The sequence below is a fragment of the Ensifer sp. 22460 genome (assembly GCF_052044935.1).
Taxonomy (GTDB): Bacteria; Pseudomonadota; Alphaproteobacteria; order Rhizobiales; family Rhizobiaceae; genus Ensifer.
On sequence record NZ_JBQENZ010000001.1, the window covers coordinates 146,594 to 201,994 of the forward strand.

The 55,401-nt window shown below is 62.5% G+C and carries 56 protein-coding genes and 2 tRNA genes (1 of these 58 running past the window's edge); 29 read left to right on the forward strand and 29 right to left on the reverse strand.

Annotated elements, in window-relative coordinates:
- The first annotated feature begins 293 nt into the window (after positions 1–293).
- Together ACTJKM_RS00745 and ACTJKM_RS00750 are read left to right on the forward strand one after the other, a co-directional pair.
- Positions 294–1,181, forward strand: coding sequence for a sigma-70 family RNA polymerase sigma factor (locus ACTJKM_RS00745; RefSeq protein ID WP_440659820.1), 888 nt, complete (start codon positions 294–296; stop codon positions 1,179–1,181).
- Between the two features lie 264 nt (positions 1,182–1,445).
- The gene (locus ACTJKM_RS00750) at positions 1,446–2,081 is read left to right on the forward strand and encodes a flavodoxin family protein (RefSeq protein WP_057250584.1); all 636 of its coding nucleotides are present in this window, start codon (positions 1,446–1,448) and stop codon (positions 2,079–2,081) included.
- Positions 2,082–2,089: 8 nt separating this feature from the next.
- Here ACTJKM_RS00750 and ACTJKM_RS00755 read toward each other — a convergent pair whose 3' ends face one another.
- Together ACTJKM_RS00755 and ACTJKM_RS00760 are read right to left on the reverse strand one after the other, a co-directional pair.
- On the reverse strand, positions 2,090–2,569 hold the full coding sequence (locus ACTJKM_RS00755) for a hypothetical protein (RefSeq protein WP_057250587.1): 480 nt from the start codon (positions 2,567–2,569) through the stop codon (positions 2,090–2,092).
- Complete coding sequence (locus tag ACTJKM_RS00760) at positions 2,566–2,955, reverse strand: DUF6152 family protein (protein ID WP_057250589.1); 390 nt, start codon at positions 2,953–2,955, stop codon at positions 2,566–2,568. Before ACTJKM_RS00760 ends, ACTJKM_RS00755 begins: the two co-directional genes overlap by 4 nt.
- Positions 2,956–3,334: 379 nt before the next feature.
- Between ACTJKM_RS00760 and ACTJKM_RS00765 the strand changes: the two genes are divergently transcribed.
- The 5 genes from ACTJKM_RS00765 to ACTJKM_RS00785 all read left to right on the forward strand — a co-directional run bounded on the left by ACTJKM_RS00765 (position 3,335) and on the right by ACTJKM_RS00785 (position 9,076).
- Positions 3,335–5,239 carry a HAMP domain-containing methyl-accepting chemotaxis protein gene (locus tag ACTJKM_RS00765; RefSeq protein ID WP_440659822.1) on the forward strand — a complete coding sequence of 635 codons (1,905 nt, stop codon included), beginning with the start codon at positions 3,335–3,337 and terminating at the stop codon, positions 5,237–5,239.
- A 241-nt stretch (positions 5,240–5,480) separates the two neighbouring features.
- The gene (locus tag ACTJKM_RS00770) at positions 5,481–6,239 is read left to right on the forward strand and encodes a phosphoadenylyl-sulfate reductase (RefSeq protein ID WP_058325511.1); all 759 of its coding nucleotides are present in this window, start codon (positions 5,481–5,483) and stop codon (positions 6,237–6,239) included.
- Positions 6,240–6,282: 43 nt separating this feature from the next.
- Positions 6,283–7,236 (forward strand): sulfate adenylyltransferase subunit CysD, encoded by a 954-nt coding sequence (gene cysD, locus ACTJKM_RS00775; RefSeq protein WP_112995350.1) that lies wholly within the window; start codon positions 6,283–6,285, stop codon positions 7,234–7,236.
- Positions 7,236–8,741, forward strand: coding sequence for a sulfate adenylyltransferase subunit CysN (gene cysN / locus ACTJKM_RS00780; protein WP_057250599.1), 1,506 nt, complete (start codon positions 7,236–7,238; stop codon positions 8,739–8,741). The genes cysD and cysN overlap by 1 nt, the downstream gene beginning before the upstream one ends.
- A 140-nt stretch (positions 8,742–8,881) precedes the next feature.
- Positions 8,882–9,076 carry a hypothetical protein gene (locus ACTJKM_RS00785; protein WP_057250601.1) on the forward strand — a complete coding sequence of 65 codons (195 nt, stop codon included), beginning with the start codon at positions 8,882–8,884 and terminating at the stop codon, positions 9,074–9,076.
- 21 nt (positions 9,077–9,097) lie between these two features.
- Here the strand turns inward: ACTJKM_RS00785 and ACTJKM_RS00790 are convergent, their stop codons facing one another.
- Entirely contained in the window at positions 9,098–9,241 is a 144-nt protein-coding gene (locus ACTJKM_RS00790) for a hypothetical protein (RefSeq protein ID WP_093232085.1), read from the reverse strand.
- Positions 9,242–9,755: 514 nt separating this feature from the next.
- Between ACTJKM_RS00790 and ACTJKM_RS00795 the strand changes: the two genes are divergently transcribed.
- Complete coding sequence (locus tag ACTJKM_RS00795; RefSeq protein WP_112995467.1) at positions 9,756–9,935, forward strand: hypothetical protein; 180 nt, start codon at positions 9,756–9,758, stop codon at positions 9,933–9,935.
- Positions 9,936–10,011: 76 nt separating this feature from the next.
- Here the strand turns inward: ACTJKM_RS00795 and ACTJKM_RS00800 are convergent, their stop codons facing one another.
- Positions 10,012–10,425, reverse strand: coding sequence for a hypothetical protein (locus ACTJKM_RS00800; protein WP_440659895.1), 414 nt, complete (start codon positions 10,423–10,425; stop codon positions 10,012–10,014).
- Positions 10,426–10,675: 250 nt separating this feature from the next.
- Positions 10,676–10,752: transfer RNA gene (locus ACTJKM_RS00805), tRNA-Pro, on the reverse strand.
- A 317-nt stretch (positions 10,753–11,069) separates the two neighbouring features.
- Between ACTJKM_RS00805 and ACTJKM_RS00810 the strand changes: the two genes are divergently transcribed.
- A complete protein-coding gene (locus ACTJKM_RS00810; protein ID WP_112995348.1) occupies positions 11,070–11,507 on the forward strand; it encodes a hypothetical protein in 438 nt (145 codons plus the stop codon).
- Between the two features lie 67 nt (positions 11,508–11,574).
- Here ACTJKM_RS00810 and ACTJKM_RS00815 read toward each other — a convergent pair whose 3' ends face one another.
- Both ACTJKM_RS00815 and ACTJKM_RS00820 read right to left on the reverse strand, forming a co-directional pair.
- The gene (locus tag ACTJKM_RS00815; protein ID WP_057250604.1) at positions 11,575–11,757 is read right to left on the reverse strand and encodes a YegP family protein; all 183 of its coding nucleotides are present in this window, start codon (positions 11,755–11,757) and stop codon (positions 11,575–11,577) included.
- A 119-nt stretch (positions 11,758–11,876) separates the two neighbouring features.
- A tRNA-Gln gene (locus tag ACTJKM_RS00820) sits at positions 11,877–11,951 on the reverse strand.
- Positions 11,952–12,175: 224 nt separating this feature from the next.
- On the opposite strand from ACTJKM_RS00820, the gene ACTJKM_RS00825 reads away from it, so the two are divergent.
- The 4 genes from ACTJKM_RS00825 to ACTJKM_RS00840 are packed head-to-tail and all read left to right on the forward strand — an operon-like array spanning position 12,176 to position 14,512.
- Positions 12,176–12,472, forward strand: coding sequence for a cupin domain-containing protein (locus ACTJKM_RS00825; protein ID WP_065372590.1), 297 nt, complete (start codon positions 12,176–12,178; stop codon positions 12,470–12,472).
- Between the two features lie 17 nt (positions 12,473–12,489).
- Positions 12,490–13,413, forward strand: a complete 924-nt coding sequence (locus ACTJKM_RS00830; protein ID WP_440659824.1) for an MBL fold metallo-hydrolase — start codon at positions 12,490–12,492, stop codon at positions 13,411–13,413.
- A gap of 2 nt (positions 13,414–13,415) precedes the next feature.
- Complete coding sequence (locus ACTJKM_RS00835; protein WP_112995346.1) at positions 13,416–13,868, forward strand: thiol-disulfide oxidoreductase DCC family protein; 453 nt, start codon at positions 13,416–13,418, stop codon at positions 13,866–13,868.
- The gene (locus tag ACTJKM_RS00840) at positions 13,865–14,512 is read left to right on the forward strand and encodes a DUF4166 domain-containing protein (RefSeq protein WP_112995345.1); all 648 of its coding nucleotides are present in this window, start codon (positions 13,865–13,867) and stop codon (positions 14,510–14,512) included. Before ACTJKM_RS00835 ends, ACTJKM_RS00840 begins: the two co-directional genes overlap by 4 nt.
- Before the next feature lie 24 nt (positions 14,513–14,536).
- Here the strand turns inward: ACTJKM_RS00840 and ACTJKM_RS00845 are convergent, their stop codons facing one another.
- Complete coding sequence (locus ACTJKM_RS00845; protein WP_058320358.1) at positions 14,537–15,445, reverse strand: DUF1499 domain-containing protein; 909 nt, start codon at positions 15,443–15,445, stop codon at positions 14,537–14,539.
- A gap of 264 nt (positions 15,446–15,709) precedes the next feature.
- Here ACTJKM_RS00845 and ACTJKM_RS00850 point away from each other — a divergent pair, with 264 nt between their 5' ends.
- Positions 15,710–16,093: a hypothetical protein gene (locus ACTJKM_RS00850; RefSeq protein WP_110878089.1), complete on the forward strand. Its 384-nt coding sequence runs from the start codon at positions 15,710–15,712 to the stop codon at positions 16,091–16,093.
- 265 nt (positions 16,094–16,358) lie between these two features.
- Positions 16,359–16,610 (forward strand): hypothetical protein, encoded by a 252-nt coding sequence (locus tag ACTJKM_RS00855; protein WP_110878088.1) that lies wholly within the window; start codon positions 16,359–16,361, stop codon positions 16,608–16,610.
- A gap of 95 nt (positions 16,611–16,705) precedes the next feature.
- On the opposite strand, the gene prfH is transcribed toward ACTJKM_RS00855, so the two are convergent.
- The 3 genes from prfH to ppdK all read right to left on the reverse strand — a co-directional run bounded on the left by prfH (position 16,706) and on the right by ppdK (position 21,493).
- A complete protein-coding gene (gene prfH, locus ACTJKM_RS00860; protein ID WP_112995344.1) occupies positions 16,706–17,320 on the reverse strand; it encodes a peptide chain release factor H in 615 nt (204 codons plus the stop codon).
- Positions 17,313–18,527 (reverse strand): RNA ligase RtcB family protein, encoded by a 1,215-nt coding sequence (locus ACTJKM_RS00865; RefSeq protein ID WP_112995343.1) that lies wholly within the window; start codon positions 18,525–18,527, stop codon positions 17,313–17,315. The genes prfH and ACTJKM_RS00865 overlap by 8 nt, the downstream gene beginning before the upstream one ends.
- A gap of 299 nt (positions 18,528–18,826) precedes the next feature.
- Complete coding sequence (ppdK, locus tag ACTJKM_RS00870; protein ID WP_440659828.1) at positions 18,827–21,493, reverse strand: pyruvate, phosphate dikinase; 2,667 nt, start codon at positions 21,491–21,493, stop codon at positions 18,827–18,829.
- Between the two features lie 317 nt (positions 21,494–21,810).
- Here ppdK and ACTJKM_RS00875 point away from each other — a divergent pair, with 317 nt between their 5' ends.
- From ACTJKM_RS00875 to ACTJKM_RS00885, 3 genes are all read left to right on the forward strand, one after another.
- On the forward strand, positions 21,811–23,631 hold the full coding sequence (locus ACTJKM_RS00875) for a caspase family protein (RefSeq protein ID WP_440659829.1): 1,821 nt from the start codon (positions 21,811–21,813) through the stop codon (positions 23,629–23,631).
- A gap of 143 nt (positions 23,632–23,774) precedes the next feature.
- Positions 23,775–25,595, forward strand: a complete 1,821-nt coding sequence (locus ACTJKM_RS00880) for a caspase family protein (protein WP_058325503.1) — start codon at positions 23,775–23,777, stop codon at positions 25,593–25,595.
- An 88-nt stretch (positions 25,596–25,683) separates the two neighbouring features.
- A complete protein-coding gene (locus ACTJKM_RS00885) occupies positions 25,684–27,453 on the forward strand; it encodes a caspase family protein (RefSeq protein WP_112995341.1) in 1,770 nt (589 codons plus the stop codon).
- Positions 27,454–27,457: 4 nt separating this feature from the next.
- Here the strand turns inward: ACTJKM_RS00885 and smc are convergent, their stop codons facing one another.
- The 3 genes from smc to ACTJKM_RS00900 form a co-directional block, all read right to left on the reverse strand.
- Entirely contained in the window at positions 27,458–30,919 is a 3,462-nt protein-coding gene (gene smc, locus ACTJKM_RS00890) for a chromosome segregation protein SMC (RefSeq protein ID WP_112995340.1), read from the reverse strand.
- A 105-nt stretch (positions 30,920–31,024) separates the two neighbouring features.
- On the reverse strand, positions 31,025–31,852 hold the full coding sequence (locus ACTJKM_RS00895) for a DsbA family protein (protein ID WP_112995339.1): 828 nt from the start codon (positions 31,850–31,852) through the stop codon (positions 31,025–31,027).
- 115 nt (positions 31,853–31,967) lie between these two features.
- Positions 31,968–32,474 (reverse strand): DUF721 domain-containing protein, encoded by a 507-nt coding sequence (locus tag ACTJKM_RS00900; protein WP_057250635.1) that lies wholly within the window; start codon positions 32,472–32,474, stop codon positions 31,968–31,970.
- A gap of 93 nt (positions 32,475–32,567) precedes the next feature.
- Between ACTJKM_RS00900 and mutY the strand changes: the two genes are divergently transcribed.
- Together mutY and ACTJKM_RS00910 are read left to right on the forward strand one after the other, a co-directional pair.
- Complete coding sequence (gene mutY / locus ACTJKM_RS00905; protein ID WP_112995338.1) at positions 32,568–33,656, forward strand: A/G-specific adenine glycosylase; 1,089 nt, start codon at positions 32,568–32,570, stop codon at positions 33,654–33,656.
- A 23-nt stretch (positions 33,657–33,679) separates the two neighbouring features.
- The gene (locus ACTJKM_RS00910; protein WP_058320368.1) at positions 33,680–34,297 is read left to right on the forward strand and encodes an HAD family hydrolase; all 618 of its coding nucleotides are present in this window, start codon (positions 33,680–33,682) and stop codon (positions 34,295–34,297) included.
- A gap of 53 nt (positions 34,298–34,350) precedes the next feature.
- On the opposite strand, the gene ACTJKM_RS00915 is transcribed toward ACTJKM_RS00910, so the two are convergent.
- The 4 genes from ACTJKM_RS00915 to ACTJKM_RS00930 form a co-directional block, all read right to left on the reverse strand.
- A complete protein-coding gene (locus ACTJKM_RS00915; RefSeq protein ID WP_112995337.1) occupies positions 34,351–34,752 on the reverse strand; it encodes a YkvA family protein in 402 nt (133 codons plus the stop codon).
- A 239-nt stretch (positions 34,753–34,991) separates the two neighbouring features.
- Positions 34,992–36,122, reverse strand: coding sequence for a site-specific DNA-methyltransferase (locus ACTJKM_RS00920; protein WP_112995336.1), 1,131 nt, complete (start codon positions 36,120–36,122; stop codon positions 34,992–34,994).
- A 135-nt stretch (positions 36,123–36,257) separates the two neighbouring features.
- Positions 36,258–36,608, reverse strand: a complete 351-nt coding sequence (locus tag ACTJKM_RS00925; protein WP_112995335.1) for an antibiotic biosynthesis monooxygenase family protein — start codon at positions 36,606–36,608, stop codon at positions 36,258–36,260.
- A 3-nt stretch (positions 36,609–36,611) separates the two neighbouring features.
- A complete protein-coding gene (locus ACTJKM_RS00930) occupies positions 36,612–36,932 on the reverse strand; it encodes an NIPSNAP family protein (RefSeq protein WP_112995334.1) in 321 nt (106 codons plus the stop codon).
- Between the two features lie 93 nt (positions 36,933–37,025).
- On the opposite strand from ACTJKM_RS00930, the gene ACTJKM_RS00935 reads away from it, so the two are divergent.
- Positions 37,026–37,706 (forward strand): winged helix-turn-helix domain-containing protein, encoded by a 681-nt coding sequence (locus ACTJKM_RS00935; protein ID WP_112995333.1) that lies wholly within the window; start codon positions 37,026–37,028, stop codon positions 37,704–37,706.
- A gap of 21 nt (positions 37,707–37,727) precedes the next feature.
- On the opposite strand, the gene ACTJKM_RS00940 is transcribed toward ACTJKM_RS00935, so the two are convergent.
- On the reverse strand, positions 37,728–38,396 hold the full coding sequence (locus ACTJKM_RS00940) for a GntR family transcriptional regulator (RefSeq protein WP_057250651.1): 669 nt from the start codon (positions 38,394–38,396) through the stop codon (positions 37,728–37,730).
- Positions 38,397–38,576: 180 nt separating this feature from the next.
- On the opposite strand from ACTJKM_RS00940, the gene ACTJKM_RS00945 reads away from it, so the two are divergent.
- The gene (locus tag ACTJKM_RS00945) at positions 38,577–39,272 is read left to right on the forward strand and encodes an HAD family hydrolase (RefSeq protein ID WP_112995332.1); all 696 of its coding nucleotides are present in this window, start codon (positions 38,577–38,579) and stop codon (positions 39,270–39,272) included.
- 224 nt (positions 39,273–39,496) lie between these two features.
- Positions 39,497–40,603, forward strand: coding sequence for an ABC transporter substrate-binding protein (locus ACTJKM_RS00950; RefSeq protein WP_057250656.1), 1,107 nt, complete (start codon positions 39,497–39,499; stop codon positions 40,601–40,603).
- Positions 40,604–40,674: 71 nt separating this feature from the next.
- On the opposite strand, the gene ACTJKM_RS00955 is transcribed toward ACTJKM_RS00950, so the two are convergent.
- Positions 40,675–41,226: a hypothetical protein gene (locus tag ACTJKM_RS00955; protein ID WP_057251086.1), complete on the reverse strand. Its 552-nt coding sequence runs from the start codon at positions 41,224–41,226 to the stop codon at positions 40,675–40,677.
- Positions 41,227–41,506: 280 nt separating this feature from the next.
- On the opposite strand from ACTJKM_RS00955, the gene thrC reads away from it, so the two are divergent.
- From thrC to ACTJKM_RS00975, 4 genes are all read left to right on the forward strand, one after another.
- Entirely contained in the window at positions 41,507–42,907 is a 1,401-nt protein-coding gene (gene thrC / locus ACTJKM_RS00960) for a threonine synthase (RefSeq protein WP_082663367.1), read from the forward strand.
- A gap of 16 nt (positions 42,908–42,923) precedes the next feature.
- Positions 42,924–44,225, forward strand: coding sequence for a M16 family metallopeptidase (locus tag ACTJKM_RS00965; RefSeq protein WP_440659832.1), 1,302 nt, complete (start codon positions 42,924–42,926; stop codon positions 44,223–44,225).
- A 392-nt stretch (positions 44,226–44,617) separates the two neighbouring features.
- The gene (locus ACTJKM_RS00970; RefSeq protein WP_057250658.1) at positions 44,618–45,229 is read left to right on the forward strand and encodes a GNAT family N-acetyltransferase; all 612 of its coding nucleotides are present in this window, start codon (positions 44,618–44,620) and stop codon (positions 45,227–45,229) included.
- Positions 45,229–48,138, forward strand: a complete 2,910-nt coding sequence (locus ACTJKM_RS00975; RefSeq protein ID WP_440659833.1) for an EAL domain-containing protein — start codon at positions 45,229–45,231, stop codon at positions 48,136–48,138. The genes ACTJKM_RS00970 and ACTJKM_RS00975 overlap by 1 nt, the downstream gene beginning before the upstream one ends.
- 113 nt (positions 48,139–48,251) lie before the next feature.
- Here the strand turns inward: ACTJKM_RS00975 and ACTJKM_RS00980 are convergent, their stop codons facing one another.
- The gene (locus ACTJKM_RS00980; protein WP_057251089.1) at positions 48,252–48,857 is read right to left on the reverse strand and encodes a YqgE/AlgH family protein; all 606 of its coding nucleotides are present in this window, start codon (positions 48,855–48,857) and stop codon (positions 48,252–48,254) included.
- A 196-nt stretch (positions 48,858–49,053) separates the two neighbouring features.
- On the opposite strand from ACTJKM_RS00980, the gene ACTJKM_RS00985 reads away from it, so the two are divergent.
- Both ACTJKM_RS00985 and ACTJKM_RS00990 read left to right on the forward strand, forming a co-directional pair.
- A complete protein-coding gene (locus tag ACTJKM_RS00985; protein ID WP_440659834.1) occupies positions 49,054–49,869 on the forward strand; it encodes a protein-disulfide reductase DsbD domain-containing protein in 816 nt (271 codons plus the stop codon).
- Between the two features lie 74 nt (positions 49,870–49,943).
- Positions 49,944–50,429, forward strand: a complete 486-nt coding sequence (locus tag ACTJKM_RS00990; RefSeq protein ID WP_057250664.1) for a peroxiredoxin — start codon at positions 49,944–49,946, stop codon at positions 50,427–50,429.
- Positions 50,430–50,476: 47 nt separating this feature from the next.
- Here the strand turns inward: ACTJKM_RS00990 and rnhA are convergent, their stop codons facing one another.
- The 8 genes from rnhA to ACTJKM_RS01030 form a co-directional block, all read right to left on the reverse strand.
- Positions 50,477–50,944, reverse strand: a complete 468-nt coding sequence (rnhA, locus tag ACTJKM_RS00995) for a ribonuclease HI (RefSeq protein ID WP_057250667.1) — start codon at positions 50,942–50,944, stop codon at positions 50,477–50,479.
- Complete coding sequence (locus ACTJKM_RS01000) at positions 50,941–51,921, reverse strand: homoserine kinase (protein ID WP_058325493.1); 981 nt, start codon at positions 51,919–51,921, stop codon at positions 50,941–50,943. The genes rnhA and ACTJKM_RS01000 overlap by 4 nt, the downstream gene beginning before the upstream one ends.
- A 39-nt stretch (positions 51,922–51,960) precedes the next feature.
- Positions 51,961–52,971, reverse strand: a complete 1,011-nt coding sequence (gene ispH, locus ACTJKM_RS01005) for a 4-hydroxy-3-methylbut-2-enyl diphosphate reductase (protein ID WP_058325492.1) — start codon at positions 52,969–52,971, stop codon at positions 51,961–51,963.
- 3 nt (positions 52,972–52,974) lie between these two features.
- The gene (locus ACTJKM_RS01010; RefSeq protein ID WP_112995327.1) at positions 52,975–53,340 is read right to left on the reverse strand and encodes a DUF1304 domain-containing protein; all 366 of its coding nucleotides are present in this window, start codon (positions 53,338–53,340) and stop codon (positions 52,975–52,977) included.
- A 56-nt stretch (positions 53,341–53,396) separates the two neighbouring features.
- Positions 53,397–54,161, reverse strand: a complete 765-nt coding sequence (locus ACTJKM_RS01015) for an SURF1 family protein (RefSeq protein ID WP_112995326.1) — start codon at positions 54,159–54,161, stop codon at positions 53,397–53,399.
- Positions 54,130–54,513, reverse strand: a complete 384-nt coding sequence (locus tag ACTJKM_RS01020) for a DUF983 domain-containing protein (RefSeq protein WP_112995325.1) — start codon at positions 54,511–54,513, stop codon at positions 54,130–54,132. Before ACTJKM_RS01020 ends, ACTJKM_RS01015 begins: the two co-directional genes overlap by 32 nt.
- Positions 54,510–54,998, reverse strand: coding sequence for a L,D-transpeptidase family protein (locus tag ACTJKM_RS01025; protein WP_112995324.1), 489 nt, complete (start codon positions 54,996–54,998; stop codon positions 54,510–54,512). Before ACTJKM_RS01025 ends, ACTJKM_RS01020 begins: the two co-directional genes overlap by 4 nt.
- Positions 54,999–55,102: 104 nt before the next feature.
- Positions 55,103–55,401, reverse strand: the 3' end of a protein-coding gene (locus ACTJKM_RS01030; RefSeq protein ID WP_057250682.1) for a cytochrome c oxidase subunit 3. The gene runs 580 nt beyond the window's last position; the window shows 299 of its 879 coding nt (coding positions 581–879); its start codon lies off the right edge, out of view; the stop codon is at positions 55,103–55,105.

Consider the following 55,401-nt stretch of genomic DNA (forward strand, 5'->3'; position numbering starts at 1 on the left):
GGCGCTCTAGCACTTTGATTCTAGAGCATCTTATCCGCTTTCAGTGATTCCACTTGAAAGCGGGATGCTCTAGGCGGCACTTTTTCCTCGCATTCGACAGCCGCAATGTCTGCGGCATGTCACGTTCGCCGACGCTATCTCGTCCTATCTTCTCGAGTGCCCGAGAAGAAGGAGACGAACATGACACCGAGGCTGGACCTGCTTGCCGTTACTCCAGCGGCAATGACATCATGGCTGCTCGTGCCTGCCGGCCATGCCATAGCCGATTGCCCCGAACGGCGATGGGGGGCGTGATGACCGACGAAGACGTCAGAACGATCTTCGAGCCGCTGCGTCCCCGACTGATCCGCATCGCCTATCGGATGCTGGGTTCGGTCAGCGAAGCCGAGGATGTCGTCCAGGAGGCATTCCTGCGCTGGCTCGACGCCGACCGCACCGCCGTCAAGGATTCGTCAGCCTTCCTGCGCCGCATCGTGACGCGACTTTGCCTCGATCAGTTGAAGTCGGCGCGGCACCGACGCGAGACCTATGTCGGACCATGGCTGCCGGAACCGGTCGTCGAGGAAAACGACGACCTCGACGACATCACCTTGCCACTGATGATGGCGCTGGAGCGCCTGTCGCCGCTCGAACGGGCCGCGTTTCTATTGCACGATGTCTTCGGCGTCAGCTTCGATGAAATCGGCGAGACGCTCAGCCGCAAACCGGCGACCTGCCGTCAACTTGCCAGCCGCGCCCGCGTCAATATCCGCAGCGCTCGTCGCCGCTTTGTCATGCCCCGGGAACAGGGCCTCGAAATCGCCTGCGCTTTCTTCGCGGCTTCGCGTAGCGGCGACATGCAGCAGCTTCGGTCGCTGCTCGCAACGGAGGCGATCGTCTATGCCGACGGCGGCGGCAAGACAGTGGCGCCGAGACGGCCAATCGTGGGCTTCGACAAGGTCATGAAACTCCACGCGTCGCTGGCTCTGATCTTTGCAGAGACGATGTCGCGGCTCGTGCGCTACGACTTCATCAACGGGCTACCCGGTTTCATCACCCTCGAAGACGGCGAGATCCTGCAGACAACCGCCCTTGAGATCGAACAGGACCGGATCACCGCCATCTATGTCACGCGTAATCCGGAGAAGCTCAAACATCTCCCGGGGACGCTGAGGCAGTTCGATGGTCACGCCATTCATTGAACGACAGTGACTGCGTCCTGACGATCGCACGCGGTCGCTGCTGCATGTTTCCTTAAATCGTAGCCGATTTAAGGACAAAAACTTGCAGCAAGGCAAAGTGCTACAGCGACCTTTGCGCGTCTCATAAGAAGCGCGGCACTGTAGAGCCCACCGCCCCATCAACCGATCCTGACCAGCGTTGCCTTCAACGTGCAACGCGCCGCCGGCGCGCGTCTTCGCTCGCGCGCTGCAGATCCATCACCCAAAACCAATGGAGACCAAACCATGAGCAACATATGCATCGCCGTTATCTATCACAGCGGCTACGGCCACACCGCACGTCAGGCGGAAGCCGTCAAAGCCGGAATCGAGCGGGTCGACGGCACGCAATGCCTGCTCTTGACCGTCGACGAAGCACCGGACCGGTGGAACGATCTGCTCTCGGCTGAGGCGATCATCTTCGGCACGCCAACCTATGTCGGGGGTCCATCAGCCGCGTTCAAATCTTTCCAGGAGGCAAGTTCGAACGCGGTGATGGCCAAAGGCTATCTCTGGAAAGACAAGATTGCCGCTGGCTTCACCAATTCGGGAACCGCTTCCGGCGACAAGCTCGCGACGCTGATGCAACTTGCACTCTTTGCTGCCCAGCACGGCATGCACTGGATCAACCTCGATCTGCCGCCGGCCAACCACTCGACCACAGGATCTTCTGACGATCTCAACCGGTTAGGCTTCTGGCTGGGTGCTGGGGCGCAGTCGAATGTCGACCAGGGGGCCGATCTTGCGCCGCCGCAATCCGATCTCGCCACCGCAACGCATCTCGGGCAACGGGTGGCCGAAGCGACGCTGCAGTTCGTGCGCGGCAGAGCGCTCAAGCAGGAGCCAGCCCTCCCCGCGTGGAAAACGGCCAACGACCGATAGAACCAGCATCAGAGAAAGCCGATCCAGCGCCCAGCCAGGAGCGCTGCCGGCCACACCGTCAGCGAGACGGCTGCCGGGATGCGAAGACGCCATGAGACCGGGCCGCCATTTACGGCGGCCCGCCAGGCGCCGCCCATATGCACACTGACAGCGTTGACGGCACCGATCCCCAGCAGAGCGATCTTTGCGAGAAAGGCAGCATTCGTGACATAGGCCGCCGGGCGCACGCTGAAGAGGCATAAGCCAGTGGTGATCGCCAATGCTAAGCCAACTGCCGCCGCACGCGACAGAAACGGTCCGAGCACTTCAAGTGAGGTGTTGCCGAAGAAACCGAGCAACCGTAAATCCAACGGCACGATGGCGCCCATCAGCAGCCCGATCGCGAGAATGTGGGCCGCATTGACCAAGAGATAGAGAAGCGCCGAACGCCTGAGCGCAGCGCCGACCGGCCAGCCGGCGATCCATTCGACAAGCTCCGCCCCACTCATCCACCGGCCCGGATGCGTTCCGGATAGATGTCATAGGTCTTGCCGGAGACCGTGATGCGCACCGCCTTCATGCGCTTTTCGTTCGGGTCGAGCGAGCGGTTGCCGAGAACGACGACGGCGTCACCGGCCTTGGCTGATCCCTCCACAAAGCCGGAGCGCTCCGTCTGCCGGGGATTGCCGAGTTCGACGTGCCACATGCCATCCGCGGTCGTTTCCACCTGCAAGGTCGGATGCGGCGGCGCCATCGATATTTCGCGGATGATGCCCTTGAGCTCGATTTGGTCGGCCTCGGCCCAGGACCATCCGTGATGGGCATAGGCGCCGGTGACCAGAAGCGCCGTCAGGACACCCGCTGCAACGCCACGGCGTGAAATGGCTTTCAACATGTGCGTGCTCCTTCGCCTGTTTCGGAGAGGCGGCAGCTTGAACCCGAAGAACGATTTGCGAAAGGATGTGGTCTTCAACACTTCTTGAGCATCGCCAACCGCCTCCTGTGGTTGCGATGACCATGGGTTGCGCGAGCATTGTTCAACACCTTAAAATTTAGCCATTCTTAATCTCCGGTTGTTATGTCTAGATAAGACGGAGTGAACGCTGGGCGAACGTGCCATGAGGGCAGTTTCGCCGCGTAGTAACGCGTGCTCCATCCCCATCATCGTCATTACTCCCTGCCAAGGCGAGCTCGCTTCCCGATGACCATGCGGCCTTGTCCGCGGTCACCGGCCGAGGATGATTTGCCTTGCGGGCAACCGAGGAGCGTTTTTCATGACAATCAAAGCACGCCTGCTCGTGTGCTTGTCCCTGCTCGCCGTCGCCATGCTGGTCATGATCGTCACGGCTTTCAATGCGATGACATCGATCTCCAAGCGCACCGAATCGATCGTCGCCGACCGGCTGTTGCCGGTGGCGCAGCTCGATACCGTCGCCGACATGTACGCCGTCGAAATCGTCGATACGACCCACAAGATGCGAAGCGGCGCGCTTGGGTGGGCTGACGGCAAGGAGAAGATCAACGCGGCGCTTGCCACCATCGACGAACAATGGCGCGCCTATGAAGCAACGAGACTGACGCCTGAGGAAAAGAAGCTTGCGAAGACCTTCGACGCAGCCCGCGTCGGCAGCGAGCAGGCGGTCAGGGACATGCTCGAGATCATCGATCGACAGGACATCGCCGAGTTCGGCCGGTTTATCGACAGCCGCCTTTACGCGGCCATCGATCCGCTGGCCGAACCGATCGGCGCCCTGGTCAAGCTCCAGCTCGCGGAAGCCGACCAGGAGCTGGAGGCGGCCAAGGTGGAAAAGGACACCCTGACACGCTGGCAGGTCATGATCGCCGCCTTTGCCATCGCGCTTCTCGGGGCAACAGTCTGGTTCGTGGCCGCCGGTCTCTTTCGGCCGCTGACGCAGCTGTGCGAGGCCATGCGGCAGCTTGCAGCCGGCAACCTCAAGGCCACGATCTTCGGCGAAGGCCGCCGTGACGAGATCGGCCAGATGGCGGGTGCCGTCGCTGTCTTCCGCGACAATGCGCTCGAACGCCAGCGGCTCGAGCAGGAAGCGGAGGCGGGTCGAACACTTTCCGAACGCGAGCGCGAGCAGCGCGAGGCGCAGAAGGTCAAGGAAGCTGCCGAGATCCAGACCGCGGTCAATGCGCTCGGCTTCGGTCTCGACCGGCTGGCGGAAGGCGACCTCACCTATCGCATCGACACGCCGCTTGCCGAACGGCTCGACACGCTACGCACGAACTTCAACAGCTCCGTCACCAATCTCGAAGATGCGCTGCGCTCAGTCGGCAAGAACGCCCGCAGCATCAATGCCGGCGCCAGCGAAATCCGCTCTGCGGCCGGTGACCTTTCCAAGCGCACAGAACAGCAGGCGGCTTCGGTCGAGGAAACGGCAGCTGCACTGGACCAGATCGCGACCACCGTGGCGGATGCCAGCCGGCGTGCGGAGGAGGCAGGCACCTTGGTGACGCGCACCCGCGGTGCAGCAGAGAAGTCCGGCGAGATCGTCGGCAACGCCGTCACCGCGATGAGTGGCATCGAAGCCTCGTCGCGGGAAATCTCCAGCATCATCGGCGTCATCGACGACATCGCCTTTCAGACGAACCTCCTGGCGCTGAATGCCGGCGTCGAGGCGGCCCGCGCCGGCGAGGCCGGCAAGGGCTTTGCCGTCGTCGCCCAGGAGGTGCGCGAGCTCGCCCAGCGCTCGGCGCAGCCCGCCAAGGAGATCAAGGTGCTGATCGCCACATCTGGCCAGCAGGTCAAATCCGGCGTCACGCTGGTGCGCGAAACCGGCACGGCGCTCGAAAGCATCATCACCGAGGTCAAGGAGATCAGCAGCCACGTGACGGCGATCGTCGAAAGCGCCCGCGAACAGGCCGCCGGCATCCAGCAGATCAACACGGCGGTGAACGCGATCGATCAGGGAACGCAGCAGAACGCGGCAATGGTGGAGCAATCGACCGCCGCGAGCCATAGCCTCGCCCGCGAGGCCGGCGCGCTCAACGATCTGCTGATGCGCTTCAAGACGGGCAACGGCCAAGCGGCGGCACCACGCCTCGTGACGAGCGAGATTGCTGCCCCTTCGCCCGCACGCGCCCTGGGCCGCAAACTCGCCACGGCCTATCGCAGTGCCCCGCAGGCACAGGAGGCCGGCTGGGCAGCGTTCTGACGGTCTGGCTCTCCCCTTGGCAGGAGGCGCGGGCCCGCAAGGTTCGCGCCTCCTCTTCAAGGGTTGCCGTCGTAGCCATACAGTACAAAATCTAGTAAATTACTAGTCTATATTCGGTTTTTCGCTGCCTTTCGTTCTGAGAGGCAGATTTGCTCCAAACAAACAGCATTAGAAACCGCTATTTCTGTCCATTGTCGCATTGGGCTGCGATATTCCGACCAAGTTGGAACAGGACGCAGCCATGACCACGTCATCCCTCGAAACCACCGCCAAGGCACTGAACGAGACGCTCGAAGGCCTGGATCTCGCCGGTCGGCTGGCGCTTGTCGCAAGCCTTGAAGGGCAGGCCGTCTTCACGACCTCGCTCGGTATCGAGGATCAGGTGATTACCGCGGCCATCGGCGAGAACAAGCTGTCCATCAATGTCGCGACACTGGAGACCGGGCGCCTGTTCAACGAGACGGTCGCCCTTATCGAAAAGACCGAAGAAACCTACGGGATCCTGATCAAGCGCTACCATCCGGAACAGGCCGACATCGACGCCTATGCGGCGCGCTATGGCCTCAACGGCTTTTACGAGAGCGTCGAGGCCCGGCATGCCTGTTGTGACGTGCGCAAGCTGAAGCCGCTTGCGCGCGCGCTCGAAGGGGCAACCTTCTGGGTCACCGGCCTGCGTCGGGGCCAGTCGGGCAATCGCGCATCGACCCCGTTCGCGGAAGCTGATGCCGAACGTGGCCTCATCAAGATCAACCCGCTGGCGGACTGGGACATCGAGACCATCCGTGCTTACGTCGCCGCCAATGCCGTTCCGGTCAACCCGCTGCACGCCCGCGGCTATCCGTCGATCGGCTGCGAGCCCTGCACCCGCGCCATCAAGCCCGGCGAGCCGGAGCGCGCCGGCCGCTGGTGGTGGGAAAACGACGAGAAGCGCGAATGTGGTCTGCACGTTCCGGAAGCTGCCGCCAGTTCCATCATCCCGAATTCGAGCAGCGCCGCCTGAGGCTGGCGCGCTCGTCTGAAGACAAATCCTCCCGGAGACTGAAATGCCCCATATCCATCCGGAAACGGAACTGCACAATCCGCAGAGCGCCAAGCCGCCGCTCGATCCGCATCTGAAGGCACTCGAGAACGAAGCGATCCACATCTTCCGCGAGGTGGCCGCCGAGTTCGAACGCCCGGTCATGCTCTATTCGATCGGCAAGGACTCCTCGGTGCTGCTGCACCTCGCCCGTAAGGCCTTCTATCCCGGCCGCGTGCCCTTCCCGCTGTTGCACGTCAACACCGGCTGGAAGTTCGCCGAGATGATCGCGTTTCGCAACGAGACCGTCGAGCGTTACGACCTCGACCTGATCGAGCACATCAACCCGCGCGGTGCAGCCGAGAACGTCACGCCCTTCAGCCACGGTTCGGCGCTCTATACCGACATCATGAAGACCGAGGCGCTGCGCCAGGCGCTCGACGCCGGCCAGTTCGACGCGGCTTTCGGCGGCGCGCGGCGCGACGAGGAAGCAAGCCGTGCCAAGGAACGCATCTACTCCTTCCGCACGCCGGATCATCGCTGGGATCCGCGCAACCAGCGTCCGGAACTCTGGAACGTCTATAACGGCATGATCCGCAAGGGCGAAAGCGTGCGGGCGTTCCCGCTCTCAAACTGGACCGAAGTCGACATCTGGCGCTACATCCAGGCAGAAGAGATCCCGATCGTGCCGCTCTACTTCGCTGAGAAGCGCCCGATCGTCGAACGCGACGGCATGATGATCCTGGCCGAAGACCCGCGCCTCGAACTGCTGCCAGGCGAAACCAAGCGCGAGGAAGTGATCCGCTTCCGCACCCTCGGCTGCTTCCCGCTGACCGGCGCCATCCGCTCCAGCGCGACGACGCTCGACGACATCATTTCCGAACTCGAAACCGCGACCGTATCCGAACGCCAGGGCCGCGCCATCGACCGCGACCAGTCCGGCTCGATGGAAAAGAAAAAACGCGAAGGATATTTCTGATGACTGCTCCCGCAACCGCGAATGCCGTTGAGCACGTTGCTGCCGGCGAGGTTCTGGCCTTTCCGGCGCAGGAGCCGGCGCGCGCCGCGCGTGACAGCCGCCCGCTTCGCCTCATCACCTGCGGCTCGGTCGATGACGGCAAGTCGACGCTGATCGGTCGCCTGCTCTGGGACACCAAGGCGGTCAAGGAAGACCAGGCCGCGACGCTTCAGCGCGATTCCAACGGCAAGCAGAACGATCTCGGCCTGCCCGACTTTGCGCTGCTCCTCGACGGCCTGCAGGCCGAGCGCGAACAGGGCATCACCATCGATGTCGCCTATCGCTATTTCTCGACCGACAAGCGCTCCTTCATCGTCGCCGACACGCCCGGCCACGAGCAATATACCCGCAACATGGCAACGGGCGCCTCGACCGCCGACCTCGCCGTGCTGCTGGTCGACGCCCGCGTCGGCCTGCTCGAGCAGACCCGCCGGCATGCGACGATCGCAACGCTGATGGGCATCAAGCAGTTCGTACTGGCGGTCAACAAGATCGACCTGACCGACTACGATCGCGCCCGCTTCGAAGAAATCAACCACGAGTTCCGGGAACTGGCATTGTCGCTTGGCGTGCGCCAGGTCACAGCTATTCCCGTCTCGGCTCTGAAGGGCGAGAACGTCGTCTACGACGGCCGCGCCTCCATGCCCTGGTATGACGGCCCGACGCTGATCGAGGTGCTGGAACTGGCAACCACCCGTTCGGCCCAGACCGTCGGCTTCCGCCTGCCGGTACAGCGCGTCTCGCGGCCCGGCGAAAGCTTCCGCGGCTATCAGGGCACGGTTGCCGGTGGCTCGGTGAAGCCGGGCGACAGTGTCGTCATCCTGCCCTCCGGCATGGTGGCCAACGTCACCAAGATCGTCACCTTCGACCTCGTGCGCAACGCCGCCGTCGCCGGCGACGCGATCACGCTGGTGCTCGACCGCCAGGTGGACGTGTCGCGCGGCGACATGATCGTGGCGATCGACAGCCAGCCGCTGACAGGCCTTGCCTTCGATGCCCAGCTCGTTGCCCTACAGCCGGAAGGCATCCAGCCGGGCAAGCGCTACTGGCTGAAGAGCGGCAGCCGCCGCCAGCGCGTCCAGATCCAGCCGGCAAGCCAGCTCGACCTTAAGACCGGCAAGTGGAACCATGCCGAGCAGCTGCCGATGAACGCCATCGGCAAGGTGCATCTCGCATTCGACGAGCAGGCGATCTTCGACACCTACGAGCAGAACCGCTTCACCGGCGCCTTCATCCTGATCGATCCGGACACCAACAACACGGTGGCTGGCGGCATGATCACGGCCAAGCGCTCGGCACTCGGCGGCATCCACACGGAAGACGCCCGCGTCATCCTCTCGCTGCCGGCGGACCTCGCCGACCAGTTGATGGCGACCGAACTCTTCGCGGGCCGCCGCGAGGAGGCCGAAATCCGACGCGTCAGCGCCGGCAAGGCGGTCGAGATCATCGACGATATCGACGGCTGATCGAAAGCCGCAGCACACACAAAAAAGGGGCCCCGAACAAGGCCCCTTTTTCGTTGCTGATACCGCGGTTGCTATCGGTCGATTTGGGCCTTTTCAAACAAGTCCGTCGCCCTATCTCCCTGGCGCATGGGAGAAGCACCATGAAAACGGAACATCAAGGCGAGGATGCGAGGCAAAAAGGTTTTCGTGGGCGCATGGTATCGATCGAAGCATTTGCCCGGAAATATCGGCTCGATGCGGAGGAAGCCGAGCGACTGGAGAACCAGTTCGGTCCGGTCGCCGGCGAAATAGACCTGCTGCAGGCGGCCAGGCGCAACGGCATGCCGGAGGAGTGAACTCCTGCCGGCATTCATTCATCAAAGCTGCTGCTCGATCGCCGGGAGAACCATCGTCAACGGCGCCGGTTCGGCGTGCTGCCAAAGCTGATAGCCTACGACGCTGCCAAGTATGGCGGTCCATATGGCGATCTCGCGAAAGGTGAATATCGGTTCCTTCAACATCTGAGCCTCTCGGGCAAGAACAAGTGTTGACGGAAATATCGCCCTGATTGTTCACGCTGATAAGACATCATTCCGTGAACACGTCGTTTCAAAGTGAACAATAAAGCCGCGCATTGCTGGTGCAAGAGTGATCCGCCGCGGTTGGATCCGCTCCCTGCGGGAGGCTCTGCGACGCCCTGAAGCCGCCACCGTCCCAAAACGGGACAGGGCTGGCAATCGCTTCACCTTGACCCGAAATCGCACAGATCACACCTTTTCATTCGTCTTCGCATTCGTAAGTTGGCGCGTCGATCATGAGGATCGATAGGGCTGTTTCACCGTTCCTGGACGTTGTGGGACAGTCCGCCTGACCGTGGACCGGCAGCAAGGTTCCTGCCCGGCATAGGCACTCTTCCCTGGCCTCTCCCCCGCCACAGCGCCCCATGTATGCGGCGTATCGATGGACAGAACCGACCTCTCCGGCGTATCTGGACGACTTTCGCGCAACGATGCGCCGAATCAGGGAGACGAGAAGGTGAGCACGGACAAGCAACCGGAAACCACCGTGAAGGTCGAGAAACGCATCAACGGCAAATGGTGCTTCGTTATCAAATATCGCGGCGTCACCTATCCCGCCCAGGGCAATTTTACGTCGATGCTGCAAGCACAGGCGGCGGCCCAATCGACGCTAAAGGCGCTCGAACGGCAGGGCTGACAAGCGGACGGAGCGTTACCATATCGACAATGGAAACGCTCTCCTGCTGCTGCCTGTCCGTTGCGCCCGCTGGTCCCTACTCGACTGCGGAGCGGATGATGTTGCAGAGCCCCTCCTGCACCACCTGTTTGGTGGTCACCTGCCCCACCTGAATATCGAACATCGCATCAACCCGCGTGCCTGAACCGCGCTTGCGGGCAACGACGCGCAGCGTCTGCAGCCGTCCGGAGCCGGCGGTATCCTGATAGGCCTCGATGGTCCCGAGCGACTTGTTGATCTCGATTCCCGAAAATCCTTCCGCCGCGACGCCCCGTGCCATCCGCTGCAAGGCGGCCTCGGGCTTCAGCTTCGGAAACTCCTGCCAGGTCTTGTAAAAGACCGGCGTCACCAGCGGCACGCCCGAAGCCTTGAAATTCTTCTCGCAGCTCTGCGCCGCCGCCACCGAATGGCCGGCCATGAGCAGAACCGCTGCAATCGATAGATGTTTGATCGACATTCCCGTTCCTCGTCGTTGATGGACTGTGGCGGAAACCTAGAGCCTTCGCCTTCGCCCAGACAGGCCGACCCGGGTGCGAATGCACGGCTATTCGACCAACGGCTTCGAGGGAGCGACGAACGGCTAAGATGGAGGACGTGTGGGCGTAAGGATCGACGCCGGAACAGGCGCGCAAAGCGCAAGCGCATACGGTGCGGCGCCGAGCGCCATGCAAGGCAATGATCGGGTAAAGGATTGATTTGGCTGGTCGGAGTGGCAAGATTCGAACTTGCGACCCCCACGTCCCGAACGTGGTGCGCTACCAGACTGCGCTACACTCCGTGACCAGCGGCGCCTCTATAGAACAGGCATTTTGATTTCACAAGCGCCTATCTCGAAAAACCTTGCGCCTTTTTCAAAAAACTTGTGACGGTGGAAAACTCTTGCGGAAATTGCCGTTTTCCGGGGGCGGCGGCGCCTGAAGGCCCGCCCGATAGGGACTTTGTGCAACGCTTCATATTTTCCTGAAATGCAAGGCGCGGCGTGGATTTCCTTTCGCCTGGTTTGGCGCTAGAGGCACAACGGAAAGCGCGGAAAACCAGGGGATACGGGCTTCCGCGCCATGCCTATTTCAGAACGAGAACCAAAGGGACAGAAACATGAACTTCCGCATGATGACGGTGGCGGGCCTTGCGCTCGTGCTTGCCGGCTGCACGACGACCGGAACGGGGATCTCCAAGAACGCGGTCGAAGCGCGTTGGCTCGGCCAGCCGGCCGGCGGCTTCTTCGCTCAATACGGTCCGCCGATCTCCGACGTCGAAAGCGGCAGCTCAACCGTCTATAGCTGGAAGGGCGGCTACAAGACCCGCAAGGTCCCGGCGCAGTACGAAACCACCAAGGACGGCAAGCGCGGCAAGCGCATCTCATCGGCCCGCACGGAATATCTGAGCTGCTCGGTCCAGCTTACCGTCTCGTCCGACTATGTCATCCGCTCGATCCGCATTGCCGGCGACCGCAAGCGTGCCGATGGCCCGAGCTGGTGCGAAGAGTTCCTGGGCGCACCGGCACAGACCAAGCCGGCCGCAACCGCAAGCTAAACGCCAAGAAACAAAAAAGCCCGCCGGTGAAAATCGGCGGGCTTTTTCTATGGAAAGAATGTCGAACTCAGCTGCTGCTGTTGTCCTCGACGGGTGCGTCGGGACCGTTCTTCTTGATCGAGTCGATGGCGTTCTGGGCGCTGGCCTTGGTCTTGTAGCCCTCGGTCGAGAACATCACTTCGCTGTTGTACTTGAAGCGAACGCGGTACTCGCCAGCCTTGTCTTTGTAGATTTCGAATTTGTGAGCCATCTTCTCCCTCATACAAGTAGGAATCAACGGCACTAGCGTGTCAGTTGCAGAGTGACTTGACAAGAGCACACGCATATCCGGCACGCTTGCCGGTTCTCAATCGCATGTTTGGAAGATGATGGCTGGGGCGCCAGGATTCGAACCTGGGAATGCCGGTACCAAAAACCGGTGCCTTACCGCTTGGCGACGCCCCAACTGGACTGACGGAAAACAAGCCCGCCAAATCGAGCGCCTGATTATCAAAGCTCGCCGTCCGTCACAATCACTAAGTTGACACTAAGTTGGTTTTTCGGCGGATTTGTCGATCAGCTGTGCAAATGGCCGGCGAGCACACCGCGACACAACGTCTGCCGCTGCCGCCTGCACCCTTCCCTTCCTGCATCGCACCTCCTATTGTCCCGCCGAAATGGAGAAGATCATGAGCCAGTTTCGCGCCCGCCCTCCTGCCGTTCCGAGCGTGCTCGTCGATGACGCGGTTGTGCGGATCACCCGCTGGGATTTCGAGCCCGGCGCCGACACCGGCCATCATGTGCACGGGCTCGGCTATGTCGTCGTGCCGATGACCGACTGCCAGTTCCTGCTCGAGGAGGAAGGCGGCAGCCGCCGCGTCGATATCGCCAAGGGGGCGGCCTATCGCCGCGAGGCGGGCATGGCGCACAATGTCGTCAATGCCGGAGCCGAGCCGATGTCGTTCATCGAGATCGAATACAAGTGAAAGCCAGGAAGAGACGCATGCAGGGCCCGGACTTCGATCTCGATTTCAAGCCGGCCCACGGCGAGGCCGTGACAGTTGCGGACGATGTGCAGCGCATCACCGTCAACAATCCCGGCCCCTTCACCTTCCACGGCACCAACAGCTATATCGTCGGAAAGCGTTCCGTTGCGGTGATCGACCCCGGCCCGGACGACGAGGCGCATTTAGAGGCGCTGATGGCGGCCCTTGCTGGCCGTGAAGTCACCCATATCGCCGTCAGCCATACGCATCGCGACCACTCGCCACTTGCGCGCCGGCTGAAGGCTGCGACCGGCGCGCTGATCGTGGGCGAAGGGCCACACCGCTCCGCCCGCCCCTTGCATACGGGCGAGACCAATCCTTTCGCCGAGAGTTCGGACATGGAGTTCGCCCCCGATCTCGTGCTTGCCGATGGCGGGCGGATCGAGGGCGATGGCTGGAGTCTGACGGGGCTGACGACGCCCGGCCATACGGCCAACCACATGGCCTTCGCACTCGACGGCACCGGTATCCTCTTTTCCGCGGACCACGTCATGGCTTGGGCGACGACGATCGTCGCGCCGCCGGATGGCGCCATGGCCGACTACATGGCCTCGCTCGAAAAGCTGCTTTACCGCGACGAGCATCTCTACCTGCCCGGCCATGGCGGGCCGGTGACCGAGCCCGCCTCCTTCCTTCGTGGCTTGCGCGCCCACCGCAAGATGCGCGAACGCGCCGTGCTCGAACGCATCCGAGCCGGCGACAGCCGTATCCCAGATATGGTCAAGGTCATCTATGCCTCGACCGATATCCGGCTGCATGGGGCGGCGGCACTTTCGGTCCTTGCCCATCTGGAAGACCTGATCGAGCAAGGGCGGGTCGAGACCGATGGGCCGCCCTCGCTCCTTGGCGCCTACCGGCTGGCGCCTGGCGGAGCCGGCTGATCATGCGGCGGGAGGCCTACAGCTATCGCAGCGATGCCGCGGTGCCTGCCTTTGCTGACGACAAACCCGTAATCGTCTTCGACGGCGAATGCATTTTCTGTTCCGGCTGGGTACGTTTCCTGCTTCGCCGTGACCGGCGAGCGCAATATCGCTATCTCACAGCGCAGTCGCCGCTTGGCCAGGCGCTCTATCGGCACTACGGCCTTGACGCCAGCAGCTTCGAAAGCAACATCCTGATCGAGGACGGCGTCGCCCGCTTCAAATCCGACGGCTCGATGCGGACGCTTGAGCGGCTCGGCCTGCCATGGTCGCTGGTGAACGTCTGCCGTATCCTGCCCGCTGCCCTTCGCGACCCACTCTATGATCTCGTTGCGAAAAACCGCTATCGCATCGCCGGGCGCCGTCAGAGTTGCATGGTGCCGACGCCCGAGGAGCGTGGACGCTTCATCGCATGACGACGGAAATCATGGTCCAACAGCAGAGCCTCTACCGGCGGATCCTCGGACGCGACTGGGATCGCGTGCCTGCCTCTATCCGCGCCCTGCATGACAGGTCGGAAGGACACGCCACCTTTTGCGGACGTGCGGTCGTCGAGCGAGGCGGATCGATCTGGGCCCGTCTTGTCGCCTCTGTCTTCGGCTTTCCTAGCGCCGGTGCGGATGTGCCGGTCGATATCCGCTTCGCCTGCGGCAATGGTCGGGAGGTCTGGACCCGGCGCTTCGGTGAAAAGATCCTGCGCAGTTCACAGCAGAAGATAGAGAAGCGGAACGAACAACTGCTGGTGGAGGATTTCGGACCGGTCCGCATCCTGTGCGCCTTGGAGCCTGCAGAAAATCGCCTGCACCTCTCGGTTCGCGCCTGGTCCTTCCTCGGCCTCCCGCTTCCCTTGCGGCTCGCGCCGGGCGGTCGGACGTTCGAGGAAGATCGCGACGGCCTGTTTCACTTCCATGTGGAGGTCGAAAGCCCCTTGACCGGCTTGATCGTGCGCTATCGCGGCTGGCTTGCACCAGCCGATGAGTCGACGTCGTTGCGGGCGCCCGCCCTCGACCGAAAAGCTACCGCTGGATTCGATGGCCGCGGCGCCGCCGTGAACGACTGACGTCTCCTGGCGGTACTCTGCCGATCAATCGCCGGCAATGCCGAGCAGCTCGGCATCGAGCGCCCGCAGGAACTGATCAGCGAAGGCGGCGCCCATGCCGAGGTCATGCGGGCCATAGCGGGAGGCGACACGCAGGTCTACGAAGGTCGTTTCGGCCTCTTCGCGCAGCCGGATCAACACATCGAAACGGAAGCCGGCGATCAGCGTGCGCCATTCGCCCTGGAGCACGACGTCGCTGGCGCGGCGCCCCGCAATCGCCCCTTCGAGCGAGAGTTCCGGCCGCGCCGCCGGCACCGGTACGTTCTCCGGTTCGACGGTCGTCTCCGCCCCGGCATTCGGCCGTACGGTCAGATCCTCGAGATCGGCGCGGGCGTTTTCGACGCCAAGCTCCTCGGTGATGCCGACGCGGTTCTGTTCGATGACAGTGCGCACGCCCTGGTAAACGCGGTCGAGTGCGCCATCGTAGCGCCGGCCGGTGAGGCCCGGATAGGCAAGGATCTGCGCTTCCCGGTCCTCGGGCGTCACAGCGCCCTTGCGTTTCAGCCAGCTCTCTTCGGTCTGCGGTACCTTGAGCCATGGCGGCGGCGTCACCGTGTCGGTGCTGACATCGTAGATCGCCGGGCGGGTCAGATATTGCACGACGCCGAAGCCGATGAAACCGAGCGCCGGCGCGGCATAGACAAGAGCCGCAGCAGACGCGAGGCCGCCGATCGCGGCGACCTGCCAGAGGCGTGCAAGACCGACGACGGCAAGCAATACGCCGAGCAGCGCGAAAATGCCGGACAGGCCGACAAGAGCCAGGAAATGCGGTGTCGTCAGTGGCCCGAAGCGGTGCGCCAGCAGCGAGAGCACAAAGAGCACGAAGGAGACACGGGCGAAGCGACGCGCCCAATGGGCGGCATAGGAATAGGGACGCTCGTACCGGACCATCATGTAGTTGAATCAATCCCCTGCCGCGAAACAGATCGCATTCTTAGACCATGCCCCGTGCCGTGAAAACAGGCAATGCCCAGTCGGCCGCCGCGCCGCGGGCCACGCCTGAGGCTTCGCCGCAAAATCGCCATTCTCGTTAACCACCTATCAACACATGGGAATGTGTTCGCGCGCCCAAGAATCGGCCGGCGCGGAGTTTCAATCGGAGGCAACGGCCGCGCACGGCTTCATGCGAGAGTACGCGGCGATCGACGGAGAACCGACATGGGCGCATCGCAGGCAGCCGTGGCCATTGCCACCCCTACCCCTCTTCCCCCGCGTGACGGCGGAGTTCCGATGGGGCTCTTCGAGCTCGAACTCTCCCTCGACGGCTTTTCCGGAAACAAGGACGATTTCGCTGGTTTTGTCCGGACCGTTGCCGACAATGCCGGCGGCGAGTTTCTGTTTGCATTGCCTGCTTCGGAACTGGTCGAAGATTGCCTGAGTGTCGCCGTGCTCCGGCTTGGCGAACAGGACACCGAAACATCGATCCTGTTTGCCTGCCTTGATGAGCAGGGCACGACCATCCGCCTCGAGCACCCGGGCGATGGCACGCGAGACCTCGAGCGCTTTGCCGAGTCCTTCGTCGGCGTGCTCGAACGCATGTGATCGCCGCCTGCCGGCGGCGGTGCAAACTGGCTTCAATCGAAAAACCTACGCGCTGACGTGCCGGTTCTGGCGTGCTGATCACGTCGGGCCAAGCCTCAGAAAACCAACTTTCAGGACGACATCGTACGCCTTGCGTCTCCCCTGCGTGCGACCGCGCGCCTGCCGCAGAATTGGCGTGATCCGCTTCGATTTTTGGCGCAACTCCCTATATTAATTGCGATTCGAGAAATGAATACGAAGGCGGCACCCAGGAGACACGAACATCATGACGACCCGATTGACGATGCTAGTCGCAGCCGCCCTGCTGCTGACGGCGTGCCAGACGACGACACCTGAGGAACGGCGCATCGCCGACGGCAACACCTGCGCCTCATACGGTTTCCGCCGCGGCACCGACGCCTTTGCCACCTGCCTGCAACGCATCGAACTCGACCGGCGCGCTGAATCGCGCGCCTTCCGCTATCAGAACGACGTGATGATGTGGGGCTGGGACCGCCCCGTCGTCATCATGCGCTGACGGAGGCGTTCAACCGAAGCAACCGGTAATGTCGCGGCTCGACGATCAGCGTATCAAGGCGACCCGGGCGCACAAGCCCGGGTCGCCAAGGAAGGCTACAGGCGGAAGGTCTTGACCGCGTTACCCCGCTCCAGCTCCTTGCTGGCCATGAACAAGGCCGTCTTTTCTTGCTGCTCGTTCCCGGCGGCGATGAGATCCAGAATGGCTTGAAGCCTGCGGATTGCAGTTGCCTTGTTGCGATGCTGCGATCGCTCCTCTCGGCAAACGACCGTGTGGCCCGTGGGGACATGCGTCGCCCGCACGGCGCTATCGGTGGTGTTTTGATGCTGGCCACCGGGCCCGCCGGCCCGCAAGGTTTCGAAGCGCAAATCCCCAAGCTCGATCGTCGGTACGACGCCCGCGCCGGAAAGATCCACTTGCCGGACACCGACAAACCAGTTCTGTCGTTGATGCCCTTTTCTAACCGGGCTCTTGAAAACAAAGCGAATCGTCCCGCAATAGGCTCTTGCCAAATCTTCGGATCGAGCGCCTGCCATCGTGACGATTGCGGATTTTGGACCGAACGCATCCGGTTGCCCGCCAAGGGCCAGGTCAAAGCTGCAGCCGTTGACCTTCGCTTCCTTGCCCATGATGTCGATCAGCGCGGCCATGGCAATGCGACATTCCACCGGACCGTTGCCGGAGGTCAGAAAGAGCGTTACTTCACCCATGGCGCATCCTCCTTATCGTCGTCCGCTCCCACTTCGTTTTCTCGCGCACCCGTTCCTGCGGCTGCACGTTCTTGTAGGTGACGAGCGGCTTCATCGCCGCGATCGGTCGAATAAGCCCGAACGCCTCGAGGTCTGCGACAACCTTAGCGGCATCCTTGTAGGCGCCGGCCGCCTCCTCGATCAGCAGGTTGCGATCCTCGCAGATTGCGAGACCACCCCAGGCATTGATGCGCAAGGCATCACGCTCGGAGCGATTGCCACCCACGCGGCCGTGCATGGCCTTACGGTCATATTTCCTCCCCGCACCGTGCGAGATGCCCCAATGCGATCGCTCCGCACCGGCCAGGGCGCGCACCAGAAAGCTTCGCGTTGCGCGCGATCCAGCGACCGGCGCGACGGCATCCTCACCGATTGCGGCCGCGCCCTTATAGTGCAGGAAGCCCGACGCCGTGGCCCGCACCAGGTTGTGCGGGATATCGGCAACCAGCGACAGATCGGCGCGCAACGTCCGCGCTGCCCGCTCCGCCACCATTCGCCGGTTAAGCGAAGCCCATCGAACGCACTCGCCGCTTCCGGCGAGCCATTCAACGGCGGCGGCCGAACCGGCAGCCAGACCGTCCCGCAAGTGTTCTGTGCCGAGCGTGCGACCGAAAAGATTGGCGCCCAGCGAACGCGAGCCCGAGTGGACCAGAAGATAGAGCTTCTGCCGGTCGGCCACACTTTCCGCCTCGTCCTCGAACACTTCGTCCACGGCCTGCAGCTCACAGAAGTGGTTGCCGCCGCCGATGGTGCCGAGGGATTGCGGGCCCATGTCAGGCGAAAGATCGTGCTCCGCCAGGCGGGTTGCCATGTCGCCGAGATCGATCTGCTCCAGCCTGCGCAGTTGCTCGGCCGCCTTTTCGACCTTGAATTTGCGCAGCGGCAAGGAGAGCTCGAAGAATGACATGCCGCAGCCGATATCGTTGCCGATCAGCTGCGGGTAGAGCCGCTGCGAAAGCGCGACCATGCCGACGGGGCCATACTTGCCCGGGTGCAGATCCGGGAAACCGGCGACCGAGATCATGCCGGGGAGACTGGCAATTCCCGCCAGTTGATGAACTGCCGCGCCTTCAATCCAGCTGCCGGCAGTAAAATAATTCGTGACGGTCGCTCTGCGCGCACCATCGTCGCCTTCGGGGACGATGTCCCCAAAAGAATGATTGCCCATGAAAAATAATCCAGAACAGGGTCAAACAGCCGGCACATTGGCCAGCAGGACGGGCCCTTTCAGCGCATCAACGCTGATTAGCCGCGAAGCCCCAAGGGGCGTGTGGAAACGCACTGCGTCATTTTCCGGTCCCGTTCTGAACAAACCTCTATGCACATGCATAGCTAGCGATCGCCCGCGCCGATACGGCGCGAACGAGGCGCTGATGCACTATCCGCTCGCCGCGTGCAACCAGGAATGCAGGGCTCCGATAAACCAGCGTCCGCGCGTTGCATCGTTGCAACACGCAGAGGGCGCCCCTACCCCTTGCCGTTGATCGCCGCCTGGGCGGCGGCAAGACGGGCAATCGGTACGCGGAACGGCGAGCAGGAGACGTAGTCGAGACCGGCGTCCTCGCAGAAGCGGATCGAGGCCGGGTCACCGCCATGTTCGCCGCAGATGCCGAGCTTCAGGCCGTTCTTGGTGCGTCGTCCACGTTCGGCGGCGATCTGGATCAGTTCGCCGACACCTTCGAAATCGAGCGAGACGAAGGGGTCCTGCTCGATGATGCCCTTCTGCTGGTAGGTCGCCAGGAACTGCGAGGCGTCGTCGCGCGAGATGCCGAAGGTCGTCTGCGTCAGGTCGTTGGTGCCGAAAGAGAAGAAGTCGGCCGCTTCGGCGATTACGCCGGCGCGGAGTGCTGCGCGCGGCAGTTCGATCATCGTGCCGACGAGATAGTCGATGCCGATGCCGGCTTCGCCGATCACCGCCTTGGCGACCGCGTCGATGCGCTCCTTGACGTAGTCGAGTTCGGCCCGGAGGCCGACGAGCGGCACCATGATTTCAGGAACGACGGCCGCGCCGGTTTCGCGGGCGGCCTCGACGGCAGCCTCGAAGATGGCGCGCGCCTGCATCTCGGCGATCTCAGGATAGGAGATTGCCAGACGGCACCCACGATGGCCGAGCATTGGGTTGAACTCGTGCAGCTCGTCGACACGCTGGCGCAGTGCCGACGGGTCAAGCGAAAGTGCGCCGGCGACATCGGCGATCTCCTCGTCGGTCTTCGGCAAGAACTCGTGCAGCGGCGGGTCGAGCAGGCGGATTGTCACCGGCAGGCCATGCATGATCGAGAACAATTCGGCGAAATCCGAGCGCTGCATCGGCAGGAGCTTGGCGAGTGCCAAGCGCCGGCCGGCCTCGTCGTCGGCGAGGATCATCTCGCGCATGACGTTGATGCGGTCATCCTCGAAGAACATGTGCTCGGTGCGGCAGAGGCCGATGCCCTCGGCGCCGAAGGAGCGCGCCGCGCGCGCATCCGCCGGGGTTTCGGCATTGGTTCTGACAGTCATGCGGCGGCTGGCATCCGCCCAGGCCATGATCTTGCCGAAGTCGCCGGAAAGCTCCGGCTGCAGCATGGCGATCGACCCTTTCAGCACCTGACCGGACGAGCCGTCGATGGTGATGACGTCGCCCTTGCGGAGCGTCACGCTTCCGGCCGTCAGCAATTCGTTGCGAAGATCGACGCGGATGCTGCCGGCGCCGGAAACGCAAGGCGTGCCCATGCCGCGGGCAACGACGGCCGCATGGCTGGTCATGCCACCGCGCGTCGTCAGGATGCCTTCGGCGGCGTGCATGCCGTGAATGTCTTCCGGGCTGGTTTCGACGCGCACGAGAATGACCTTGCGGCCTTCCTTGTCGGCCTGAACCGCCTCCTCGGAGGTGAAGACGATTTCGCCGGTCGCAGCACCTGGCGAGGCCGGCAGGCCGGAGCCGATGATGTCGCGCCGCGCATGCGGATCGATCGTCGGATGCAGCAACTGGTCGAGCGAGGCCGGATCGATGCGGGCGACGGCCTCCTGCTCGGAAATCAGGCCCTCCTCCGCCATATCGACGGCGATCTTCAGCGCTGCCTTGGCGGTGCGCTTGCCCGAGCGCGTCTGCAGCATCCAGAGCGTGCCGCGCTCGATGGTGAACTCCAGATCCTGCATGTCGCGGTAGTGACGCTCCAGCGTATCACAGATCGACCGAAACTCGGTGAAGGCTTCCGGCATCAGCTTTTCGAGCGACGGCTTGTCGGAACCGGAGGCGAGACGCGCGGCCTCGGTGATGTTTTGCGGCGTGCGAATGCCGGCAACAACGTCTTCGCCTTGCGCGTTGACGAGGAACTCGCCGTAGAGTTCGCCCTCGCCGGTCGACGGATTGCGGGTGAAGGCGACGCCGGTTGCCGACGCATTGCCGAGATTGCCGAAGACCATCGCCTGGACGTTGACCGCCGTGCCCCAGGCAGCCGGAATTCCGTGCAGATGACGATAGGTCACCGCGCGCGCGTTCATCCAGCTTGAGAAGACGGCGCCGATGGCGCCCCAAAGCTGTACTTCCGGATCCTGCGGAAACGGCTCGCCGAGCGCCTCTTCGATCGCCTCCTTGTAGCGGGAGATGACATGCTGCCACTCGACCGCGGAAAGCTCGGTGTCCTGTTCGTGGCCGAGACGCGCTTTCTCATCTTCGAGGATTTCCTCGAAGACGTCGTGATCGACGCCCATGACCACGTCGCCATACATCTGGATGAAGCGACGGTAGCTGTCCCAGGCAAAGCGCGCGTCGCCGGCGTCATGGCCGAGCGCGTGCACCGACTCGTCGTTGAGCCCAAGATTGAGAACTGTATCCATCATGCCCGGCATCGAGGCGCGGGCACCGGAGCGAACCGAAAGCAGCAAGGGATGGCTGGTGTCGCCGAAGACGCGGCCCGTCACCTCCTCCATCCGGCGGATACCCTCGCGCACCTGATCGTGCAGGCCGTCAGGCATTTGCCTGTCGTTGTCGAAGAAGTTGTTGCAGGCATCGGTGACGATGGTCAGGCCAGGCGGCACCGGCAAGCCGAGGTTGCACATCTCGGCAAGGTTTGCGCCCTTGCCACCCAACCGCTCGCGGTCACCTGCACGTCCTTCGGCCTTGCCCCCACCGAAGGTGTAAACCCATTTCGTCATGCCTGCTCTCCACCCAGATACAGTGTTTTATGACGATTTACAGTATATGCTTCAGGCTGAAAATGCATCCGGCGAAGATTTATGCTGCACCGCATCATTTTCTGTAACAATGCAACATATTGGCAGGCCGAGGGGCAGAACCCGCACAACATGGGCTTTGCCTCTTCTATCGGCACCACAAATGTCCGCCAGAGGCTTGAGTGTCGACATTGCCCGATCCATTATAAAAACCTAATATAAATGCACGCGATGGGGCGCATCCAAGAATATCCCGTCATGGCGATCCGTTTCAGTCCCGTGGGCTTGGAGGGTAGGTCATGCAATGGCGTGCGAAAGTGAGATCCTGGCTCCTCTCGGTCGCGATGGTCTTGCTCGTGGTCGGGCATGGCCTCGCCGAGGAGAGCGGCAAGCGGCTTGCGCTCGTCGTCGGCATGACGAACTACGTGGCGGCAGGAACGCTGCCCAATGCCTCGCGCGACGCCGAAGCATTCGGCACCTTCCTCGACGGGCAGGGATTTGAAACCGATCTTGTGCTCAACGCGGACCGCAGGGGCCTTGCGGCCGCGCTTTCAAGCTTTTCGCGCAAAATCGGCCCGGAGGATGTCGCCCTCTTCTATTACGCCGGCCATGGCATGCAGTTGCACGGCGAGAACTTCCTCATCGGGACGGATGCGAAGCTCGAGAGCGAGTTCGATGTTCCCGCCGAAACCATAGCCCTGTCCGAGATCATTACCGCGCTGGAGAAACGTGCCCGGATATCGATGATCTTCCTCGATGCCTGCCGCAACAACCCGCTCGCCAACCGGCTGAATACCGAAGTCGAAGGCGCCACCCGAGGCGGCGCGACCAGAGGGTTGGCGCCGATCGAGACCCGGGGTGCCGGCACGCTCGTCGCCTTTGCCGCCGCGCCCGGGCAAGTGGCCGCCGATGGAACCGACGGGCACTCGCCGTTTACGCGCGCTCTGATCGCCAATCTCTCCGGCGCCGGCCTGGAGGTCGGCACTGCCTTCAAACGCGTCGTTCGCGACGTGCGCAAGGAAACGCAGGGCAAGCAGCAGCCTCAGATCCTGTCGTCGCTTTCGCTCGAATTCTATTTCGGACCGGAAGCGGCCGCGCCGCAGATCCAGGCCGCCCTGCCGGCCGCACAGGCGCCGGCCACGGAACCCGTGGACACTGAGGCAGAAGCGGATTTCAAGAAGGCGTTGAGGATCGGCACGCCTCGGATCTGGCACTTCTTCATCGAAAAGCATCGCACCGGCGAATATGCGGAACTCGCTCGCCAGACGCTGGCACAGATCGAGCCCGCGGCGGTGCGCAACCAGTCTCATCTGCCACAATCCGTCGAAGCACGGCTGTTGCCGGACAAAGACAAGCGGCGAAACGTCCAGCTCGCACTTGCCGCCCAGGGATTTGCGGCGGGCACGGCCGATGGTGTTTTCGGTGGACAGACGCGCGAAGCGATCAAACTCTTCCAAAGCACCAACCGCCAGCCGGCGAGCGGTTTCATTACCGAGCGCACCGCAGCAGCCCTCGGCATAAAGGTCAACGACAGTGCGGAGGGCATCTACAGCGCGACCAAAGCCCGACGCTACGATGTTGCCAACCTCGAAGGTCTCGAAACCGATAAACGTGTTCTGGAGGCTTTAACCTGCCTGCGCCATTTCGATACCGTATACGGCGTGTTCGGCGGGCATCTCTATGTCGCCGTGCAAACGGGAACGATTCTGGCGGTTTACGCGCGCGGGATCGCCAGCGGTTGCGGTGCGCATCTTGCGGCGATTTCCTCTCAAGAAGAGAACACTTTCGTCGCCTCGCTTTTCAACGCCGACCAAAGGTTCTTCCAGACGGGCTACGATCCCACCGGAAACGTCAGCTACAAGATGGGCCCATGGATCGGCCTTACGCAAGATCCACAGGGCAAGGAGCCCAAGGGCGGCTGGCGCTGGGATAACGGCAAGCCGCTGACCTACACGAAATGGTTCCAGGACATGCCGAACGAGGGCAAGAAGGGCGACGATATCGGCATGTACTACGCGCACCGCAACGGCAGAGCCGACACGAAGTCCGTCTATGTCGACACCTGGGGCGATATGGGGTCAACCGACGGTACGGGCGGTCTCATTCTCGAATTCGAGTGACCGCCTGGACCACCGCGCAGGTCGGCACGCCCGCATAACTGGATAAATCACAATTATCTAATATAATTCACGCGATGGGGACGCATCCATGAATATCCCGTCATGGCAATCCGTTTCAGTCTCGAGGGCTCGGAGGGTAGGTCATGAAATGGCGTGCGGATCTGAGATTTTGGCTCCTCTCGGCGCTGATGGTCCTATTTGCTGCAGGGAACGCTCTTGCCGAAGGAAGTGGCAAACGGCTGGCGCTGATCGTCGGCATGAGCAACTACGTCGTTGCCGGAACGCTGCCCAATGCCTCACGTGATGCCGAAGCGTTCGACGCCTTCCTCAAGGGCCAGGGATTTGAAACCGACCTCGTGCTCAACGCGGATCGCAAGGGTCTCGCCGGCGCGCTTTCAAACTTTTCGCGCAAGATCGGGCCTGAAGACACAGCCCTGTTCTACTACGCCGGGCACGGCATGCAGCTGCGCGGCGAAAACTTCCTCGTCGGGACCGATGCAAAGCTTGAGAGCGAATTCGACGTCCCGGCCGAAACCGTAGCGCTTTCCGAGATCATCAATGCACTGGAGAAACGTGCCAGGATATCGATGGTCTTCCTCGATGCCTGCCGCAACAACCCACTCGCCGAAAGACTCACGCGCGAAGTTGAGGGTGCCACCCGCGGCGGCGCAACCAGAGGATTGGCGCCGATCGAGACCCAGGGTGGCGGAACGCTCGTCGCCTTCGCCGCCGCCCCTGGCCAGGTCGCAGCCGACGGAACCGACGGACATTCGCCGTTCACCCGCGCGCTGATCGCCAATCTCTCCGGCGCTGGCCTTGAGGTCGGCACCGCTTTCAAGCGGGTCGTTCGCGACGTGCGCAAGGAAACGCAGGGCAAACAGCAGCCGCAAATCCTGTCCTCCCTGTCGCTGGAATTCTACTTCGGGCCGGAGATGATAGTGCCGCATACCAATGCCACCCTGCCTGCAATACAGGCACCGGCAGTCGACCCAGCTGCGCTTGGGGCGGAAGCGGATTTCAAGAAGGCCCTGAGGATCGGCACGCCACGGATCTGGCACTTCTTCGTCGAAAAGCACCGCACCGGCGAGTATGCGCAACTCGCGCGCCAGACACTGGCACAGATCGAACCCGCAGCAGTGCGCAACCAGTCGCATCTTCCGCTGTCGGTAGAAGCGCGGCTCTTGCCGGACAAGCAACAGCGCAAAAACGTCCAGCTAGCACTCGCAGCCAAGGGCTTTGCATCCGGCGTGGCCGACGGCGTTTTCGGCGGACAGACACGCGAAGCGATCAAACGCTTCCAAAGCACCAACCGTCAGCCGGCGAGCGGTTTCATCACCGAGCTCACTGCAGCAGCCCTTGGCATAAAGGTCAACGACAGGGCAGAGGGCATATACAGTTCAACGACGGCGCGAATCTATGACATCGACGACCTTACCGGGCTCGAAACGGACGAACGCGTCCTTGCCGCCATAAAATGCCTGGGTCACGAGCCCTCCGTCTATGGTGCTTTCGGGGGCCATCTCTATGTCGTGGCACGAACGGGGTCGACTCGCGCACCCTATGCCGAAACCGTCGCCAAGAACTGCGGCACATATCTTGCCTCGATCACATCGGACGCGGAAAATGCCTTTATCGCATCGCTGTTTAACGCCGACCCGGGCTTTTTCGATATGGGCTACTACGCTCCGGACAACATCAGCTACAAAATCGGGCCGTGGATTGGCCTGGTTCAGGACCCGCAAGGCAAGGAGCCAAAAGGCGGCTGGCACTGGGACAGCGGCGAGGCGATGACTTACACAAAATGGGTCCCAGGCGCGCCATACGAATTCAAGCCGGGCGCCGATTCCGCGATGTATTTTACCCAGCGTGACGGCCGGCAAGACATGAGGAGTACCTACCTCAACACGTGGCAAGACATGGGGCTCATCAACATGTCCCCGAGCCTCGTTCTTGAATTTGAGTAGTCACGCATATCGATTCCGGCGATGGGGTGCATTCAAGAATGTCCCGTCATGGCAATCCGTTCAGGCTCAGAGGCTCGGAGGGTAGGTCATGAAATGGCGTACAAAACTCACGTCCTGGGTCTTCTCGGCCCTGATCGTCCTGCTTGCAGTCGGGCACGCCCTCGCCGAGGAGGACGGCAAACGGTTGGCGCTGATCGTCGGCATGAGCAACTACGTCGTTGCAGGTATTCTGCCCAATGCTTCGCGCGACGCCGAAGCGTTCAAGACCTTCCTCGATGACCAGGGCTTTGAGGCCGACCTCGTGCTCAATACAAATCGCAGGGGTCTCGCCGAGGCGCTTGCGCGCTTTTCGCGCAAGATCGGCCCCAAAGACGTTGCACTGTTTTACTACGCCGGACATGGCATGCAGCTGCACGGCGATAATTTCCTTGTCGCAACCGATGCGAGGCTCGAAAGCGAATTCGACGTGCCAGCCGAAACCATGGCACTCTCCGAAATTGTCAACGCGTTGGAAAAGCGTGCGAAGATCTCGCTGATCTTCCTCGATGCCTGCCGCAACAATCCGCTCGCAGACCGGCTCAATCGCGAAGTGGAGGGCGCAAGCCGCGGTGGCGCCATCAGGGGGCTCGCACCGATTGACACGCAGGGTGCAGGCACGCTCGTGGCCTTTGCCGCGGCACCCGGACAGGTCGCCGCAGACGGCACCGACGGGCACTCGCCCTTTACCCGTGCGCTGATCGCCAATCTCTCCGGCCCTGGCCTTGAAATCGGCACGGCCTTCAAGCACGTGATCCGGGAAGTACGCTCAGAGACGAACGGGAAACAGTCACCGCAGATTCTGTCTTCGCTCGATCTGGAGTTCTATCTCGGCCGCGACACAGCCGTTAGAGAGCCTGCCCATTCGGCGGCGACCACCGTGGATCTCGCCGCGCTCGACTTTGGCAAGGCGATGCGTGTCGACACCATTCGAACCTGGAAACGCTTCATCGCCAAACATGGCAGCGGCAGCTACGCCGACGCAGCCCGCCAATCCGTTCGGCGTCTCGGAGCAATTGACGACCTGCGGTCGCCATTGGTAGCGATGGCGCAGGAGCAAAAGGTGTTCGACAGCAGGGAAAAGCGTTCAAGCGCGCAAGAGGCATTGCGCAGCGAAGGGTTCGATACGGGCCAGACAGACGGTACCTTCGGTGGCCAGACGCGCCGGGCGGTAACCTCGTTTCAGACAGCCCGCGGTCTGACGCAATCCGGATTTCTCGACCAGGAGACCAGCGCCGCCCTGGGCCTGGGATTTGCTCGCGTCGACCACCAAATCCTCTCGGCTGCAATCGCACGCCGCTATGATGCCGCCGATCTCAAGGGGCTTGAGGATGCGGCGGTGGTGGCCATGGTTCGTTGCCTGTCGCCGCTGTCCTTGACCTACGGCGTGTTCGACGGGCGCCTCTACGCGGCCGCCTACGATGCACGGCAGATCGGCTGGCAGGAAGCCAAGGCGACTGCTGAACGCTGCGGCGGTCACCTTGCCACGATTGAATCCAGTGACGAAAATGCGTTCGTCGCCTCGCTGGTAAACACGGACGCCAGGTTCTTCAACAGCCTGTTCGAAGGCGGGGAACATCGCCGCGTCGGACCCTGGCTCGGGCTCGTCAACGAGAACGGCATCGGCGACGCATGGACCTGGGTGACGGGCGCCGTTGTCACCTACAGCAGGTGGTTCAGGCGACCGCCGGAGAAGGCAGGCGCTGCGACGCTATATGCGGCATATCGCGCAAACAAGGTCCCCCTGGCCGCCTACATCGATACCTGGGGAGCGCGCGATGCATTGCGGCCGGTGCCGGGGTTCATCACCGAATTCGAGTGAGTGGCTACACCACTTCCCTCAACCGCTCTGCCGTCTGCAGGTCGACGGAGACGAGTTGGGACACGCCCTGCTCGGCCATGGTCACGCCGAAGAGGCGGTTCATGCGGGCCATGGTGATCGGGTTGTGGGTGATGATGATGAAGCGGGTCTCGGTCGAGGCCGCCATCTCGTCCATCAGGTTGCAGTAGCGCTCGACATTGTGATCGTCGAGCGGTGCATCCACTTCGTCGAGCACGCAGATCGGCGCCGGATTGGTGAGGAATACCGCAAAGATCAGCGCCATCGCCGTCAGCGCCTGCTCACCGCCCGAAAGCAGCGTCATGGTCTGCGGCTTCTTGCCCGGCGGGCGAGCGAGGATTTCCAGGCCTGCCTCCAGCGGATCGTCGCTCTCGATCAGTTGCAGCTCGGCGGTGCCGCCGCCGAAGAGGTGGGTGAAGAGCCGCTGGAACTGCACGTTGACCACATCAAACGCGGCGATCAGGCGCTCGCGGCCCTCGCGGTTCAGGTTCTGGATGGCGCTCCTGAGCTTGCGGATCGCCTCGATGACGTCGTCGCGCTCCCTAAGGAGAAGAGCAAGCTTTTCGGAAAGCTCCTTCTGCTCCTCTTCTGCGCGCAGGTTGACGGCGCCAAGCCGTTCGCGTTCGATCTTCAGCCGTTCGAGTTCGCGCTCGATGTTGCGCATGTCCGGCAACGCCGCATCGACAGCGAGCCCGGTCAGGCGCATCACCTCGTGCGGCGCACAGGAGAGCGCTTCCTGGATGCGCGCTTCGATTTCGACACGGCGCTCACGGGCCGAAACCAGCCGCTCCTCTGCGCGGCCACGCTTCTCGCGCGATTCCGCCAGCTCGGAGAGCGCCGTCGCCGCCAGCCGATCCGCCTCGCGCTGGTGATTTTCGGCCTCGGCGAGAAGGTCAGCCGCCTCGCGCCGTGCCGCTTCTGCCTTCTGCAATTCGTTCATCAACGCACGGCGCTTGTCATCAAACTCGTCGGGCGCGTCGATCAGTTCTTCCACTTCGTCGCGAGCCTCGGCCTCGCGGTCACGTAGCGTGGCGATATGTTCCTCGGCGCTCGCGGCGCGCGCCTTCCAGGTCTGGCGCTCGTTGGCTATCGCGGTGATGCGTCGCTGGCGGGCCTCGTTCTCGCGCGCCAGGCCGTCATGGGCGGCACGGGCCTCGGCAACTGCGGCACGATCGGCAGCGACGTCGGCGGTCTGCGTGCGCAGTTTCAGTTCCAGCTCCGAAAGATCGGGAGCATCCGCCAGTGCGTCGTTGGCCGTCTCGATCTGCTCGGCCACTTCCTCGACCTGGACCTCGATCTGGCTGCGCGTTTCCGCCAACACCGCACGGCGGCGAGCAAGATCGCCGGAGGCGCGCTCGGCGGCAGCAAGGGCGTCACGGGCTTCAGCTAGCTGCCGCGTGATCATGCGCTGCGCATCGCGCGCAAGCCGCAGTCTTTCGTCTTCGGCGTGGATGCGTGTACCGGCGGCCGCAAGTTCGGCCTCGGCGCGGCGCAGCGCCTCTGCTGCGCCCTCGGCTTCGGCATCGAGTTCTGCCAGCCGGTTCTTCTGGGCCAGTCGCAGGGCGGCCGCACTCGGCGCCTCGGAGCCGGTCACGTGCCCGTCCCAGCGCCAGACGGAGCCCTGCTTGGTGACGAGGCTCTGGCCCGGCTTCAACAGCGGCAGCAGCCGTTCCGCGTCCGCTTCGCTTGCGACAATGCCGATCTGCTTCAGCGCGCGGGTCAGCGCATCCGGTGCTTTCACGTGCGCAATCAGCGACGTAACGCTCTCCGGCAGGCCGGCGTCGCCGGCATGATCTCCCGGGGCGCGCCAATGGGCAGGCGCGTCCGTTTCGAGCGGTGAATCGAGATCGTCGCCAAGGGCTGCGCCGAGCGCGATTTCGAAGCCTCGGTCGACCTTCATCTCCTCGACGACGGCGGGATAGGTGCCGCCCGATGCCGCTTCCAGCATCCGCCGGATCGTGCGCGCTTCGGTTTCAATGCCGTTGAGAGTAGCGCGTGAACGATCAACAGGCGGACGCGCCTCGACCTCGGCGCGGCGCGCCTCTGCCAGAGCCTCCTCGATCGCAAGCACATTGATTTCCGCTTCTTCGAGCGCGGCCTCGGCAACCTCGACCTGGCCCTGTTTCTCATGCGGATCGGGAAGTGCGGCCATCTGCCGGTTTAGCTCGTCGAGATCGCGCGACTGATCGGCGAGCTGACGCGCAAGCCGGGCCTGGCGCTCCGAGAGATCGCGCAGCGTGCGCTCGAGCTGGTTGCGACCGGCCTGTGCCTCGGCACGTTCGGCCGTCAGCCGCGCCAACAGCGCTTCGTTGCCGGCAAGCTTTTCGTTCGCCTCTTCCAGCCGCTCGCGTGCTTCCGTCGCACGGTCATCGGCCTCGGCCAGCATGTCGCTGAGTTCGGCTTCTTCTTCGTCGAGCCGCGCCAGGATGCCGGCATTGTCGACGACAAGCCTCTCTTCGCGGGCGATGTCTTCGGCAAGCTGCGCCAGACGGCGCTGCAACTCGTCGCGCCGCCTGAGGATACGGCCGGCATCCTCTTCAAGCTGCGAGCGGGCGATCTGCAGGCGTTGCAAGGCGGCGGCGAACCGCGCCTCGTTCTCGCGCAACTCCGGCAGCTTCAGGCTGGCAATCGCCTGATCCTTCGCCGCCTGCATCTGCGCTTGCGCCTTTTCCGCGACCAGCGCCGTGATCTGATTGAGCTGGCTCGTCGCCTCGGCCTCCGCCTCCTTGGCGTGCACCCAGCGGATATGGAACAGGATCGCCTCGTGCTTGCGGATATCGGCCGAAAGCATCTTGAAGCGATTGGCCTGACGCGACTGGCGCTTGAGGCTCTCGATCTGGCTTTCGAGCTGCGAGGTTACGTCGTCGAGGCGTTCAAGGTTGGTTTCCGCTGCCCGGAGGCGCAGTTCCGCCTCATGGCGGCGCGAGTGCAGTCCGGAAATGCCGGCTGCTTCTTCGAGGAGTTGCCGACGCGCCTGCGGTTTGGCGGCGATCAGCTCGCCGATACGCCCCTGCCCGACCATCGACGGCGAGCGCGCGCCCGTGGAGGCGTCGGCAAAGAGGAGCTGCACATCCTTGGCGCGCGCCTCCTTGCCGTTGATGCGGTAGACGGAGCCCTGTTCGCGCTCGATGCGGCGCGTCACCTGGATCTCGTCACTGTCGTTGAAGGCGGCCGGTGCCGTGCGATCGCCGTTGTCGAGATAGAGGCCGACTTCCGCCGTGTTGCGCGCCGGACGGTTGCCGGATCCGGAAAAGATCACGTCGTCCATGCCGGAGGCGCGCATGTTCTTGTAGGAGTTTTCCCCCATCACCCAGCGCAGCGCTTCGACGAGGTTCGACTTGCCGCAACCATTCGGTCCTACGACGCCGGTCAGGCCCCGCTCGATGATGAACTCGGTCGGTTCGACGAAGGATTTGAAGCCAAGCAGGCGGAGCTTGTTGAACTTCATGCGGGCGACGCTGGGGCGACGAGATACCCCCCTCTACAGCGCCGCGAAACGAAAAAAACGGGCGCACGGCTGCTGCCGTCGCCCGTTTTCAGGAAAAGCGAAGGATCAGAGCTTGCTGTCGATGAGGGCCGACATAACGTCAACCGACATGTCCCCCGAATAGTGCTCACCATTGACGAAGAAGGTCGGCGTCGACTGTACGCCGAAATCCTTTGCGCCCCGCTGCATGACAGAGTTCACATCATCCAGAAGTTTTTGGTTCGTCAAGCAGGCCTCGAAGCTCTCCTGTGTAAAACCGGCGAGTTTGGATATTTGCAGCAGCGCATCACGGCCGTTCTGGGCCGCGGCCCACTGCTGCTGCTGCTTGAAGAGCATGGAGATCATCGGGAAATACTGGCCTTCCGGCGCGCAACGCGCCAGCATGAAGGCGGCGGCCGCGCGCGGATCGAACGGGAATTCGCGCACGATGAAGCGGACCTTGCCGCTGTCGATGTACTTCGTCTTGATCGCTTCGAACGTGTTGTTGTGGAAGGCCGCGCAGTGCGGGCAGGTCATCGACATGTATTCGACGATGGTGACCGGCGCATTGGCTTCGCCCAGCGCCATTTCCGGCAGGACGCCCGGCTCGAGCAGCTTTGCCTGATCGACCGAGCCTTCCGAAGAAGGAAGCTCGACCTTCACGGGAGCGGCGGTCGACTGGGCGACTTCGGTGCCTGCAGCCGGCTTTGCTTCGGTGCTTGCAGGGGCCGCGGCCGTCGATGCCGTGGTGATGGCGTCCGTAGCGGGATTTGCCGCCGTCTCGCTCGCCTCGGTCGGCGCGGTTGATGCCGTTTCCTTCTTTTCGTCGCTGCAGGCAGCAAGCACCAGGGCGACGGTTGCGATGGCGGCACCGCTGAGCAGGCGTTTCGTAAGGTTCATTGCGGAAGCGGACATGAATTTGACCCGTGTTCGGAGGGATTTATGGTGTGGATTCGATATCTTGCTGCGCGCGGGGCGGCAAGTGGCCGGTCGTCAACAGAATTCAAAGAATTGTGACCGGCTGATGGCCCTACCGCCGACGCGGCGCGAGCACGGCCGTCCCAAGCCGACGCAAAGCCGCCTTCAGTTCTTCGCTCTCTATGCCCTCGACCATCGCTTCCAGCCGGCGCGCGGGCTCGCCCGAAAGTGGCTTCGGCTTGCCACGGTGTTTGTGCTGCGGCGACACGGGCTTCTGAACGATGCGCAGTTGGCCGATGGCATAGAAACCGAAGAAACCGTTGATGCGCTGGATCAGTTCGCCCTGGGCATGGGTCAGGAAGAGCGCACGTGCGCCTTCACAAGCGACCGTCAACACGCCCGGCTGGTAGCCGCCCTCACCCGAGATTTCCGAGGCGCGGCGCGGCCAGGCGATCTTCTCCGGCCGCGTGCAATCGGCGAAGCCTTCCCCGGCAATTTCGTCCCAGGAGCCGAGCAGCATGGTGTTGATGCCTGCCCGCTTGGCGAGGACGGGGTCGATCAGGCCGTTGGCGACTTCGCTGATCTGGACGACACCCTTGCGGGGCTTCTGCTCACTCACGAAAGCGACTTTCTGTATGCAACGTCGATTGAGCCTTGATGCCGCGGCTCCGCTTCGCCAAGTATAGGCCGGAAAGAGAACTCCCGGCAAATCATGCACGATTCAATCCCAGCGGCCGACGCCGCTCCCCTACTTTTGGAATGGTACGACAGGCACCACCGCGACCTGCCCTGGCGGGTCTCTCCGCCTATGGCGAGCCGAGGGATCGTTGCCGATCCCTATCACGTCTGGCTGTCGGAGGTCATGCTGCAGCAGACGACGGTCCAGGCAGTGAAGGCCTATTTCGAGAAGTTCCTGTCGCTGTGGCCGACCGTCGAGGACCTGGCGCGCGCCGAGAACGAGGACGTGATGAAGGCCTGGGCCGGGCTTGGCTATTATGCCCGTGCCCGCAACCTGAAGAAATGTGCCGAAGCCGTCGCGAACAGTCACGGCGGCCGTTTTCCCGACACAGAGGAAGGACTGAAATCCCTTCCGGGCATCGGCGATTACACCGCAGCCGCGATCGCAGCGATCGCCTTCAACCACAAAAGCGCCGTGCTCGACGGCAATGTCGAGCGGGTGATCTCGCGCCTCTATGCGATCGAAACGCCCCTGCCGGCAGCGAAGCCCGAAATGCGGGCGCGCGTCGCCATCCTCACGCCCGATGATCGTCCGGGCGATTTCGCCCAGGCGATGATGGACCTCGGCGCGACGATCTGCACGCCGAAGCGGCCTGCCTGCTCGCTCTGTCCCTTCCGTGCGCACTGTCGCGCACTCTCGGTTGCCGATCCCGAGACCTTTCCGCGCAAGGCGCAGAAGAAGGACAAACCACTTCGGTGCGGCGCGGCCTTCGTCGCGATCGATGCCGACAATGCCGTCTATCTGCGCAAGCGGGTCGAAACCGGCCTTCTTGGCGGCATGACCGAGGTGCCCGGCACCGACTGGACATCACGACAGGACGGCGACACCTCGCTCGCCTCCCAACCCTTCGTCGCGCCCTGGGAAGACTGCGGAACCATCAGCCACGTCTTCACACATTTCGAGTTGCGTCTCTCCGTCTACCGCGCCAATGTCGCGCGCGCCGGAACGGAGGGAGACGGCTGGTGGGAACCGGTTCACTCCCTCACGGCCCAGGCGCTGCCGACGGTCATGAAAAAGGCGATCACTCAGGCGATCCCTGACGCCTTCAAGGCTGAACGCTGAAAGATCGAGCAAGGAATGCAGTTATGAGCAGCATCGATATTCGCCATATCGTCTTCGACATCGGCAAGGTGCTGATCCACTACGACCCCAACCTGCCCTACAGCCGCATCATTCCCGACGAGGCGGAGCGCGAATGGTTCTTCGCCAATGTCTGCACCCATGACTGGAACATCGAGCAGGACCGTGGCCGCCCCTGGGAGGAAGCCGAAGCGCTTTTGATCAAAGACCATCCGGAACGCGAAGAGCAGATCCGTGCGTTCCGCAAGCATTGGCAGGAGATGGTCCCGCACGCCTATGTCGAAACGGTCTCGCTGCTGGAGCGGCTGATCGCCGAAGGGCGCGACGTGACCATGCTGACCAATTTCGCCTCTGATACGTTCCGCGAGGCCCAGCAGCTCTATCCCTTCCTGACCTTGCCGCGCGGCGTCACGGTTTCGGGCGACGTGAAGCTAATCAAACCCGATATTGCCATCTACGAGACACACACCCGCACTTTTGGGCTTACCCCCTCGGCCACGCTCTTCATCGACGACAGCGTGCCCAATGTCGAAGCCGCACGGCTCGCCGGGTGGCACGCAGTGCATTTCGTCGATCCGGAGAAACTGAAAGCCGATCTTGTCGCCTACGGTATCCATCCCTGACGCGAGCCGTCTCGCCGAAAACCAGTCCGATGGCCAGCTACGTTGCGGTATTGTCAGCTTTCGGCCGAAACCATCCGCCACACCACCCAGCCAGCAAGCGCTGCGACCACCAGCCAGATGCATTGGATCGCGACCAGACCGCCGCGGCTGGACGGGCGCCCCTCCTGTGCCGTCGCCCGCTCCCGAAATTCGTGCATCAGCGCCGGCGGCACGAGACGCACCGCCAACAGGATGCCGAGCGGAACGATGACCAGATCATCAAGGTAGCCGAGCACCGGAATGAAATCGGGGATCAAGTCGACCGGCGACAGCGCATAGGCCGCCACGGCGCCGGCAACGAATTTCGCTGAAAGCGGCGTTCGAGGATCTCGTGCAGCGAACCAGAGTGCTACGACGTCGCGTTTGATTTGACGCGCCCATTGCTTCACGCGCTTGAGTCGATCGGGAGAGGTCATGCGGAAGGCACCCCATGTTCGGGTGAAGACTGGTTTCTCCGAACCCTATTTCCGGACGCAAGGACTGGCAATCAGGCGAAGCTTCGTTGCCTATCGCGTCAACCCGGCAAGCATACCGGAAACATACAAATGCCCGGAATCCCCTTGTGAGGATTCCGGGCATTTAAAGCACTCCTTCCGGGACTGAAGGTACAAAAACCGGTCGGAGCGCTTTTCGAAGGATCCGGCGAACTGGTTGATCAGTTCAGCTTTGCCAGATCATTTCGAATGACGGTTCTGAGTTCGTCGATGGGCTTCAGGGTGTTCCCGTCTTCGAAGTGCCAGAATGTCCATCCGTTGCATGCATCAAGCCCCTGGACCTTGGCGCCCAGGCGGTGAATTGAGCCGGCCTCGCCGCCGGAAGCGACCGTGCCGTCGGCGCGAACGATCGCGCTGTAGCGGCGCTTTACGTCTGTCAGAACCGTGCCCGGCTTGATCAGCCCGCTTTCGATCAGCGTGTTGAAGGCGACGCGCGGTTCGGCCTTTTTGCCGGTCATCACCGACAACATCGCCTTGCCGAGTGGTTCGACCGCGTCGATGCGTGCCGATGCCGCGTCGATATAATCCTGCTCGCGCTCGATGCCGACGAAATGGCGGCCGAGACGCTTGGCGACGGCACCGGTCGTGCCGGAGCCGAAGAAGGGATCGAGCACGACGTCGCCGGGCTTGGTGGAGGCCATGAGGATACGGGCGAGCAGTGCTTCCGGCTTCTGCGTCGGATGCACCTTCTTGCCGTCGTCGCCCTTCAGGCGCTCATGTCCGGAGCAGATCGGAAACAGCCAGTCGGAGCGCATCTGCACGTCGTCATTGGCTGCCTTCATCGCGTCGTAGTTGAACGTGTAGCCCTTGGCATTGGCGTTCGGCGTCGCCCAGATCAGCGTTTCATGGGCGTTCTGGAACCGGCGACCCTTGAAGTTCGGCATCGGGTTGGTCTTGCGCCAGATGATATCGTTGAGGATCCAGAAGTGCAGGTCCTGCAGGATGGCGCCGACGCGGAAGATGTTGTGGTAGGAGCCGATGACCCAGAGCGTGCCGGTCGGCTTCAGTACGCGGCGGCAGGCAAGCAGCCAGGCGCGGGTGAAGGCGTCATAGGCTTCGAAGGAAGCGAACTGATCCCATTCGTCATCGACGGCATCGACCACCGACTGATCGGGACGGGTCAGCATACCGCCGAGCTGGAGGTTGTAGGGCGGGTCGGCGAAAACGACGTCGACCGAATTGTCGGGAAGCGCATTGAGCGCCGCAACGCAGTCACCCTTGATGATGCTGTCGAGCCAGCCCAGCGGGCGGGTGGAGCGGGAGACTTCGGCAAGCGAAACAACTGAAGACATGGACAACTCGCAAATACGCTTACTCGGAACGGACTATGGAGCTTATGGTTACCGAAGATGGTTACCAAAGCCTGAAGGCCGTTCCGAAAAAGTTCGTATTCACGCCATGTTAGTGAGAACTTTTGCAGTGGCGTTTCATTTGGCGTCGTGAAAGGTGCGGCTGTCGGCCGGCGCTTCACGGCGCTCGTTCAGCCCGTAATCGCGGATCACTGAGGCGATGCGCAGGCGATAGTCGGCAAAGACGCCGTGGCGTCCCGCATCCTGCGCAGCGCGATGTTCGGCGCCGTTCCGCCAGGCCTTCACCGCCTCCTCGTCGCGCCAGAAGGATAGGGACAGCACCTTGTCGGGATTGGCGAGACTCTGGAACCGCTCGATCGAGATGAAGCCATCGATGTCGTCAAGCAAAGGGCGCAGATCGGCGGCAATGCCGAGATAGGTGTCGCGACACCCTTCGGCCGGCAGGACTTCGAAGATGACGGCAATCATGTTTCACTTACCTCCGGCAGGCGTTGATACGTTCTTCAGGAAGATTCGCTCCTCCTTCAGGATAAACCGCTCGCGGCGGGAAAAGGCGTAATTCTCTCGGCCGAGCGGATCGGCTGAGAGCCGTGCGCGATAGGCCTCGTAAGCCGCGAGGCTCTCGATGTTGTAGACACCGTAGGCCGTCGTCGCCGAACCTTCGTGGGGTCCGTAGTAACCGATGAGATCCGCGCCGCAGCGCGGGATCGCCTCGCCCCAGTTGCGCGAATAGATGGCGAACTCCTCCTTCTTGAAGGGATCGATTTCATAGCGGATGAAGCAGGTGATCATCATCGTCTCCTTGTGGCCACGGCAGTTTGCGGGCCTTCGATGAGTGGAGTATGCCCGCTTGTTCGATAGGGATGCTTCGACTACGATCGAAGTATGAAGGAAGGTCCTGACATCGCTCTCATCGGATCGCTGATCGGCGATCCCGCCCGCGCCAACATGCTGACGGCGCTGATGGCCGGCCGTGCCCTGACGGCGACCGAACTTGCGACCCACGCCGGTATCACGCTCCAGACCGCCAGCTCCCACCTTTCCAAGCTCGAAGCGGGTGGCCTGCTGACCCAGCGCAAACAGGGACGCCACCGCTACTTTCAGCTCGCGGAAGACGAAGTCGGGCTGATGCTCGAGAACCTGATGGGTTTTGCCGCCGGCCGCGGCATGAACCGCCATCGACCAGGCCCGAAGGATCCGGCGCTCCGGAAGGCGCGCGTCTGCTACAATCATCTGGCCGGCGACTATGGCGTACGCATGTATGACAGCCTGATTGCCGAGAAGCAGATCGAGATCACCGGTGACGACCTGGCGCTGACGCCCGCCGGCCAGAGCCGGATCGAGGCGCTCGGCATCGACTATGCCGCATTGAAAAAATCCCGCCGGCCGATCTGCCGCACCTGTCTCGACTGGAGCGAGCGTCGCTCGCATCTCGCGGGATCTCTGGGCGAAGCGCTGCTGACGCTGTTCATCGACAAGGGCTGGGCAAAACGCGAGGCCAACAGCCGCGCCATCCGCTTTACGGCCAATGGCGACAAGACTTTCTCTGAGCTGTTTCCGCAATAGCGACCGCGAGCGAGATCCACTCTAGCCAACGATCGAGAAAGCCTCGCGGGTCTCACCTGCGGCGGTCCTCACCGGCGTCTTGCCGATCCATCCAACATGCCGTTCAAGGATCTTCGCGGCCTCATCGCCGCGGCCTTCGCGCAAGGCTGCGAGGATCGCGCGGTGATCGTGGTCGGTGCGCGCTTCCCAGCTCGTGCGCCAGGCAGAGAAGAGAAAACGGGCGCTGGCCGCATGCAGATCGTCGATCGCGGCCAAGAGCCTCGGCATGCCGCAGGGCTGCAGGATCAATCGGTGAAAGGCGCGGTTTGCCGCTTCCCAGGAGCGCACGTCGCGCGAGGTGTCGGCGGCGACCGTCGCCGCTTCGGCCCGATCAAGGATCGCCGGCGTCAAATGCGGGATCGCATGGCGAAGCGCCAGCACTTCGAGAACCGCGCGCATCTCGGCAACCTCCCTCACCTCCTTGAGATCGAAGGAGGCGACGCGGACGCCGCGGCGCGGTTCGCTGACGGCAAGCCCCTGGGCCTCCAGCCGCCGAAAAGCCTCGCGAACGGGAACGTGGCTCGCGCCGAATTCCTCGGCGATGTGATCCTGCCGCAAGCGCTCCCCGGGCATCAAAATGCCGGAGATGATCCTCTCGGCGAGTGCCCTGCTGATGCGACTTGCAAGTGTGTCGTCCTGTTGCTTTTCCATCGCCTACAGATAGAGCCGCGAAACAATACTGTCGAGCAAGCGGAACAGCGGTTTCGATAATTTCCAAAGGTTGAGCTTTCGGCCGCCTTCGTATAAAGCTCTGGCGTACGAAAGCCCCGCGCCGCGCAAGCTATCCTCCCCCTGCCTGCGGCGCCTTCTTCTCCCAGGGAACTGTTTCAAATGTCCGGTATCGATCTCATCATTTTTGATTGCGACGGCGTTCTCGTCGATTCCGAAATCATCGCTTCGGAAGTCGAAGCCGCGCTGCTCACCGAAGCGGGTTATCCGATCAGCGTCGAAGAAATGGCGGAGCGTTTTGCCGGCATGACCTGGCACAACACACTGTTGCAGATCGAGAAGGAAGCGAGCATCCCGCTTTCCGCGTCGCTGATCGGCAAGGTAGACACCATTCTCGACGAACGTCTGGAGCGCGACGTCAAGATCATCGACGGTGTCAAGCCGATGCTGCTGCAGCTCACACTGCCCCATTGCATCTGCTCGAACTCCACCTCGGCGCGCCTCGCCATGATGCTCGGCAAGGTCGGCATCAAGGACCACTTCGGCCCGCGCATCTACTCGGCGCGCGACCTCGGACCCGATCGCGTCAAGCCGAAGCCGGACATCTTCCTGCATGGTGCCAAGCAGATGGGCGTAGACCCGTCGCGGGTGCTGGTCATCGAGGACTCGGTGCATGGCATCCACGGCGCGCGTGGCGCCGGCATGCGCGTCGTCGGCTTCACCGGCGGCTCCCACACCTTCCCGTCGCATGCCGACAAGCTGACGGAAGCCGGCGCGGAGACAGTGATCTCGCGCATGACGGCCCTTCCGGGCGTGATCGCAGCACTTTCCGAATGGTCGGAATCGCTGACAGCCTGAGACGCCGCGGCCGACCGATTTTGCCCCCTTTCGCCCCGGCCTTCAGCCGGAGCGGAAAAGAAGCCTTCGGCCACCACGGCAGGCGTCCAAATAGGCGTCGAGGGACACGATGACACATTGCAGTCGCGTCGCGTCCCCTAGAAAATCTCCCCGGTTTTCGAAAAGCCGCGCACGAGGGCCATATCAAGCAAGCCCCATCAGGGGTATTTCTAGGAGGAAACACTATGCGTCTTTCAATGTTGACAGGCCTGACCCTGGCGGCCAGCGTCGCCTTCGGCCCGCTCGCCTTTGCCGATATCACCGTTGGCGTCATCACGCCGCTCACCGGCCCGGTCGCGGCCTATGGCGAGCAGGTGAAGAACGGGGCGGAAACGGCCGCTGAAGAGATCAACAAGGCTGGCGGCATCAACGGCGAGAAGATCGTCCTGAAGCTGCTCGACGATGCCGGTGATCCGAAGCAGGCCGTTTCGGTTGCCAACCAGGCGGCCGGCGAAGGCATCCGCTACGTCGTCGGCCCGGTGCTTTCGGGCACCTCGATGGCGGCTTCCGACGTTCTCGCCGAGAACGGCATTCTGATGGTGACGCCGACGGCAACGACGCCCGACCTCACCACCCGCGGCCTCTGGAACGTGCTGCGCACCTGCGGCCGCGACGACCAGCAGGCTGAAGTCGCCGCCGCCTATGTGGTCAAGAACCTCAAGGACAAGAAGGTCGCCGTGCTGCACGACAAGGCTCCTTACGGCAAGGGTCTCGCTGACGGCTTCAAGAAGGCGATCAACGCAGGCGGCATCACCGAGGTCGTCTATGAAGGCCTGAACCCGGGCGACAAGGACTTCAGCGCCATCGTCACCCGCCTGAAGGCCGAGAATGTCGATGTCGTCTACTTCGGTGGCTACCATCCGGAAGGCGGCCTGCTCGCACGCCAGATGCACGATCAGAGCGTGAAGGCACAGATCTTTGGCGGCGACGGCCTGTCGAACACGGAATTCTGGGCAATCGGCGGCGAAGCTGCGACCGGCACGGTCTACACCAACGCCAGCGACGCGACCCGCAACCCGGCATCAGCTCCAGCCGTCGAAGCGCTGAAGGCGAAGAACATTCCGGCCGAAGCCTTCACTCTCAACGCCTACGCCGCCGTGCAGGTGTTGAAGGCTGGCATCGAGAAGGCCGGCTCCGCCGAAGACGCGACTGCGGTTGCCACTGCGATCAAGTCCGGCGAAGCGATCGACACGGTGCTCGGCAAGCTGACCTATGGCGAAGCCGGCGACCTCACCTCGCAGGCTTTCTCGCTCTACAAGTGGGAAGGCGGCAAGAGCGTTCCGGCTGAATAAGCTAGAGCGCGATATAAAATAGAAACGCCGGGGCTTGCCCCGGCGTTTTTGTTTGCAGGCTGCATCGCAGCTTACTTTTTCTTGCCCTTTGCCGGCGGACCTTCGTCGAAGCCGACATAGACCGTGGCGTTGGAACCGGACCCTGCCGGCAATGTCACGTCGGCCTTGGTGAAGACGAACTGCGCCGAACCGGTCGAAGGAATTTCGACCGCATGCTGCGTCAGCTCGGAATAGAGCGTCTTGTCGTCGTCGGTCGCAGCCACGCGGATCGGCATGGTGATCTTGCCGGGACCGCCGGCGGGACCGCTGACGACGCGGCCCTGGACCACGACAGTAATGGTTATCGCGCTCTCGCTCTGCACGCATTGGCGCGTCGTGTCGGCAAGAGAGGCTTGGTAGACGAGCTTCGACGGGTCGTTTTTGGCACCCTTGGCGTAGCTGGTGAACACATTTGTGCCGTCACGCAGGACGACCTGCGGGCATGCCGCCTGGACGACGGCTGGCGTCGGAGCGGTGGCGCTGCCGCCCGCATCGATCGCTCCGCCGGATTGCGTCTTGTTGCAGCCGGCGAGGACCGCGAGAAAAGATATTGCGAGAACAGGCCGGGATACTTTGCCAAACACGTTGAACAACCTCTGCTGGACCGGTTGAAACTCCTTGACCGAAATCTCGGCCGGAAGACCTTTCATGGCCTTCGGGCATCGTCTATAGCAGCGACAAACTGAAAAATCGATTGGGTCGGCGTGTCCCTTCCGAATTTTCCGAAACCTGATCTACGGTCGGAAATTGCGTCGGTGACAAGAATAGATGCAGACTTTGTCAAGGACTGACGCAATAAGACGGGCAAACCGCGGCGCCGCTTTCTAGGGTCGTCGCGATCGGCAGGTGGGACGAAGGACAATCATGGTGAAGTATATCTCGACGCGCGGCGAATCCGCTCCTCTCGGCTTCTGCGACGCGCTGCTTGCCGGTCTTGCGCGCGATGGCGGTCTTTATCTCCCCAAAGAATGGCCGAAGTTTTCCAAGAAGGAAATCCGCGGCTTGCGCGGCAAATCCTATCAGGAGATCGCGTTCGCCGTCCTCGAGCCCTTCACCAACGGCGAGATCCCGGCGGCCAAGTTCCGCGAAATGATCGACGAAGCCTACGCCACCTTCCGCCACCCGGCCGTGGCTCCGCTCGTCCAGACCGGCCCGAATGCCTTTGTCATGGAGCTGTTCCACGGCTCGACGCTCGCCTTCAAGGACGTGGCGATGCAACTGCTTGCGCGGCTAATGGACTATGTGCTGGCCGAGCGCGACGAGCGCGCCACCATCGTCGGCGCGACCTCGGGCGACACCGGCGGTGCGGCGATCGACGCCTTCGCCGGCCGCGAACGCACCGACATCTTCATCCTCTTCCCGCACGGCAAGGTTTCGCCGGTGCAGCAGCGACAGATGACGACGTCGCAGGCATCAAACGTTCACGCCATTGCCGTCAAGGGCAACTTCGACGATTGCCAGAACCTCGTCAAAGCCATGTTCAACGACGGAGCCTTCCGCGATCGCGTCAAGCTTTCGGGTGTCAACTCGATCAACTGGGCGCGCATCATGGCCCAGATCGTCTATTATTTCACCACTTCGGTCGCGCTCGGCGGGCCGGATCGCAAGATCTCCTTCACGGTGCCCACCGGCAACTTCGGCGACATCTTCGCCGGTTACGTCGCCAAGCGCATGGGCCTGCCGATCGACAAGCTGGTGATCGCCACCAACGAAAACGACATCCTCGCCCGCACGCTGAAGACCGGGCGCTACGAGATGCGCGACGTCAAGGCGACCACCGCACCGTCGATGGACATCCAGATCTCGTCGAACTTCGAACGGCTTCTGTTCGAGGCGAACGACCGTGATCCGGGCGAAGTACGCGCGGCAATGGACGGCCTCAAGCAGTCCGGTTCCTTCACCATTCGCGAAAAGGCGCTCAAAGCCATCCGCAAGGAATTCCGCGCCGGCCGCGCCTCGGAGAAGGAAGTCGCCAAGACGATCGCCAAGACGCTGGAGAAAACCGGCTATCTGCTCGATCCGCACAGCGCCGTCGGCGTCTTCGTCGCCGCCAAGCACGAGAAGCCGTCCGCCCCCATGGTGACGCTTGCCACCGCCCATCCGGCGAAATTCCCGGACGCGGTAAAATCGGCCAGTGGTATTGACCCGGCGCTTCCGACGTGGCTTGCTGACCTGATGAACAGGGAGGAGCGTTTCGATATCCTGGATGCGGACCTGAAGAGCGTCGAGACCTTTATCGGCGAGCGCACCCGTCTCCGGGGGTAAGAACGAGAAGAAACGTATGATGAAAGTTGAGTGCACCCGGCTCCCTTCCGGGTTGACGGTGGTAACCGAGCAGATGCCGCATCTCGAAAGCGTGGCGCTCGGGGTGTGGATCAAGTCCGGTTCGCGTAATGAAACCCTGGGCGAACATGGCATTGCCCACCTGCTGGAGCACATGGCTTTCAAGGGCACCGCGCGGCGCACCGCCCGCCAGATTGCCGAAGAAATCGAAAATGTCGGCGGCGAAGTCAACGCCGCCACGTCGACCGAGACGACGTCCTACTATGCGCGCGTCCTCAAGGACCATGTACCGCTGGCGGTCGACATTCTCGCCGACATCCTCACCGAATCCACTTTCGACGACGAGGAGCTGCGGCGCGAGAAGCAGGTGATCCTGCAGGAAATCGGCGCTGCCGACGACACCCCGGATGACGTGGTCTTCGACCGCTTCGCCGAGACCGCCTATCGCAACCAGACGGTCGGACGCCCGATCCTCGGCACCCGCGATACGGTCATGTCGTTTTCCGCCGGCCAGATCCGCCACTATCTCGGCCGCAATTACACGACCGACCGCATGTTCGTGGTCGCCGCCGGCGCCGTCGAACACGACGCGTTCGTTCGCCAGGTCGAGGAACGCTTCTCCTCGCTGCCGCGCACGCCGATCGCGACCCCGGTGCTCGAAACCGCCCGCTACACCGGCGGAGAAAGCCGCGAGACGCGCGACCTGATGGACGCGCAGGTCCTGCTCGGCTTCGAAGGCAAGGCCTATCACGCCCGCGACTTCTATTGCTCGCAGATCCTCGCCAACATCCTCGGCGGCGGCATGTCCTCCCGCCTCTTCCAGGAAGTGCGCGAACATCGCGGCCTCTGTTATTCGGTCTATGCCTTCCATTGGGGCTTTTCCGACACCGGTATCTTCGGTGTGCACGCGGCAACCGGTGGCGAGAACCTGCCGGAACTGATGCCCGTCATCGTCGACGAACTGCGCAAGTCCTCGATGAACATCGAGCAGCAGGAAATCGAGCGGGCCCGCGCCCAGATCCGTGCACAGTTGCTGATGGGCCAGGAAAGCCCGGCCGCCCGCGCCGGCCAGATCGCCCGCCAGATGATGCTCTACGGCCGCCCGATCCCCAACGAAGAACTGATGGAGCGCCTGTCCGGCATTACCATCGAACGCCTGACCGATCTTGCCGGCCGGCTGTTCTTCGATACGACGCCGACGCTCTCGGCGATCGGCCCGCTGGAGCAGCTTGCCCCGATGGGCGACATCCTGTCGACATTGACCGGCAAGGCCGCCGTACCGCACGCCGTCGCCAGCTAAACAGGCCCAGATCATTTCATGGTTTCATCGAAACCGTGAAATGATCTTGCCGTTTCGAGGCTAGTGCATGTCTCCTTAAATCGACCTCGACTTAAGGACAAAGACATGCAGAAAATCAAAGTGCTACAGCGACCTTTGCGCGTCTGACAAGACGCGCGGCGCTGCAGGCAACTCCTGGCGGAAAGCGTTTGCCACTTTTCCTGAAATTGCCCCGGGCCGCCGAGGACGCAAACACCATATCCAAATGGTGAAGTCTTTGCGCCTTTTCGCAAATTCGGATTCGATTTGCGCGCAAAGTTGTGCAACGTTTCGGTTTGGACAGCGCAAAGGCGCGCTGCCGGGCGGATGATAAAAGGTCCCCGCACGCAAACTGGACGGCCTCGGAGGCAGCTATGACACGATCGGTTTTTCGGTTCCTGTCGCGGCAGCCGGAGGCGATCGAAATTGCCGACCAGAATTATCTGCTGCGGCTCCCGCGCTATGCCGATTATCGGCAATGGTACCAGCTCAGAAGCGAGAGCCGCGCCTTCCTGGAGCCTTGGGAACCATCCTGGCGTACTGACGAGATGACAGAGAGTTCCTTTCGCAGCCGGGTCATCCGCAACGAACAGGAATATTCGTCCGGCCAGGCCGTGCCGCTCTTTCTTTTCCACAAGCCAGACGAGACGCTGCTCGGCGGGCTGACCATCGGCCACATTCGCCGCGGCGCCGGGCAAAACTGCATGATCGGCTACTGGATGGGCGCGCGCCACGCCGGCAAGGGTCATATGTACGCGGCCCTGAGGCTCGCTATTCCCTACATCTTTTCGACCCTTGAGTTGCACCGTATTGAAGCAGCCTGTATTCCGGACAACTCAAGAAGCATCCGGCTCCTTGAAAAGGCCGGTTTTGAGCGTGAAGGCTACTTAAGACAGTACTTGAGAATCAATGGCCAGTGGCGAGACCACGTGCTCTTTTCTCTCCTGTCCGACGATGCCCTACCGAACAGGAATATGCCCCTTTGATGCCTCTAGCCCGCTCGCCCTTCGCCTGGTCAGCCTCGAAGCTGGCAGCGTTTCTGATTGCGCTCACGACGTTTTTCTGCGCGCTCGGCGGTGCGGCCCAGGCTCTGGAGCCGGTGAAGATTTCACGCGAGGACACCGCACTCGACCTGACGGCAACGACCGAGATCTACAGCGGCCGCAACGAGGCCTTCCAGGTCTCGACCGCGCCCGGAACCGACGGCATCGTGCGCCGCATCGAAGTGCGCTCCAGCAGCGAAGACCATCAGGGCGACTGGGCGGTGTTCGCGCTCGCCAACGTTTCGGCCGAACCGCTCGACCGCGTGATCGTGGCGCCGCATTTCCGGCTGGTGAATTCCAAGCTCTTCTGGCCGGATCTCGGCTCCAAGCGCATCCTTTCGATCACGCCCAGCGAAGGCTTCGCGCTCAGCCGCGAGCCAAGCGACGAGGCGGACGTCTTCCGCATCACGCTGGCGCCGGGCGTCATCATCACCTTCGTCGCCGAACTCGCGACGCCGGAGCTGCCGCAAATCTATCTGTGGGAGCCGGACTCCTACAAAGACACGGTCAACGCCTTCACACTCTACCGCGGCATCGTACTTGGCATTGCCGGCCTGCTCGCGGTGTTCCTGACCATTCTTTTCGTCGTCAAGGGAACCTCGATGCTGCCGGCAACGGCGGCGCTCGCCTGGGCGGTTCTCGCCTATATCTGCGTCGATTTCGGCTTCCTGTCGAAGCTCATCAGCGTCACCGCAGGCGACGAACGAATATGGCGAGCGGGCACCGAGGTCTTCCTCGCGGCGGGCCTCGTGATCTTCCTGTTCACCTATCTCAATCTCAACCGCTGGCACCAGCATCTGGGTTACGCCACGCTCGCCTGGATCCTGGGCCTCGGCCTGCTTTTCGGCGTCGCCGTCTATGATCCGGCGATTGCGTCCGGCATCGCCCGCCTCTCCTTCGCCCTGACGGCAACCGTCGGGATCGTGCTGATCGCCTATCTTGGCTTCAACCGCTACGACCGCGCAATCCTTCTGGTGCCGGCCTGGCTGCTCATACTCGTCTGGCTCTTCGGCGCGTGGCTGACCGTCACCGGCCAGCTCGCCAACGACATCGTGCAGCCGGCGCTCGGCGGCGGTCTCGTCCTCATCGTGCTCCTGATCGGCTTCACCGTCATGCAGCATGCGGTTGCCGGCAGCGGCTACCAGCAGGGCCTGTTCTCGGATCTCGAACGCCAGTCGCTCGCGCTCACCGGCTCCGGCGACACCGTCTGGGACTGGGACGTCGCGCGCGACCGCGTGGTGACCATGCCCGATATCTCGACGCAGCTCGGCTTGTCGCTCGGCAGCATGCACGGCCCCTTGCGCAACTGGTTGCCGCGGCTCCACCCTGATGACCGCGACCGCTTCCGGGCGACGCTCGACGTGCTTCTGGAGCGCCGCCGCGGCAAGCTCAATCATGAATTCCGCGTGCGCGCCGAGGACGGCCACTATCACTGGCTTTCCATTCGCGCCCGGCCAGTGCTCGGCGCCAACGGCGAAATCATCCGCTGTGTCGGCACTATCATCGACATCACCGAACAGCGCAATTCCGTGGAGCGTCTGCTGCACAACGCGCTGCTCGACAATCTGACCGGCCTTCCGAACCGCCAGGTCTTCCTCGACCGGCTGCAGGCGATCCTGCTGATGGCCGACGGCAGCAATTCGGTGCGCCCGACGGTGCTCGCAATCGACATCGACCGCTACAAGCAGGTCAATGATCTCCTGGGCATCGCCGCCGGCGACAACATCCTGATCGCCTTGACGCGACGGTTGCGGCGGCTCCTGCGCCCGCAGGACACGCTTGCCCGCCTCGGCGGCGACCAGTTCGGCCTGATCCTGATGTCGGAGCGCGATCCCGCCAAGGTCGCGGATTTCGCCGACGCGGTGAGCAAGGCGATCATGGTGCCGCTCAACTACGGCAACCGCGAAATCAACCTGACGGCTTCGATCGGCCTCGTCTCCTGGCTCGACCAGGAGCAAAGCGCAGCAGGCCTGCTCGACGATGCCGAGCTCGCCATGTTCCGGGCGAAAAAGGAAGGCGGCAATCGTGTCGAGCCCTTCCGCCCTGCTTTCCGTACTTCTGGATCGGACCGGCTTCAGCTCGAAGCCGATCTCAAGCGGGCGATCGAACGCAAGGAGCTCTCGCTGGTCTATCAGCCGATCGTCCGGCTGAATGATGCCGAGATCGCCGGTTTCGAAGCGCTGATGCGCTGGGATCATCCGAAGCGCGGCAACATCTCGCCGACCGAGTTCATTCCGATTGCCGAGAATTCCGACCTCATCAACCAACTCGGCATGTTCGCCTTCGACAAGGCAACGAGCGATCTGACGGAATGGCAAGTCCAGGCCGGCGACCTGCCGATCTTCGTCTCGATCAACCTTTCGAGCGCGCAGCTGCTCAACAACGAGCTCTACGACGACGTCCGCGCAATTCTCACCAAAAACCGCTGCGATCCGGGCAAGGTGAAGATGGAACTGACGGAATCGCTGGTGATGGAAAATCCCGAGCAGGCCCGTCTCGTCCTCGAAAAGCTGAAGGAAGCCGGATTGAAACTGGCACTCGACGACTTCGGTACCGGCCATTCGTCGCTTTCCTACCTCACCCGCTTCCCCTTCGACACGATCAAGATCGACAAAGCGCTGGTGCGCGACCCGAGCGACAAGCGCGGCATCCTGCTGCGCTCGGTGATCACCATGGCGCGTGAGCTCGACATGCAGGTGGTGGCAGAGGGTATCGAATCCGAAGACGATGCAATCCAGCTTTCACAGATGGGCTGTGACTACGGCCAGAGCTTCCTCTTCGGCCCGCCGATCGGCTCGGAATCGATCCAGCGACTGTTGAAGGAGCGCTTTCCGCTGATGAAGCGGGCGTGAGTTCGGCAACACGACGCCGCTCAGCGCGCAGATCGCCATAAGCCCGTCGGCTACAGCCCGGCGGGCTTTTCATTTCAGCATGAATGATTGAAGAACGCCGGCTAAGACGGCGATCAGGCGTGACCTGCGTCCACCGAGAGCATCGCGGCCGACACGCCCATCAGCGCCAGCGCCCGGTCGTATTTGTCGTCCAGCGCCTTGTCGAAGATCAGTTCCTCGCGTGCCGGGCTCGTGAGCCAGCCGTTCTGGGTGATTTCCGCCTCGAGTTGCCCCGGACCCCAGCCGGCATAGCCGAGCATCATCGTCGCCCTGACTGGCCCCTCCCCGCGCGAAATGGCGCGGACGATATCGAGCGTTGCCGTCAGGCAGATGTCATCGCTGACCGGAATGCTGGAATCGCTCAGATAGTCGTCGGAATGCAGCACGAAGCCGCGCCCGGTCTCAACCGGTCCGCCGGCCTGAATCTGGAAATCCCGTGTCATCTGCGGAAGCCGGATCGCCTCTTCCTCGTCGAGAATATCGAGGTGGAGCAACACGTCCGGAAAGGTCAGTTGTTGAGGCCGATTGAGCACGAAGCCCATGGCGCCGTCGTCTGAATGAGCACAGATGAAGATGACCGTGCGGGCGAAATTGGCATCAAACATTCCCGGCATGGCGATCAGGAATTGACCGTCAAGGAAACCTCGCTCCCGTCTCTTCTGCGCCATCGGAGTCGACATCATCGGAACAGCCTACCAATTCACCGCGAAATGAAAAGCGCCTCAGCGTCGCGGCCGGGAAATATTGCACGCACGACGTTCACTTCGCCGTGTCCGATCAAGCGATTATGATCGTTGCTCTCTTCGCAGAGTCTGGAGCAGCATCGGCAAAAGCGATATTGCTTCCCACATGATCCAACGCTCCACACATCAGAACATGGCCCAGTTCATTGGCGCGGCAAGCCTCATCGCCGCTTTTTTTCTTGCCGTCGCTGCACAGGCGGCCACCAGCGATTGGGTGACCTCTCCAGGCGGCATGATCCGCCTCGTCGCAGCCCAACCCAGGCAAGATGGCACGATCCCCGCAACGCTCGAAGTCAATCTTAACGCTGGCTGGAAGACCTATTGGCGCGAGCCCGGCGCAAGCGGCATCCCTCCGCAGGTGACGATCGATCCGGCGAGCGGCGTCGTACTCGAGAAGGTCGGCTTCCCCGTGCCGAAGACGTTCGACGATGGCGTGGTGCGCTATGTCGGCTACGACAAGTCGGTCGCTTTCCCGCTGACGCTGAAGCGCGTCCAGGGCACAGGCGACGTGACCATTCGCGCCTCGGTGTTTCTCGGCATCTGCGAAGACATCTGCATCCCGGTTCAGGGCGAGTTGACGCTGGCCTTGAAGCAGGGCGATTTCGACAATCCGCTCGACAGCGCGCGCATCGATGACGCCGTTGCCGCCCTGCCGGAAGCGCCATCCAAGGACTTTGCCATCACGGCGAGCCGCTATGATGCGGAAAAAACCGTGCTGCACCTCTCCGTGCATTTGCCTGATGGCGCGGACCATCCGGAACTGTTCTTGGCCGGCCCTTCCGACGTTTCCTTCGGCAAGCCCGAGATCGCGGTCGAGGGCGAGACGGGCCTCAGCGCAGCCGTCCCGGTTCGGCTCTCCGGCAAGGACAGGGAACTCAAGGGCAAGCCGATCGTTGTCACCATACGAGCCAAGGGCCGCAGCATGGAGACGACCCTTGCCTTTGATTAGGCCGCATCTATAGTCCGCCGAGTTCTCCGACGAGCGCGGAGAAGCGAAGACGCAAGCAACGCAAGGAGAGTGCCGTGACCATTGCCGTCGGAGACAAACTGCCAGCCGCAACCTTCAAGGAAAAAACCGCCGACGGTCCGGTGGAGGTCACCACCGATCAGCTCTTCGCGGGCAAGCGCGTCGTGCTCTTCGCCGTTCCAGGTGCCTTCACGCCCACCTGCTCGCTCAACCATCTGCCAGGTTACCTCGAAAACCGCGACGCGATCCTTGCCCGCGGCATCGACGATATCGCCGTCGTCTCGGTCAACGACCTGCATGTGATGGGTGCCTGGGCAACCGCATCCGGCGGCATGGGCAAGATCCACTTCCTTTCCGACTGGAACGCCGCTTTCACCAAGGCACTCGGCATGGACATCGACCTGTCGGCCGGCACGCTTGGCGTCCGCTCGAAGCGCTATTCGATGCTGGTGGAAGACGGCGTGGTGAAGTCGCTCAATCTCGAAGAAAGCCCGGGACAGGCGACCGTTTCCGGCGCTGCGGCGATGCTCGAGCAGCTCTGAGCGCAGAAGTACGTGCAAATGGAAACGGGCCTCAACGGGCCCGTTTTTCATTTCACGAGAAGAGAGTCCGGACGGCGCCCCTTCTTGTAGGGTTCCATGCCCTTGCGGGCGAGCTCGTCGGCGCGCTCGTTTTCCGGATGGCCGGCGTGGCCCTTGACCCAATGCCAGGTCACCTTGTGTCGGCGGTTGGCTTCGTCCAGCGCCTGCCAGAGTTCGCCATTCTTCACCGGCTTCTTGTCCGCGGTTTTCCAGCCGTTCTTCTTCCAGCCGTGGATCCACTTGGAGATGCCGTCCATCACATATTTGCTGTCGGTATGCAGATCGACCTCGCAGGCGCTCTTCAGCGCATCGAGCGCCGAGATCGCCGCCAACAATTCCATGCGGTTGTTAGTTGTCTCGGCTTCGCCGCCGGAGAGTTCCTTTTCCACCTCGCCGTAGCGCAGCACGGCGCCCCAGCCGCCCGGCCCCGGATTGCCGGAGCAGGCGCCGTCCGTGAAGATGTCGACGTGTTTCATGCCCGGCCCTCTTCGCGTCTCAGGCCGTATTCAGCGCTCGAAGCGATGGCGCGGTGGAAGCGGATCTTCGTCAGATATTCGAGCGGATCTTTCTTGACCACGAGCGCGCCGGCAGGCGTCATCAGCCAATCATAGAGCCGCGTCAGGAAGAAGCGCAGCGCCGAGCCGCGGCAGAGCAGCGGCAGGGCGTCGACCTCCGCCGGCGTCAGCTTGCGCACGCTCTCGTAGCCCGAAAGCATCGCCATGCCCTTGGTGATGTTGTAGGAGCCGTTTTTCTCGAAGCACCAGGAATTCAGGCAAACGGCAACGTCATAGGCGAGATAGTCGTTGCAGGCGAAGTAGAAGTCGATCAGGCCGGAAAGCTGGTCGCCGAGGAAGAAGACATTGTCCGGGAAGAGATCGGCGTGGATGACGCCATCCGGCAAGGACTGCGGCCAATGACGTTCCAGATGCTCGAGTTCCGCCGATATCTCGTCCTTGAGACCCGACTGCACCTCGTCCGCGCGCGCCTCTGAATTGACCCAGAGTGGCCGCCAGCCGCCAACCGAAAGCGCATTGGTGCGCTTCAGCGCGAAGCCTTCGCCGGCAAGATGCATGGCGGCAAGCGCCTTGCCGACCTCGTGGCAGTGTTTTGCCTCGGGCTTCCTCAGCCACATGCCTTCGAGGAAGGAGATGACGGCGGCAGGGCGGCCGGAGAGCTCACCGAGCAGCTTGCCATCTGCCCGCGGCAGAGGTAGCGGGCAGGACAGGCCGCCGTCGGCCAGATGGTGCATCAATCCCAGGAAGAATGGCAGGTCATCGGCGTTCACCCGCTTCTCGTAAAGCGTGAGAATGTAGGAACCCTTGGTCGTGTGCATCAGGAAATTGGAATTCTCGACGCCCTCGGCGATCCCCTTGTAGGAGGTCAGCTGACCGACGTCATAGGCGGTGAGAAAACGGGAGAGATCGTCTTCCGTGATATCGGTGTAAACTGCCAAGGGCTTCCACTCTCAAGAAAATGCGGGCAAGAAATGTGATTATTCGCCGTTGACGAAGGCCATGTCGGCTGCTGTCAGCGGCACATGGCGGATCTCGCGGTTGACGAGGAAGTTTTCGTTTTCCTCGACCGTATCGGCAAGTTCCACCTGCGCTTCATAGCGTTCGCGGAATGCCTCGATGATCTCGTTGACGATCACTTCGGGCGCCGAGGCGCCGGCCGACAGACCTACCGTCGAGATATCGCCCATCTCATCCCAGTCGATTTCCGATGCACGCTGCACCAGCACGGACTTCTTCGCGCCGGCCCGCAGCGCCACTTCGACCAGTCGCTTGGAATTGGAAGAGTTGGGCGCGCCGACGACGAGGAACAGGTCGCAACCCGGCGCCGCCTGCTTCACCGCCTCCTGGCGGTTGGTGGTGGCGTAACAGATAGAATCTGCAGCCGGCGCCGTCAGGTTTGGAAAGCGCTCGTGCAGCCGCTTGATTACGCCGGCCGTATCGTCGACCGACAACGTCGTCTGGGTGACGAAGCCGAGATTGTCCGGGTCCGGCGGCTGGTAGACGTCGGCATCTTCGACCGTTTCGACGAGCGATACGGCGCCTTCCGGCAATTGCCCCATGGTGCCGATCACCTCCGGATGGCCGGCATGGCCGATCAGCACGACGTGGCGGCCAAGGCGGTGATGGCGCATCGCCTGCTTGTGGACCTTGGAGACCAGCGGGCAGGTGGCGTCGAGATAAAAGAGATTGCGGGCGTCAGCATCCGCAGGCACCGATTTCGGCACGCCATGGGCCGAGAAGACCACCGGCTGCTTGCGGTGCTCCGGCGGGATCTCGTCGAGCTCTTCGACGAAGATCGCGCCCTTGGCCTCAAGGCCCTCGACGACATAGCGATTGTGCACGATCTCGTGGCGGACATAGACGGGCGCACCGAACTCCTTCAGCGCCAGGACGACGATCTGGATCGCCCGGTCGACGCCGGCGCAAAAACCGCGCGGCCCGCAGAGGCGAATGGTGATCGGGGATTTTGCTGCCGCTGATGATGCCATGGGTCAGAATGCCAATAGAAGGAAAACAAGCGCTGCGATCGCCGGGCCGCCCTGGATTAAGAGGATGCGCGGCTTGACCAACCACGCGCCATATATAGCGGCAACGATCACGCACACAAGGAAGAACACCTTCAGCTCGAAGGCAAAGGACGGTTCCGACTGGATCAACGACCAGAACAGGCCGGCCGCGAGAAAACCATTGTAAAGCCCCTGGTTGGCGGCAAGGACCCGCGTTGTCTCCGCCTGCTCCTGCGTCATGCGGAAGACAGCCCTCCCCCGAGGCCCGGTCCACAGGAACATCTCGAGCACGAGAAAGCCGACATGCAGCAAGCCCGTCAACGCAATCAGAGTGTTCGCGATAATCGCCATCCTTGTTCCCCGCTGTTGATCCCTTCAGCAGGGTTAGCACGGCGGCGCCGTCCGGGCTATCGCCCGCGGCGCGCCACGTAAATGCCGCTGACCAGCACCAGAGCTGCCGCCAGCCCATACCAGGTCAAGGCGTATTGCAGATGGTTGTTGGGTAGGTCGAACTGGGTAACGCCGCCGATCGGCAGGCCGCCAGGGTTGGGTGTCGCATCGGCATCGACGAACATCGGCAGCACCTTGTCGGCCGGAAGACCGACCGACGACGCCATTGTGTCGAGATCCTTCCAGTAGAAGATGTTCTTGGCGAGATCATTGTCCGGAACGAGCGATGACGGCTTTTCGGTGAGCTTCGGCCTTGCGAGGCCGTTGATGCCAACGAAGGCCGGAAGCTCACCCGCGAGACGGGTCGACGAATCCTTCTGTTCGAAGGGCACGAAGCCGCGATTGACGAAGAGCACGCGGCCATCGTCGAGCGTCAGCGGCGTGAAGACGTAATAGCCGGTGCGGCCGTTAAAGGTCGCGAAGAAATGCCGCTCCTTGCTGTGATCGAAGGTGCCTGTAACCGTGACGGTGCGGTAATCGATATCCACGCCGTCAGCGAGCATCTTCTCGATGTCGCCAAGCGACACCGGAGGCGCCGACCGACGCTCCTGGATCGCCGTCAGCAGGCCTTCCTTCCAGTGCAGCCGCTGCATCTGCCAGGTGCCGAGCGAGATAAGGATGGCGAAGGCGAAGGCGAGCAATAGGAAGGCGCCGAGGCGTCCGAGGAGGCCGCGCTTCTTGACTTCGATCTCAGCCACGGTCGATTTCGCCCGGGCGCGCATTGTTGCGATACTGCAGGTTGATCAAGACGCCCTTCAGCATACGTGTCAGTCCGAGGCTGAGGATGGTCGCGAGCGGGATCCACAACAGGAAATGCAGCCAGAGCGGTGGGTTGAAGTTGACCTCCGCCCAAAGCGCCGCGCCAACGACGACGAAGCCGACGATCAGGATGACGAAGACCACCGGGCCATCGCCGGAATCGGCAAAGCGATAGTCCAGGTCGCAGCTTGTGCAGGCCGGTTTGACCTTGAGGAAACCGTCGAACAGCTTGCCCTGGCCGCAGCGCGGGCAAAGCCCCTTGATCCCTGTCATCACCGGGTCCACTGGCGGGAAATGTGCCTTGTCTTCGCTCACGGCTTGATCTCGATCGGCGTGTTGTTGGGGACCATCGTCCAGATTTCTTCCATTTCGGCATTGGTAACGGCAATGCAGCCATTCGTCCAATCGAAGCGCTGCGTCAAAAACGCCAGCCAACCGAAATAATTGGGCTGGCCATGGATCATGATCATGCCGCCGGGATCGACCCCATTTGCGACCGCGGCCTTGGTATCTTGCGGTGCCGGATAGGAGACGTGGATGGATTTGTAGTAGCCGCTTCCCGGATTGCGCCAATCGAGGAGATAGAGCCCTTCAGGCGTCTTCTCGTCGCCTTCCTGCCGCTTGTGACCAACGGGGTTACCGCCGAGCGCGACCGCATATTCGCGGATCGTCTGGCCACCGTGGAAGAGCTGCAAGAGCCGCCGTTCCTTGTGGACGACGACCCTATCCGCAACGTCGGCCGCCGCAGCCGAGACGGAGCCGGCCAGCACCGCCATGACCATGATCGACGCAACCCGCATTTCGCACCCCCCCGTCGCGTTACCATCATCACAAGCCACCAAAAGAACAAGGCGGCTGCATGGCTGCAACCGCCCTGTTTATAAAGATCGCGATGCTCGCGCTATCAGCCGTGAGCGATCGGCGCACCCCAGCTGCCCCAGATGTAGATGGAGAAGAAGAGGAAGAGCCAGACGACGTCAACGAAGTGCCAGTACCAGGCGGCCGCTTCGAAGCCGAAGTGCTGCTTGGGCGTGAAATCGCCACGCAGGGCACGGATGAGGCAGACGAGCAGGAAGATCGTGCCGACCAGAACGTGGAAGCCGTGGAAGCCGGTCGCCATGAAGAAGGTCGCGCCGTAGATCGAGTCCTTGAAGGCGAACGGAGCGTGGGCGTATTCGTAGCCCTGAACGAAGGAGAACAGCA

Bases quoted from the DNA above. Each gene is read 5' to 3' on its own strand.
- ACTJKM_RS00745 (WP_440659820.1), top strand. From the start codon at position 294: ATGACCGACGAAGACGTCAGAACGATCTTCGAGCCGCTGCGTCCCCGA.
- ACTJKM_RS00750 (WP_057250584.1), top strand. From the start codon at position 1,446: ATGAGCAACATATGCATCGCCGTTATCTATCACAGCGGCTACGGCCAC.
- ACTJKM_RS00755 (WP_057250587.1), bottom strand. From the start codon at position 2,569: ATGAGTGGGGCGGAGCTTGTCGAATGGATCGCCGGCTGGCCGGTCGGC.
- ACTJKM_RS00760 (WP_057250589.1), bottom strand. From the start codon at position 2,955: ATGTTGAAAGCCATTTCACGCCGTGGCGTTGCAGCGGGTGTCCTGACG.
- ACTJKM_RS00765 (WP_440659822.1), top strand. From the start codon at position 3,335: ATGACAATCAAAGCACGCCTGCTCGTGTGCTTGTCCCTGCTCGCCGTC.
- ACTJKM_RS00770 (WP_058325511.1), top strand. From the start codon at position 5,481: ATGACCACGTCATCCCTCGAAACCACCGCCAAGGCACTGAACGAGACG.
- cysD (WP_112995350.1), top strand. From the start codon at position 6,283: ATGCCCCATATCCATCCGGAAACGGAACTGCACAATCCGCAGAGCGCC.
- cysN (WP_057250599.1), top strand. From the start codon at position 7,236: ATGACTGCTCCCGCAACCGCGAATGCCGTTGAGCACGTTGCTGCCGGC.
- ACTJKM_RS00785 (WP_057250601.1), top strand. From the start codon at position 8,882: ATGAAAACGGAACATCAAGGCGAGGATGCGAGGCAAAAAGGTTTTCGT.
- ACTJKM_RS00790 (WP_093232085.1), bottom strand. From the start codon at position 9,241: ATGTTGAAGGAACCGATATTCACCTTTCGCGAGATCGCCATATGGACC.
- ACTJKM_RS00810 (WP_112995348.1), top strand. From the start codon at position 11,070: ATGAACTTCCGCATGATGACGGTGGCGGGCCTTGCGCTCGTGCTTGCC.
- ACTJKM_RS00815 (WP_057250604.1), bottom strand. From the start codon at position 11,757: ATGGCTCACAAATTCGAAATCTACAAAGACAAGGCTGGCGAGTACCGC.
- ACTJKM_RS00825 (WP_065372590.1), top strand. From the start codon at position 12,176: ATGAGCCAGTTTCGCGCCCGCCCTCCTGCCGTTCCGAGCGTGCTCGTC.
- ACTJKM_RS00830 (WP_440659824.1), top strand. From the start codon at position 12,490: ATGCAGGGCCCGGACTTCGATCTCGATTTCAAGCCGGCCCACGGCGAG.
- ACTJKM_RS00835 (WP_112995346.1), top strand. From the start codon at position 13,416: ATGCGGCGGGAGGCCTACAGCTATCGCAGCGATGCCGCGGTGCCTGCC.
- ACTJKM_RS00840 (WP_112995345.1), top strand. From the start codon at position 13,865: ATGACGACGGAAATCATGGTCCAACAGCAGAGCCTCTACCGGCGGATC.
- ACTJKM_RS00845 (WP_058320358.1), bottom strand. From the start codon at position 15,445: ATGATGGTCCGGTACGAGCGTCCCTATTCCTATGCCGCCCATTGGGCG.
- ACTJKM_RS00850 (WP_110878089.1), top strand. From the start codon at position 15,710: ATGGGCGCATCGCAGGCAGCCGTGGCCATTGCCACCCCTACCCCTCTT.
- ACTJKM_RS00855 (WP_110878088.1), top strand. From the start codon at position 16,359: ATGACGACCCGATTGACGATGCTAGTCGCAGCCGCCCTGCTGCTGACG.
- prfH (WP_112995344.1), bottom strand. From the start codon at position 17,320: ATGGGTGAAGTAACGCTCTTTCTGACCTCCGGCAACGGTCCGGTGGAA.
- ACTJKM_RS00865 (WP_112995343.1), bottom strand. From the start codon at position 18,527: ATGGGCAATCATTCTTTTGGGGACATCGTCCCCGAAGGCGACGATGGT.
- ppdK (WP_440659828.1), bottom strand. From the start codon at position 21,493: ATGACGAAATGGGTTTACACCTTCGGTGGGGGCAAGGCCGAAGGACGT.
- ACTJKM_RS00875 (WP_440659829.1), top strand. From the start codon at position 21,811: ATGCAATGGCGTGCGAAAGTGAGATCCTGGCTCCTCTCGGTCGCGATG.
- ACTJKM_RS00880 (WP_058325503.1), top strand. From the start codon at position 23,775: ATGAAATGGCGTGCGGATCTGAGATTTTGGCTCCTCTCGGCGCTGATG.
- ACTJKM_RS00885 (WP_112995341.1), top strand. From the start codon at position 25,684: ATGAAATGGCGTACAAAACTCACGTCCTGGGTCTTCTCGGCCCTGATC.
- smc (WP_112995340.1), bottom strand. From the start codon at position 30,919: ATGAAGTTCAACAAGCTCCGCCTGCTTGGCTTCAAATCCTTCGTCGAA.
- ACTJKM_RS00895 (WP_112995339.1), bottom strand. From the start codon at position 31,852: ATGTCCGCTTCCGCAATGAACCTTACGAAACGCCTGCTCAGCGGTGCC.
- mutY (WP_112995338.1), top strand. From the start codon at position 32,568: ATGCACGATTCAATCCCAGCGGCCGACGCCGCTCCCCTACTTTTGGAA.
- ACTJKM_RS00910 (WP_058320368.1), top strand. From the start codon at position 33,680: ATGAGCAGCATCGATATTCGCCATATCGTCTTCGACATCGGCAAGGTG.
- ACTJKM_RS00915 (WP_112995337.1), bottom strand. From the start codon at position 34,752: ATGACCTCTCCCGATCGACTCAAGCGCGTGAAGCAATGGGCGCGTCAA.
- ACTJKM_RS00920 (WP_112995336.1), bottom strand. From the start codon at position 36,122: ATGTCTTCAGTTGTTTCGCTTGCCGAAGTCTCCCGCTCCACCCGCCCG.
- ACTJKM_RS00925 (WP_112995335.1), bottom strand. From the start codon at position 36,608: ATGATTGCCGTCATCTTCGAAGTCCTGCCGGCCGAAGGGTGTCGCGAC.
- ACTJKM_RS00930 (WP_112995334.1), bottom strand. From the start codon at position 36,932: ATGATCACCTGCTTCATCCGCTATGAAATCGATCCCTTCAAGAAGGAG.
- ACTJKM_RS00935 (WP_112995333.1), top strand. From the start codon at position 37,026: ATGAAGGAAGGTCCTGACATCGCTCTCATCGGATCGCTGATCGGCGAT.
- ACTJKM_RS00940 (WP_057250651.1), bottom strand. From the start codon at position 38,396: ATGGAAAAGCAACAGGACGACACACTTGCAAGTCGCATCAGCAGGGCA.
- ACTJKM_RS00945 (WP_112995332.1), top strand. From the start codon at position 38,577: ATGTCCGGTATCGATCTCATCATTTTTGATTGCGACGGCGTTCTCGTC.
- ACTJKM_RS00950 (WP_057250656.1), top strand. From the start codon at position 39,497: ATGCGTCTTTCAATGTTGACAGGCCTGACCCTGGCGGCCAGCGTCGCC.
- thrC (WP_082663367.1), top strand. From the start codon at position 41,507: ATGGTGAAGTATATCTCGACGCGCGGCGAATCCGCTCCTCTCGGCTTC.
- ACTJKM_RS00965 (WP_440659832.1), top strand. From the start codon at position 42,924: ATGATGAAAGTTGAGTGCACCCGGCTCCCTTCCGGGTTGACGGTGGTA.
- ACTJKM_RS00970 (WP_057250658.1), top strand. From the start codon at position 44,618: ATGACACGATCGGTTTTTCGGTTCCTGTCGCGGCAGCCGGAGGCGATC.
- ACTJKM_RS00975 (WP_440659833.1), top strand. From the start codon at position 45,229: ATGCCTCTAGCCCGCTCGCCCTTCGCCTGGTCAGCCTCGAAGCTGGCA.
- ACTJKM_RS00980 (WP_057251089.1), bottom strand. From the start codon at position 48,857: ATGTCGACTCCGATGGCGCAGAAGAGACGGGAGCGAGGTTTCCTTGAC.
- ACTJKM_RS00985 (WP_440659834.1), top strand. From the start codon at position 49,054: ATGGCCCAGTTCATTGGCGCGGCAAGCCTCATCGCCGCTTTTTTTCTT.
- rnhA (WP_057250667.1), bottom strand. From the start codon at position 50,944: ATGAAACACGTCGACATCTTCACGGACGGCGCCTGCTCCGGCAATCCG.
- ispH (WP_058325492.1), bottom strand. From the start codon at position 52,971: ATGGCATCATCAGCGGCAGCAAAATCCCCGATCACCATTCGCCTCTGC.
- ACTJKM_RS01010 (WP_112995327.1), bottom strand. From the start codon at position 53,340: ATGGCGATTATCGCGAACACTCTGATTGCGTTGACGGGCTTGCTGCAT.
- ACTJKM_RS01015 (WP_112995326.1), bottom strand. From the start codon at position 54,161: ATGCGCGCCCGGGCGAAATCGACCGTGGCTGAGATCGAAGTCAAGAAG.
- ACTJKM_RS01025 (WP_112995324.1), bottom strand. From the start codon at position 54,998: ATGCGGGTTGCGTCGATCATGGTCATGGCGGTGCTGGCCGGCTCCGTC.